At 44.1% G+C, this 55,754-nt stretch carries 53 protein-coding genes, 2 tRNA genes and 2 pseudogenes (1 of these 57 only partly in view); 40 read left to right on the forward strand and 17 right to left on the reverse strand.

Going from position 1 to position 55,754, the window contains the following annotated elements:
* Positions 1–782 carry the 3' portion of a diguanylate cyclase domain-containing protein gene (locus tag AB4329_RS16645; protein ID WP_372138803.1) on the forward strand. The gene continues 289 nt to the left of window position 1, outside the view, so only the last 782 of its 1,071 coding nucleotides appear in the window; its start codon lies beyond the left edge, outside the window; the stop codon is at positions 780–782.
* Between the two features lie 16 nt (positions 783–798).
* On the opposite strand, the gene AB4329_RS16650 is transcribed toward AB4329_RS16645, so the two are convergent.
* Together AB4329_RS16650 and AB4329_RS16655 are read right to left on the reverse strand one after the other, a co-directional pair.
* Positions 799–1,365, reverse strand: a complete 567-nt coding sequence (locus AB4329_RS16650; RefSeq protein WP_108093528.1) for a DUF1415 domain-containing protein — start codon at positions 1,363–1,365, stop codon at positions 799–801.
* 85 nt (positions 1,366–1,450) lie between these two features.
* Complete coding sequence (locus AB4329_RS16655; RefSeq protein ID WP_108093527.1) at positions 1,451–2,650, reverse strand: MFS transporter; 1,200 nt, start codon at positions 2,648–2,650, stop codon at positions 1,451–1,453.
* Between the two features lie 110 nt (positions 2,651–2,760).
* Here AB4329_RS16655 and AB4329_RS16660 point away from each other — a divergent pair, with 110 nt between their 5' ends.
* A complete protein-coding gene (locus tag AB4329_RS16660; RefSeq protein WP_017065533.1) occupies positions 2,761–3,633 on the forward strand; it encodes a LysR family transcriptional regulator in 873 nt (290 codons plus the stop codon).
* Positions 3,634–3,722: 89 nt separating this feature from the next.
* Here the strand turns inward: AB4329_RS16660 and AB4329_RS16665 are convergent, their stop codons facing one another.
* Positions 3,723–3,959: a glutaredoxin family protein gene (locus tag AB4329_RS16665; RefSeq protein ID WP_004734934.1), complete on the reverse strand. Its 237-nt coding sequence runs from the start codon at positions 3,957–3,959 to the stop codon at positions 3,723–3,725.
* 153 nt (positions 3,960–4,112) lie between these two features.
* Between AB4329_RS16665 and AB4329_RS16670 the strand changes: the two genes are divergently transcribed.
* Both AB4329_RS16670 and rlmF read left to right on the forward strand, forming a co-directional pair.
* The gene (locus AB4329_RS16670; RefSeq protein WP_102320098.1) at positions 4,113–4,610 is read left to right on the forward strand and encodes a YgjP-like metallopeptidase domain-containing protein; all 498 of its coding nucleotides are present in this window, start codon (positions 4,113–4,115) and stop codon (positions 4,608–4,610) included.
* Positions 4,611–4,614: 4 nt separating this feature from the next.
* Entirely contained in the window at positions 4,615–5,937 is a 1,323-nt protein-coding gene (gene rlmF, locus AB4329_RS16675) for a 23S rRNA (adenine(1618)-N(6))-methyltransferase RlmF (RefSeq protein ID WP_372138806.1), read from the forward strand.
* Positions 5,938–6,025: 88 nt separating this feature from the next.
* Here rlmF and pilW read toward each other — a convergent pair whose 3' ends face one another.
* Both pilW and metA read right to left on the reverse strand, forming a co-directional pair.
* Entirely contained in the window at positions 6,026–6,793 is a 768-nt protein-coding gene (gene pilW / locus AB4329_RS16680) for a type IV pilus biogenesis/stability protein PilW (protein ID WP_372138808.1), read from the reverse strand.
* A 168-nt stretch (positions 6,794–6,961) separates the two neighbouring features.
* Positions 6,962–7,903: a homoserine O-succinyltransferase gene (metA, locus tag AB4329_RS16685; protein WP_017066439.1), complete on the reverse strand. Its 942-nt coding sequence runs from the start codon at positions 7,901–7,903 to the stop codon at positions 6,962–6,964.
* Positions 7,904–8,178: 275 nt separating this feature from the next.
* Between metA and AB4329_RS16690 the strand changes: the two genes are divergently transcribed.
* Entirely contained in the window at positions 8,179–8,547 is a 369-nt protein-coding gene (locus AB4329_RS16690) for an ATP-binding protein (protein WP_017065537.1), read from the forward strand.
* 78 nt (positions 8,548–8,625) lie between these two features.
* Positions 8,626–9,048 (forward strand): DUF3859 domain-containing protein, encoded by a 423-nt coding sequence (locus AB4329_RS16695; RefSeq protein WP_019824122.1) that lies wholly within the window; start codon positions 8,626–8,628, stop codon positions 9,046–9,048.
* Between the two features lie 108 nt (positions 9,049–9,156).
* Here the strand turns inward: AB4329_RS16695 and AB4329_RS16700 are convergent, their stop codons facing one another.
* Positions 9,157–10,263, reverse strand: coding sequence for a M20/M25/M40 family metallo-hydrolase (locus AB4329_RS16700; RefSeq protein WP_102393886.1), 1,107 nt, complete (start codon positions 10,261–10,263; stop codon positions 9,157–9,159).
* 261 nt (positions 10,264–10,524) lie between these two features.
* Here AB4329_RS16700 and AB4329_RS16705 point away from each other — a divergent pair, with 261 nt between their 5' ends.
* Positions 10,525–12,483, forward strand: coding sequence for a GGDEF domain-containing protein (locus tag AB4329_RS16705; RefSeq protein WP_102427817.1), 1,959 nt, complete (start codon positions 10,525–10,527; stop codon positions 12,481–12,483).
* Between the two features lie 135 nt (positions 12,484–12,618).
* Here the strand turns inward: AB4329_RS16705 and AB4329_RS16710 are convergent, their stop codons facing one another.
* The gene (locus AB4329_RS16710) at positions 12,619–12,804 is read right to left on the reverse strand and encodes a hypothetical protein (protein WP_017059179.1); all 186 of its coding nucleotides are present in this window, start codon (positions 12,802–12,804) and stop codon (positions 12,619–12,621) included.
* Positions 12,805–13,077: 273 nt separating this feature from the next.
* Between AB4329_RS16710 and AB4329_RS16715 the strand changes: the two genes are divergently transcribed.
* Complete coding sequence (locus AB4329_RS16715; RefSeq protein WP_017065541.1) at positions 13,078–13,737, forward strand: DUF2726 domain-containing protein; 660 nt, start codon at positions 13,078–13,080, stop codon at positions 13,735–13,737.
* A 127-nt stretch (positions 13,738–13,864) separates the two neighbouring features.
* On the opposite strand, the gene AB4329_RS16720 is transcribed toward AB4329_RS16715, so the two are convergent.
* On the reverse strand, positions 13,865–14,878 hold the full coding sequence (locus AB4329_RS16720) for a porin (protein WP_372138810.1): 1,014 nt from the start codon (positions 14,876–14,878) through the stop codon (positions 13,865–13,867).
* 758 nt (positions 14,879–15,636) lie between these two features.
* Between AB4329_RS16720 and AB4329_RS16725 the strand changes: the two genes are divergently transcribed.
* Positions 15,637–15,713, forward strand: a tRNA-Val gene (locus AB4329_RS16725).
* Positions 15,714–15,782: 69 nt separating this feature from the next.
* A tRNA-Val gene (locus tag AB4329_RS16730) sits at positions 15,783–15,859 on the forward strand.
* Between the two features lie 131 nt (positions 15,860–15,990).
* Here AB4329_RS16730 and AB4329_RS16735 read toward each other — a convergent pair.
* Positions 15,991–17,250 (reverse strand): adenylosuccinate synthase, encoded by a 1,260-nt coding sequence (locus AB4329_RS16735; RefSeq protein ID WP_102393905.1) that lies wholly within the window; start codon positions 17,248–17,250, stop codon positions 15,991–15,993.
* Between the two features lie 183 nt (positions 17,251–17,433).
* On the opposite strand from AB4329_RS16735, the gene AB4329_RS16740 reads away from it, so the two are divergent.
* The 4 genes from AB4329_RS16740 to AB4329_RS16755 all read left to right on the forward strand — a co-directional run bounded on the left by AB4329_RS16740 (position 17,434) and on the right by AB4329_RS16755 (position 22,315).
* Positions 17,434–18,306: a LysR family transcriptional regulator gene (locus AB4329_RS16740; protein WP_102393906.1), complete on the forward strand. Its 873-nt coding sequence runs from the start codon at positions 17,434–17,436 to the stop codon at positions 18,304–18,306.
* Between the two features lie 276 nt (positions 18,307–18,582).
* Positions 18,583–19,578 carry a CDF family Co(II)/Ni(II) efflux transporter DmeF gene (gene dmeF / locus AB4329_RS16745; protein WP_017059184.1) on the forward strand — a complete coding sequence of 332 codons (996 nt, stop codon included), beginning with the start codon at positions 18,583–18,585 and terminating at the stop codon, positions 19,576–19,578.
* Complete coding sequence (locus AB4329_RS16750) at positions 19,556–19,972, forward strand: MarR family winged helix-turn-helix transcriptional regulator (protein WP_017059185.1); 417 nt, start codon at positions 19,556–19,558, stop codon at positions 19,970–19,972. The genes dmeF and AB4329_RS16750 overlap by 23 nt, the downstream gene beginning before the upstream one ends.
* Before the next feature lie 618 nt (positions 19,973–20,590).
* Positions 20,591–22,315, forward strand: a complete 1,725-nt coding sequence (locus tag AB4329_RS16755) for a methyl-accepting chemotaxis protein (protein ID WP_372102310.1) — start codon at positions 20,591–20,593, stop codon at positions 22,313–22,315.
* Positions 22,316–22,460: 145 nt separating this feature from the next.
* On the opposite strand, the gene AB4329_RS16760 is transcribed toward AB4329_RS16755, so the two are convergent.
* Complete coding sequence (locus AB4329_RS16760) at positions 22,461–22,700, reverse strand: PAS factor family protein (protein ID WP_004733935.1); 240 nt, start codon at positions 22,698–22,700, stop codon at positions 22,461–22,463.
* Between the two features lie 239 nt (positions 22,701–22,939).
* Between AB4329_RS16760 and AB4329_RS16765 the strand changes: the two genes are divergently transcribed.
* The 4 genes from AB4329_RS16765 to AB4329_RS16780 all read left to right on the forward strand — a co-directional run bounded on the left by AB4329_RS16765 (position 22,940) and on the right by AB4329_RS16780 (position 29,992).
* A complete protein-coding gene (locus tag AB4329_RS16765; protein ID WP_102428732.1) occupies positions 22,940–23,938 on the forward strand; it encodes an acetyltransferase in 999 nt (332 codons plus the stop codon).
* A gap of 487 nt (positions 23,939–24,425) precedes the next feature.
* Positions 24,426–26,615 carry an immunoglobulin-like domain-containing protein gene (locus AB4329_RS16770; RefSeq protein ID WP_372124866.1) on the forward strand — a complete coding sequence of 730 codons (2,190 nt, stop codon included), beginning with the start codon at positions 24,426–24,428 and terminating at the stop codon, positions 26,613–26,615.
* 229 nt (positions 26,616–26,844) lie between these two features.
* Positions 26,845–27,765, forward strand: coding sequence for a LysR family transcriptional regulator (locus AB4329_RS16775; protein ID WP_017059189.1), 921 nt, complete (start codon positions 26,845–26,847; stop codon positions 27,763–27,765).
* 181 nt (positions 27,766–27,946) lie between these two features.
* Positions 27,947–29,992, forward strand: a complete 2,046-nt coding sequence (locus tag AB4329_RS16780) for a TonB-dependent receptor domain-containing protein (RefSeq protein WP_102333278.1) — start codon at positions 27,947–27,949, stop codon at positions 29,990–29,992.
* Between the two features lie 129 nt (positions 29,993–30,121).
* Here the strand turns inward: AB4329_RS16780 and AB4329_RS16785 are convergent, their stop codons facing one another.
* Positions 30,122–30,865, reverse strand: a complete 744-nt coding sequence (locus AB4329_RS16785; RefSeq protein ID WP_029235856.1) for a class I SAM-dependent methyltransferase — start codon at positions 30,863–30,865, stop codon at positions 30,122–30,124.
* A 459-nt stretch (positions 30,866–31,324) separates the two neighbouring features.
* On the opposite strand from AB4329_RS16785, the gene AB4329_RS16790 reads away from it, so the two are divergent.
* The 7 genes and pseudogenes from AB4329_RS16790 to AB4329_RS16820 all read left to right on the forward strand — a co-directional run bounded on the left by AB4329_RS16790 (position 31,325) and on the right by AB4329_RS16820 (position 39,339).
* Entirely contained in the window at positions 31,325–31,849 is a 525-nt protein-coding gene (locus tag AB4329_RS16790) for a GNAT family N-acetyltransferase (RefSeq protein WP_017059192.1), read from the forward strand.
* Positions 31,850–31,863: 14 nt separating this feature from the next.
* A complete protein-coding gene (locus AB4329_RS16795) occupies positions 31,864–32,460 on the forward strand; it encodes a LysE/ArgO family amino acid transporter (protein WP_017059193.1) in 597 nt (198 codons plus the stop codon).
* A 13-nt stretch (positions 32,461–32,473) separates the two neighbouring features.
* Positions 32,474–32,647 (forward strand): annotated as a pseudogene (locus tag AB4329_RS16800) (porin family protein); the annotation flags it as partial.
* A gap of 213 nt (positions 32,648–32,860) precedes the next feature.
* Positions 32,861–34,114, forward strand: coding sequence for an exonuclease subunit SbcD (gene sbcD / locus AB4329_RS16805; protein ID WP_372138812.1), 1,254 nt, complete (start codon positions 32,861–32,863; stop codon positions 34,112–34,114).
* A 4-nt stretch (positions 34,115–34,118) separates the two neighbouring features.
* Positions 34,119–37,835, forward strand: coding sequence for an SbcC/MukB-like Walker B domain-containing protein (locus AB4329_RS16810; protein WP_372138813.1), 3,717 nt, complete (start codon positions 34,119–34,121; stop codon positions 37,833–37,835).
* A gap of 324 nt (positions 37,836–38,159) precedes the next feature.
* Positions 38,160–38,294 (forward strand): DUF2256 domain-containing protein, encoded by a 135-nt coding sequence (locus AB4329_RS16815; protein ID WP_081324519.1) that lies wholly within the window; start codon positions 38,160–38,162, stop codon positions 38,292–38,294.
* A 160-nt stretch (positions 38,295–38,454) separates the two neighbouring features.
* Positions 38,455–39,339, forward strand: coding sequence for a PA4780 family RIO1-like protein kinase (locus AB4329_RS16820; RefSeq protein WP_029235559.1), 885 nt, complete (start codon positions 38,455–38,457; stop codon positions 39,337–39,339).
* 147 nt (positions 39,340–39,486) lie between these two features.
* On the opposite strand, the gene AB4329_RS16825 is transcribed toward AB4329_RS16820, so the two are convergent.
* The 4 genes from AB4329_RS16825 to AB4329_RS16840 all read right to left on the reverse strand — a co-directional run bounded on the left by AB4329_RS16825 (position 39,487) and on the right by AB4329_RS16840 (position 43,787).
* Complete coding sequence (locus AB4329_RS16825) at positions 39,487–40,227, reverse strand: SDR family oxidoreductase (protein WP_372138814.1); 741 nt, start codon at positions 40,225–40,227, stop codon at positions 39,487–39,489.
* The gene (locus AB4329_RS16830; RefSeq protein WP_372138815.1) at positions 40,227–41,798 is read right to left on the reverse strand and encodes a cryptochrome/photolyase family protein; all 1,572 of its coding nucleotides are present in this window, start codon (positions 41,796–41,798) and stop codon (positions 40,227–40,229) included. The genes AB4329_RS16825 and AB4329_RS16830 overlap by 1 nt, the downstream gene beginning before the upstream one ends.
* Positions 41,795–43,171, reverse strand: a complete 1,377-nt coding sequence (locus tag AB4329_RS16835; RefSeq protein ID WP_108155767.1) for a DASH family cryptochrome — start codon at positions 43,169–43,171, stop codon at positions 41,795–41,797. Before AB4329_RS16835 ends, AB4329_RS16830 begins: the two co-directional genes overlap by 4 nt.
* 193 nt (positions 43,172–43,364) lie before the next feature.
* On the reverse strand, positions 43,365–43,787 hold the full coding sequence (locus tag AB4329_RS16840) for a universal stress protein (protein ID WP_017063967.1): 423 nt from the start codon (positions 43,785–43,787) through the stop codon (positions 43,365–43,367).
* A 235-nt stretch (positions 43,788–44,022) separates the two neighbouring features.
* Between AB4329_RS16840 and AB4329_RS16845 the strand changes: the two genes are divergently transcribed.
* The 10 genes from AB4329_RS16845 to AB4329_RS16890 all read left to right on the forward strand — a co-directional run bounded on the left by AB4329_RS16845 (position 44,023) and on the right by AB4329_RS16890 (position 51,841).
* On the forward strand, positions 44,023–45,153 hold the full coding sequence (locus AB4329_RS16845; protein ID WP_372138816.1) for a PcfJ domain-containing protein: 1,131 nt from the start codon (positions 44,023–44,025) through the stop codon (positions 45,151–45,153).
* Between the two features lie 23 nt (positions 45,154–45,176).
* Positions 45,177–45,311, forward strand: a complete 135-nt coding sequence (locus AB4329_RS16850) for a hypothetical protein (RefSeq protein ID WP_017059202.1) — start codon at positions 45,177–45,179, stop codon at positions 45,309–45,311.
* 66 nt (positions 45,312–45,377) lie between these two features.
* Positions 45,378–45,812, forward strand: coding sequence for a GNAT family N-acetyltransferase (locus AB4329_RS16855; RefSeq protein WP_017059203.1), 435 nt, complete (start codon positions 45,378–45,380; stop codon positions 45,810–45,812).
* Positions 45,813–46,054: 242 nt separating this feature from the next.
* Positions 46,055–46,309, forward strand: coding sequence for a DUF3297 family protein (locus tag AB4329_RS16860; RefSeq protein ID WP_017059204.1), 255 nt, complete (start codon positions 46,055–46,057; stop codon positions 46,307–46,309).
* A 541-nt stretch (positions 46,310–46,850) separates the two neighbouring features.
* Positions 46,851–48,224, forward strand: coding sequence for a glycerol-3-phosphate transporter (glpT, locus tag AB4329_RS16865; RefSeq protein ID WP_029235560.1), 1,374 nt, complete (start codon positions 46,851–46,853; stop codon positions 48,222–48,224).
* 77 nt (positions 48,225–48,301) lie between these two features.
* Positions 48,302–49,357 carry a glycerophosphodiester phosphodiesterase gene (gene glpQ, locus AB4329_RS16870; protein WP_372138818.1) on the forward strand — a complete coding sequence of 352 codons (1,056 nt, stop codon included), beginning with the start codon at positions 48,302–48,304 and terminating at the stop codon, positions 49,355–49,357.
* 262 nt (positions 49,358–49,619) lie between these two features.
* The gene (locus tag AB4329_RS16875) at positions 49,620–50,084 is read left to right on the forward strand and encodes an ASCH domain-containing protein (RefSeq protein WP_372138820.1); all 465 of its coding nucleotides are present in this window, start codon (positions 49,620–49,622) and stop codon (positions 50,082–50,084) included.
* A 130-nt stretch (positions 50,085–50,214) separates the two neighbouring features.
* The gene (locus AB4329_RS16880) at positions 50,215–50,709 is read left to right on the forward strand and encodes an HAD family hydrolase (protein ID WP_372138822.1); all 495 of its coding nucleotides are present in this window, start codon (positions 50,215–50,217) and stop codon (positions 50,707–50,709) included.
* A 121-nt stretch (positions 50,710–50,830) separates the two neighbouring features.
* A complete protein-coding gene (locus AB4329_RS16885) occupies positions 50,831–51,211 on the forward strand; it encodes an STAS/SEC14 domain-containing protein (protein WP_137002089.1) in 381 nt (126 codons plus the stop codon).
* Positions 51,212–51,439: 228 nt separating this feature from the next.
* Entirely contained in the window at positions 51,440–51,841 is a 402-nt protein-coding gene (locus tag AB4329_RS16890; RefSeq protein ID WP_017059210.1) for an NUDIX domain-containing protein, read from the forward strand.
* A gap of 53 nt (positions 51,842–51,894) precedes the next feature.
* On the opposite strand, the gene AB4329_RS16895 is transcribed toward AB4329_RS16890, so the two are convergent.
* Positions 51,895–52,296 (reverse strand): YkgJ family cysteine cluster protein, encoded by a 402-nt coding sequence (locus AB4329_RS16895; protein WP_017065706.1) that lies wholly within the window; start codon positions 52,294–52,296, stop codon positions 51,895–51,897.
* A gap of 208 nt (positions 52,297–52,504) precedes the next feature.
* Between AB4329_RS16895 and AB4329_RS16900 the strand changes: the two genes are divergently transcribed.
* From AB4329_RS16900 to AB4329_RS16920, 5 genes are all read left to right on the forward strand, one after another.
* The gene (locus tag AB4329_RS16900) at positions 52,505–52,666 is read left to right on the forward strand and encodes a hypothetical protein (protein WP_017066554.1); all 162 of its coding nucleotides are present in this window, start codon (positions 52,505–52,507) and stop codon (positions 52,664–52,666) included.
* The gene (locus AB4329_RS16905) at positions 52,666–53,364 is read left to right on the forward strand and encodes a pseudouridine synthase (RefSeq protein ID WP_372138823.1); all 699 of its coding nucleotides are present in this window, start codon (positions 52,666–52,668) and stop codon (positions 53,362–53,364) included. The genes AB4329_RS16900 and AB4329_RS16905 overlap by 1 nt, the downstream gene beginning before the upstream one ends.
* A 72-nt stretch (positions 53,365–53,436) precedes the next feature.
* Positions 53,437–53,811, forward strand: a complete 375-nt coding sequence (locus AB4329_RS16910) for a VOC family protein (RefSeq protein ID WP_372138824.1) — start codon at positions 53,437–53,439, stop codon at positions 53,809–53,811.
* 96 nt (positions 53,812–53,907) lie between these two features.
* Positions 53,908–54,516, forward strand: a complete 609-nt coding sequence (locus tag AB4329_RS16915) for a sugar O-acetyltransferase (protein ID WP_372138826.1) — start codon at positions 53,908–53,910, stop codon at positions 54,514–54,516.
* A 217-nt stretch (positions 54,517–54,733) separates the two neighbouring features.
* Positions 54,734–55,072, forward strand: a complete 339-nt coding sequence (locus tag AB4329_RS16920) for a hypothetical protein (RefSeq protein WP_065681862.1) — start codon at positions 54,734–54,736, stop codon at positions 55,070–55,072.
* Between the two features lie 264 nt (positions 55,073–55,336).
* Here AB4329_RS16920 and AB4329_RS16925 read toward each other — a convergent pair.
* Positions 55,337–55,754 (reverse strand): annotated as a pseudogene (locus tag AB4329_RS16925) (transposase); the annotation flags it as partial.

The raw sequence follows: 55,754 nt of genomic DNA on the forward strand, positions 1-55,754 counted from the left end.
GCAAACACGATAAGTATGCGAAGCATCCTGCTTACCAGTCTTTTGGCTTGGAGTCTTATATTGGGGTTCCCATTTTCGTTAATGATGAGCTTTATGGCACCTTAAACTTTTCAAGCCCAGCCCCCTATCATCGCGAGTTCAAAGAGTTCGATGTCGACGTGATGAGACTAATGGCATCATGGATTGAAGTGGAGCTGGTTAGAAGACAGCAAGAACGAAAACTCAAAGAGCTGAATGAGAAGTTAGAGTACCAAGCTCTTTATGACCCTCTTACACACTTACCGAATAGACGTTGCTTGTTCAAAACGTTGAACGCAGAAGTGGAGCAGTTAAAAGGATCTTTAGGAAAGGGAACCTTAGCGGTTGTCGACATCGATTTCTTTAAGGTCGTTAATGATACTTACGGTCATCAAATGGGTGATGTTGTCTTAAAGAAAGTGGCGAACGTGCTGAGCAATAACACTCAAGAGGGTGAGTTTGTGGCACGCTTTGGTGGCGAGGAGTTCATTCTTTGGTACCCCAATAAAACACCAAGTTGTGTTGAAGATAAGTTCATGACTCTTTTGCAAGAGATGAAGAAAATCACACTGGATAGAAAGCCTGTCACTATATCAATCGGCGCGTGTCATTTTGAGTTGAGTACAGGGGATACCAAAGGGGAAAGGATGTCGGCGTTAGATAAGCTCATCAAAGTTGCCGATGAATGCCTGTACATTGCGAAACAAAATGGACGAGATCAGTTCATTTCTCGTCCATATCATCAAGAACGCTCAGGAATATGAGCCATCTTGCTAGCGATTAACTGAACAGGTAAGGGAACAGTTGACGACGTTCTTCCGGCGTTAAGGATTCAACTCTCGCGATGTTTGTATCAGGAATCGCTTCAGGGTTAGGGTAGTGCTTCAACACTTTTTCCATACTCGCTTCACGAATCAAATGGTAAACCGGATACGGAGAACGGTTCGTTAGGTTTTCATCGTCTTCTGGATCTGCACCACCAAAGCAATAGTCTGGGTGGAAGGTTGCTACTTGGTAAACGCCTTCCCAACCTTCTTGCTTGATCAACGCTTCAATCCAATCAATGAACATGTTGTAGTCGAAGAAATCTTGCAGCATGTTAGGTACAACCACCAAAGTTGTCTCCAACTCGGCGACTGGCGTGTTATCTAACTCTACGAAATGCGTCATGATGTCTTGCAACAACACTTCTTCTGTATTTGCTTCACTCACAAAGATCTTAATCTGTTTATTACGTTGTGGCTTGGCTGCGAATGGACACAGGTTTAGGCCAATAACGACATCGTCTAACCACTGTTTTACTTGGTCGTGGATGGTTTGAAGATCTGTGCTTTGAGTGTTCGACATAACAGGTTCCGAAATGAAATTTTGCGTAGGATATCAGAACGGACGTCAATCAAAAGCAATAATTGAGTTACAACCTCAGTCGTACTTATGCTTGTGCGAGTTTAGAGGCCGATACTTGAAGTTGTTTTAATTGGTAGACCCAAGCAAATATGGCAACATAGAAGATTGAACCGCCCGCAATCACACCATTCCAACCGAACAGTTGCCAGCAATACAAGAGTAAGAAGCCACCTAAGCTCCCGCCAATATAATAGTGAACCAAGTAAAGTGCAGTTGCTGTCGCCTTAGCGCTTGGTGCTTTTTGACTTACCCAAGAATAGGCAAGGGTATGGGCGAAGAACGCGCCGCCACTAATCAATAACAAGCCTGCTAACATGAACGGGACTTTGTCGATGGCAGAAATTAGCATTCCGATTAAGCTAATACACACGCCCATCAATATACCGTTTAACGGATCAAAGCGAAGTGTCCATTTGTTGGAGAGCTTAGAGCTTACCGTACCGGCCAAGTAACATAGGAATATCAGTGAAGCTAAGCCCACAGGCACTGAGTGAGGTTCGGATACCAACCTAAAGCCCATTACTGAATACAGGTTAACGAATAGCGCGAAGTTAGCGCCACCAATCAACATCGCGAGCCACAAGGCACGGTTTCTTAAGTGCATTACAACGGAGCGGTTGTGATGAAAGAACAGCCCTTTTTGAGGTTTGAAGTTTTGTTGGTCAGGCAGGCTATACGCAATATAGAGAGCGCCGATTAAGGAGCCGACCACGAAAAACAAAACCGTTGCGTGCCAGTCAAAATAATCCGTAATCAAGCCACCCAATACACGCCCGAATATTCCACCTAGTGAGTTGGCTGCAATATAGCCGCCGATCGCGACTGCAAATGCTTTGGGTGATAACTCTTCCACCATATAGGCAACCGCCACGCCCGCAAAAGCAGCGACTGCGATTCCCATGAATGCTCTGGCAATAACAAGTTGCAGTAGAGTGGTTGTGAACACCATGCTCAATCCAATCAAAGGAATAGCGAACAGACTGAACAGAATAATGGGTTTTCGACCAAAGGTTTCAGAAGCGATTGCCCAAGGCACCAAACTGATGGAAAGCCCTAGCGTTGTCGCGGCAAACAGCCAGTTGATCTGAGTTTCAGATACTTGGAAGTGCTCCGCCATGTGCGGCAAGATAGGCTGAAAGAGGTAAAGGTTACAGAAAATGATAAATGAACCAATCGCCAATGATTGAGTGATACGTTTGTATTGAGGGCTGCCTTTATCAAACATTTACGTTGTGCCTGCGCGAGTTAGTAAGCTATTTGTGAACAAGTTATCAGTACAGGTGTGATTAAAGAAATATATTAAAAATATCACCTCTATATATTAAATATATCGCCATGCTTGAATCAAAACCTCTTCGACATTTTCTGGCCGTTGCTCAGTTTGGTAACTTCACCCAAGCGGCCAAAGCGCTGCATATTGCACAACCTGCATTGAGTATCTCCATTAAAAAACTAGAACAGACACTTGAGTTGATTTTATTCCGTCGTGGAGATAAATCCGTCACCTTAACGGAAGAGGGAAAGGTACTGTTTGAGCATGCGAAGCGAATCGCCCAGCAGTTTGATGACGCTCAACTCGCGATGAATGAGCTAAAGGGGTTAGAGAAAGGCGAGGTTCGATTAGGCGCTCCAAGTATGATGGGCAGTTATTTTTTTCCCCAAGTCGTGATGGCCTTTAAAAGCCAATACCCAAACCTAAAGTTGACCTTGATTGATGCAGGCACCGCATCTATTCGTGAAATGCTGTTAAACGGCGAACTCGATATTGGCGTAATCAACCATGAAAACGTGCCTGATGATCTTGAAACTGACCACCTGTTAAGCTCAGAAATGTTAGCTGTAGTTGGCAAAGATCACCCACTGGCAACGCAACCATCCATCACCTTTGAAGAATTTTTTGCTCAAGAGCTGATCATGTTCAAATCGGGCTACTTCCACCGCGATTTTATCGATGCGACTTGTAAGAAGTACAATCTCGATATGACCATTGCGTTCGAAACCAATTTATTGCCAATGATTCTTTCTATCGTGAAGCGAGAGTTTGCCATCACCGCGTTGCTTAGCTTGGTGACAGAATACGAGGAAGATGTCGTAGGCGTGCCATTTAAAGACCCTGTGAAACTGAACCTATCTTTGGCGTGGAGAAAGGAAGGGTATCTGTCAAAAGCAGACCGAACCTTTATTGATTTCGTTAAGCGGTATGTGTGATTTAGTAAGATTTAAATAAACAAAGCCCGAACATCCTAGATTGGATATTCGGGCTTTGTTGTATAGAAGTATGACTGGCTCAGAGCACGTTAGGTGTTCTTTGAGTTATACATCTTATCGAAGTTTTTCTGATTCCAGCCGACCATCACTTGATCGCCGATTTTAAGCACGGGGATAGAACGAGCACCCATTGCTTGCAATTCTTTACGGCCACGCTGCATTTTTGCATTCGTTAGGCGATATTCAATTTTCTTCGAATCCAAATAGCGTTGTGCATCTTTACAGTGCGGGCATTTGTCTGCGACGTACAATACAACACGTTTCATTTTTACAATCTCTTTTTGAGTGTAGCTCTTGGTGAATCTCGCTAAAGTGTAACGAATCCTAGGTGATTAGAAAAGTGTGATCAGTTACACTATGCGGCTCAATTTTCAAGACCACAACGTATTGTCGTGGTGTAACTTGTACGGTCTTTCAGCATGCATCCTTCTTTACGCTATATTCAAGGCTATCCTAAGCACATTCTTGATCCTGTTACTCAACTTGTAGAGTCGGGTAAATTGGTGCCTTGGTTTGAAGCTCGCTACCCAAAGAATCATGAAATAAAAAGCGAGAAAGCCCTGTTTGACTATGCGATTGAGATAAAAAATCGCTACATGAAAAAAACACCACCGATCAGCAAAGTGATTTACGACGGCAAGATACACCTAATCAATAATGCGTTAGGTCTGCATTCTTACGTTGCTAAGAATCACGGTGGAAAGATCAAATCAAAGAATGAAATTCGTATCGCCAGTGTTTTTAAAAATGCACCAGAACCTTTGCTAAGAATGCTGGTGGTACACGAACTGGCGCATATCAAAGAGAAAGAGCACGACAAAGCCTTTTACCAACTATGCTGTCACATGGAATCGGAATATCATCAACTTGAGTTGGATGCCCGTTTATTCATGATGTATTTAGATTTAAAGAAGTAGCCCAATGAGCCAATCACAAAATAGAACGACGCTAAGCCTGTCGAAAAACAGCACTTCATCAGCAAAAACAAAAGACAACCAAGCTGATGTTAAGACAAGTACAGCTAAGCCAAGCAGCGACAAGCGTATTTCTACAAAGAACACATCTGATAAAAGCCGCAAGAATAGTGCACCTAAAGGCACGGGCAATAACAAAGCAAAGCGACCTTTTGCAAAAGATAGCAGAGGTAAACCGGGTGCCAATAAAGGATCATCGAATAAGGGTTCTTTCAATAAAACGGCTTTTAACAAGAACGCAGCTCAGAAAAGACGCTCGGCTGAAAAACCTCAAGGTGGATTACACCCAAGAAACCAGCACACTGGCCGCTATAACTTCGAGTTACTAGTTGCAGCCTTGCCTGAGCTAAAAGAGCATCTGATCAAGAATCCGGTTGGCGAAGACACCATTAATTTCTCTGATCCATTGGCTGTTAAGCTACTCAACAAAGCTTTGTTGGCGCATCACTATGGCGTTAAACATTGGGATATTCCTGCTGGTTACTTGTGCCCGCCAATTCCTGGTCGTGCAGACTACATTCACAGAGTGGCCGACATCCTTAATAGCGATGGCCAAGGTGAACCCTATAACCACGCGTCTGTGAAAGCATTAGATATTGGTGTCGGTGCAAACTGTATCTACCCAATCATTGGTGCGACAGAGTATAAGTGGCGTTGTACAGGGACAGATGTTGATTCAGTCTCCATCAAAACAGCGAACTTCATAGCGGAAAGCAACCCTAATCTAAAAGGTAAGATCCGCGCTCGCCTACAAGCTGACTCTGAATCTATCTTTAAGGGCGTGATTAAGGATAATGAACGTTACGATGTCACTATTTGTAATCCTCCATTCCACAGCTCTCTTGAAGAGGCTGAAAAGGGGTCACAACGTAAACTGGATAATCTAGCGGCGAACCGTGCTAAGAAAGCCGGTCAGTCATTCAAGCCTGAAACGAACAAGAAGCCAGTTAAGTTAGATAAATCAACTAAGCAAGCTAAACCAACCTTAAACTTTGGTGGTCAAAAAGCCGAGCTTTGGTGCCCAGGTGGTGAAGCCGCTTTCATTATGAAGATGGCAAGAGAGAGTCAACTTTTTGCTACTCAAGTTTTGTGGTTTACGACATTGATTTCTAAGAAAGACAACGTCGATATGGTTCGTTCAGAACTGGGCAAGCTGCGAGCGAAACAAGTAAAAGTCGTCGAGATGTCACAAGGCCAGAAGGTAAGTCGCTTTATCGCATGGACCTTTATGGACGATGAGCAAAGACAAGAGTGGATTGCGCTAAAATAGCGGCTGCACTTAGTTAAGTTATTAAGCTGAAATACGGACGGGCTTGTTGTTAACGCAACAAGCCCGTTTTTTGTGTTTTACCTATACGCTAAGCAGAAAGCAACTCATCTAACTTACTCTGATATTTCTGCTCTAGAGCTCTGTTGCCTGCTTTATTTTCGAGATCGACCAAGATTTTAAGTGATGGAATTTGATAGCCATAACGCTGGTGGAATTTGAATAAACGGAGTCGAGCTTCATTGTAATCGGCGTCACTCACTTCAATCTTTGAAAGCTGCAGTATCGATTTCACGCGGTTTGGATCGTGGTCAATCGCTCTGCTGAAGTAGTACTTCGCTTGGTCTGTATTGCCAGCCTTAAATGCGCAAAACGCGGCGTTTTCATAACTTGCAGACACCAAGTAGTAGTAGGGTTGGTCGATGGCGCGATTGAAGTAATTATCGGCTTGTTCGTATTCGCCCTGTTTACACAAGAAGGTACCGTAGTTGTTCAATACATTGCCATTTCTTGAATCAAGACTGAGTGCTTTGCGGTAAGTGCTTCTCGCTTCATCTACTTCACCCACTTGTTCGTAGTAATGCGCCATTGAAAGCCGAGCACGGTAGTAGCTAGGTGCGTGTTTAATCGCGAGCTCAAGGTTTTCACGCGCTCTCACCATATTGCCTTGTCCCATATAGCCCAAACCTAATTCGATTCGAGATTCAGACATCGCGATAGGATCACTTTCAATCTTTGGCGGTCCTTCAGTGACAGAGACACAACCGGCCAAGGAAAGCGAGGCAAGTAGTACCACACTTGATAACGAAAGAGGGCGGGACAACGAAATCGGATTTGAAAATGATGGCTTGGCAGGCATGTGAAGCTCCTTATGAACACCAACCCATCATATGAAATCAAACCCATTGAAGTCGTAAATCTATCATGGAATGCGACCCACACACCATAAAAAAACCGCGTCCAATTCGTCGTTTTATCAACAACATACTGAACACGGTTTATGTGTTTGTGAATCGGAAGAAAGAACTTAATCGTCTTTGGTAAAGTTGTCTTCGCTGAAATGATCCAGATCGTAAGGCGTTTGTTGGTAAACGCAGTAGTTTAGCCAGTTTGAGAACAACAAGTGTCCGTGGCTGCGCCAGCTTGCAACCGGTTTGTTGTCTGGATTGTTATTCGGGTAGTAGTTGATTGGTATCACAGGCTCCATGCCTTCACCCAAATCTCGAATGTACTCATTGTGAAGTGTGTGAGAGTCGTACTCAGGGTGACCCGTTACAAACACGTTTCGCTTATCTTTGGTTGCTGCTAGGTATACGCCTGCAACATCAGAAGTTGCAAGAACATCAAGGTCAGTATGTTCCGCTAAGTACTCTTGAGAGAAGTCCGCATAGCGAGAGTGCGGAGCTAAGAATGTATCGTCGAAGCCACGTAAAATAGGGTGGTATGGGTTATGTATCTCGTGGTTATAAACACCAGACAGCTTCTCTTTACGAGTGCGTTTTGGCAAATCATAGAGTAATTTCAAACCAGCCTGAGCCGCCCAACACACGTATAGAGTTGAAGTAACGTGCTTGTTTGCCCATTCCATGATGGTTTTCAGGTGATCCCAGTAGATCACATCTTCAAATTGAACCAAGCCAAGCGGCGCACCAGTGATGATCAATCCATCAAAGTTTCTTTCTTTGACCATTTCAAATTGGCGGTAGAAGTTATCAAGGTGTTCAGTCGGTGTGTTTTTACTTGGTCGGTCATCAATGCGCAGCAGCTCTACATCCACTTGCAATGGGCTGTTCGATAGTAGGCGTAAAAATTGAGTTTCAGTTTCAATCTTCTTCGGCATTAGGTTGAGGATCAAGACTCGAAGTGGACGAATTTCCTGTGTCGATGCTCTTGATAACGGCATAACGAAGATGTTTTCTTCACGAAGAACATCGGATGCTGGCAATTGGTCTGGAATGCGAATAGGCACAGCTTTCTCCCTAAGCTAGATATGTAGACGTCTATACATCTAAATCTATAGTAGTTTGATACGCTTGTCGATATGCAAAATGGATAGATGTAAATTATTTGTGTTTTCTATCAGAAGTAATCCACGCGCTTCGAGGGGAGTCTCATTGTATTCAGTGATTGTCTGAGTCGTGTGTAAGTACTTGGTTTTCGTATGCTGAGCAGAGGCAGTTATCAGAGCAACTCGTTACTATTTACGATAAACTCATGTTTTCAAATTAGCCTGTACAGTGACAGATGAAGTTAATACTCATTCGAGGGTTGCCCGGTTCTGGCAAATCAACAAAAGCAAAAACCTACGATGCATTGCATGTCGAAGCCGATATGTATTATGTGAATGAGCAAGGTGAGTACCATTTTGATCCTAGGCAGCTGCAACAAGCTCATGAGTGGTGTCAAAACACAGCTGAAAACGGCTTAAAGCAAGGGTTTGATGTGGTTGTTTCGAATACCTTTATTAAGCATTGGGAAATGAAAGCCTACCGCCAACTTGCACTCAAATATAAAGCAGAATTAATTATCGAAGTGTGCCGAGAGCAATATGGCACTATTCACGACATTGAACCTTCAGTAATTAAGCGTATGGCGAAAGACTGGCAAGAATAGCCTCGTTCTTCTTCTGCTTGCGTGGCTGAATGGCAAATAGAATTAAATTAATAGAACAACTTCAAGGTAACGATTGAAATGGCAAAGCGCTCTGTTGTGGTCGACATGACTTCTTATGGTATCTATTCCACATGGGATTCAAAATCTAAAGATCTTCCAAAAATCCAAGAGTTCACCACCACCGTTGATGCTGAAATCGACGTAGAGTTTGGCTATATCCTGAATATCAAAAAAGCCAAAGGTGAGAAGATCCGTTACTGCATTTATCACCCAAACATCACCACAGACAAAGGTGAAGTGCTCGAACCGTTTGATGGTGAGGAGTATGTCGGTAACAATGACTGGGATTTCTACTTAGGTGACACTATTTGGGCTCCTGTCTCGAACAAGCTAGGAAAGTGGCGCATGACGGTTGAGCTAAAAGGCAACATCATCGCCGACAAGACATTCGACCTAGTAGCAAAAGACGAAGGCCAATTCTGGAAGCGTAGAGGGTTTTAGGTTCGACCTTCTATGTTCACCTAAACAACAAAAAGCCGAGCATCGTGATGATGTCTCGGCTTTTTTCATTGTGCTAGATAGAAGTGACTACCTAACTAATGGATTCGATTATTGCGTTACGTAAGCCACAACAAACTCAGTGATTGCGACCATGTCTTTCACTGCAATGTACTCTTCAGTGGTGTGAACTTTCGCCATACCAGTAGAAAGGTTAACTGTTGTCAGGCCTTTTGCGTTGAAGTTGTTTGCATCGCTACCGCCGCCAGTGCGTTTAGTGTTCGCTGTGACGCCAAGCTTCTCAAACGCCGATTTGATAGAAAGAATGTGCGGATGATCGTCTGCAATAACGAATGCATCGTAAGCACGAGTTGATTCGATTTCTACTTCAGCGCCGAACTGCTTAGCACTTTCTTGGAATGTAGAGATCATATGTTCAACTTGAGCCGTTAGCTTTTCGCCGTTTAGAGAACGTGCTTCAGCCACGACTTTAAGCTCTGGCATTACGATGTTAGTTGCTTGACCACCTTCAACAATACCAACGTTTGCTGTCGTTTCTTCATCGATACGAAGTAGGTTCATCTTAGTGATAGCGTCTGCAGCAACTTGAATTGCGCTGATGCCTTCTTCTGGTGCTAAACCAGCGTGAGCAGGGCGACCTTTGATTTTAGCAACAATCTTCTGCTGGCCAGGCGCTGCGTTTACGATAGTGCCAATTGGACCGCCTGTATCAAGTACGATTGCGTGCTCAGATTGAATGTAAGACATATCGAAGTTCAAAGAGCCGAACAGACCGCCTTCTTCGAATACAGTAAATGCAATCTCGATAGTTTTGTGCTCTTGTCCTTCAGCTTTAATGCAACGAACCGCTTCCATGATAGCTGCGATACCAGACTTGTCGTCACCACCTAGAATTGTGTTGCCTTTTGAACGGATGATACCGTCTTCGATGATTGGCTCAATGCCGATGCCTGGCGTTACTGTGTCCATGTGGCAGCTGAACACTGTGCTACCTGGAAGAGTGCCATCTAGACGAGCGTAGATGTTGAAACCATTAGACACTTCTTCAGGAACCGCCAGTTTGTGAACTTCAAAACCTAGTTCACCGAGTTGCTCAGCCAAAGCTTCAGCAATCGCTTTTTCGTTACGAGATTCACTATCAATTTTCACTAGATCGCAGAAATGTTCTACAAGACGTTGTTTATTAATTTGGGTCATTGTTAATTCTCATTATGCTTCCGCTTGTTCAAAAAGAAGCCGCGGAGGTAGGAACAGGAAAATCACTATAACGCCAATGAGCTAGATGATTGTCTGAGTTAAATCAAGAAAGTTGCCTGATTATTCTAATTAATGAGAAAAACCCAATTCAGATCCACCAGTGCGCAGGATTTTAATCTGTATATCTGTCGGGTATAATGTTTGACTGCTCTTAAAAAAACGTCAATAAAATTGGAATTCAATCAATAATGGCCCTGATAAATGAATAGAAACAATGTGTTAGGTTCATTCCTTTTCGTGGTGCTGATGAGTATTGTGCTGGGGCTGTATTTGCTCTATCCAACTTATGACGACGATTTAAAGCATATTCGCCCTGAAAACCCGAGTGTTTATAGTCCAGAGAAAGAGTTATCACTCTCTCAATATGGATCTGCGTTGATCGATATTCTCGATGTATCTCGTGGTGACCCTAATTTAGCTTCCCTACAACTTGAGGCTCTCCAAGCCAAGTTCCCAGACCAAGATAAAGCCATCTATCGTGCTTACGAATTGATGATTTTGTCGAACCTCGCGCAACATAAGTTGGATACCAAAGCGGTTTCCGAATACGTCAGGCAGATTAAAGCACTCGCACAACACGAACATATGGGTTGGTTAAAGGCCCAATCTCTCGTTGAATTAGCGATCGAATACATCAGTACGGGTGAGCTAGCGGAATCTGAAATCCAAATCAGAGCTGCGATAGATATCGCAGAATCGCTCCACTATGAAGAGTTGTTGATTAAGGCCTATAACACGGCTGGTGTCATCAATAACATCCGCAATGACTTTCCTGAAGCTCAATACTTTTTCCATAAAGGTTTAGACCTTGGTAAGAAGTACCCTCATCACATCTACAACAGCAAGTTAGTGTCAAATATGGCACTGCTTTATATCTATTTGGAAGACTGGCCTAAAGCGCTCAAGCTGATTAAAAGAGCCAAAAAGCTCTATTACAAGAGTGGACTACTCGAAGCGTCTACCATCGGCGTGCTGCATGTGAATGAGTCTTTTGCTTATCTGCGCAGTGGTGATTTAGTCAAAGGCCGAGAAGCATATCAAAGTGCGGCTAAGCTAAATGGCGATAACGTGAGTGAACGATACAAAATCATCCTATTAAAAGCAGAGAGTGATGTGTTGTTGGCGGAAAAGAACTTTGAGTCAGCACGACAAGTCGCAAACTTGTGTCTTAGATACCCAGGCGTGGACAAATACACACTTCAATTGGGGCAGTGTTACCTAAATAGAGCCTTAGCGAACATTGGTTTGAACCGAGATAATTTTGTTTTTGCTGATCTAAAGCGATCGTCTGCAATGTTCGATGTTGTGGGGACTCGCAGCTGGAAGGTCCTCGGCTTAAGAACACTTGCTGAATACTATGATTCAAGAGGCGACAGCGAGAACGCACTTCGCTACTTCAAGCTCTATTACAAGGGTAATAAAGCGCTGCTATTTGATAAGCGCCAGAGTGATATCTTTTTACTCGAGCAAGATTTCGCTACGGCATCATTAGCTCAAGAAAACGAACTGCTTAACGCAGAAAAAGAGTTGGGTGAGCTGACATTAGATAAGCAGCAATTACGGAATCGAATCGTCGTCGCTTTGGGTATCATGGTGATGATAAGCGCCACGTTACTATTGATAAGGTTACGCTCGATCCAGAAGACCAACAAAGAACTACTCAAGCAATCAACAAGATGCGAACTGACAGGCTTATACAATAGGCGTTACTTAGAGCAACGGTTAACTCAGCCGATGCCACATCATTTGTCGTCGTTTGGGTATACGCTCGCTATTCTAGATTTAGACCGCTTCAAACAAGTTAATGACACTTATGGGCATGATATTGGTGACCAAGTGCTGGTGGAAGTCGCTAAGCGTTTAGAGAAAATCTTATCAACAAACGATGTAGTGGCAAGATGGGGTGGGGAAGAGTTTGTTTTGTTGCTGGCTGGGAATCAAGATCCTAATAAAGAGCTTAAGCTTATAAGGCAAGCGATCGCTGACCGAGCGATTGAAACGCATTCTGGCCCATTAGAATTAACCACATCGATTGGTGCGACGACTCATCTAACGGAGCAACAGTTGAATAGCCGTACCTATAAGAAACACTTGAAATCGGCAGACGATGCTTTGTATCAAGCTAAGCAGTCAGGGCGCAATAAAGTCGTTATCATTTGAGTTCCTAAACTTAGTTAATCCCCTGCAATCAAGAAACCTGAACTTCAATAACTAAGCGAATAAGAGTGCTTATCTGAACTAATACGGCTATTTACTCTTATTCGCTTAATTCATACTGTGATTTGGCTTGGTGGGTTACTTAGCGACACCTTGAAGCATTTCAACCAATTCGCCTTCTGTCGCTGGTTCGCTAGCGAGTTCAATCACAGCCGAAGCTCCTCCCTTTAACATGTAGGCTTGGGTTCCGCAGTGGTCATAGTGGAACCATTTACCATCTACACATACGTCGGTATAACATCTTGGGTCTTGTTTAAGTTCCATATCAATTTCCTTATTAACATTTACCTAACGTTTTTCAGACTAGTTGATCACAAATCTGGGTAAATTGATCTAAATCAATCTAGAGTGTAATTGATGATTTAATTATCAAAATAAGAGAGGTGTGTCTAGCGAAGGAGCGACCTCTCGTTGGGCACTGCGCTCAAAGGTCGTGATTCTGGTTGGCAACTCTCGCTCTTTTGCTTGCCAGGTGATGCTTTTCTACATACGCTAGCTACTCTCTTAATCCCTATACAGACTTGATTGTGTTGGAAAATGACTAATATCTTTATCGTTGTAATTGTTCTGGTTGTGTTCTTTTACTTTATTCAAAAGTATGTGGTGAAACACGATGACACCAAAGACCACGCTTATCAGAAGAAAGGCGCGTTGATGTCGGCGCAACAGGCGACATTCTATAATGCGCTAAAATCAGCTGTGGGCAACCATGGGGAAGTGTTTGCTAAAGTCAGCATGTCGAACGTACTTGTTCCTGCTAAGACGAACAATAAGAAGAATTGGTTTATCGCCAACAACAAGATCTCACGTAGTTACTTCGACTTTGTTGTTTGCGACCCGCGAACGCTAGAGCCCCGCGTTATTATCGAACTTGATAACGGCAAAGAGCTCAATAAAGGGAAAGTCGATCGCGAAAAACTACTAATTCACGTGTGTAAATCGGCAGGTTTACCTCTGATTGGTGCATCTATTAAACACAGCTACCAAGTGAGCCGTTTGAAGAGGTTACTGGCAGCACACATCGATTTAATCGAGCCATCAAAAGAAGTGCGATTTTGTAAGAAGTGTGGTAGCCCAATGATCATCAAACTGGCAAGCCAAGGCGATTACAAAGGCCGACGCTTCTTCACTTGTAGCCGCCAGCCAAACTGCACCTATACCGAAAACTACAACGTTGTATTCGATGTTGAAGAATAGTTGGTATCGATAGTAATGCATCCGGTTGGACTCCATTCAATCGCTTAGATACGAATAAGTTATACAAACTAAAAAGCCGAGCATTGATTATGCTCGGCTTTACTAATATTAAGTGGATTGGTTTAGACTAAAACGCGTAACGCATACCGAGCTGTAGCTCATCTTCGTCGTTATCGCCTTGCCCACCTTCGCCCTCATCTAACATGTTAAACTTATAACTACCAAAGAAGGCCACATCGCCAATATAACGTGCGTATTCTAGACCGATAAAGTTAATGTCGTAATCTGCAATATCGTCAGCTTCAAAGTAGCTGTAGGTCAGGTTGACGGTGTTGGCACCAAACGAGTATCCCAAGTAAGCATCGGCAGAATCGTAGTCTGAATCTTTTACGCCTAGACCTGAAATACTACCAAATTGATAGAGTGCGGCGAACCAAACCCCCTGATCGTTGGTGTACTTAACCGCACCAATATAGGCATCAGAAGTTTCTGTATCTGTCCCAACGCCATAGGTTTCATCACTTGACGCATAACCGACGCCAATATCTAACCCAATCGAAGTGCTGCCGGCGACAACTGCACCGAAGCCGTCACTTTGTGCTGATTCACTATCTGAATTGAAATTGCCATCAATTTGAAAGGTGATGTTGTCGCTTGTCAGTTCATAACGTAAAACATTTTTTGCTCGATCAGCAGTCGACACCGTGTATTCATTGATATAGCCGCTGAAGGTTTCAGCCATATCCGTCCAATCGGTTAAGTAGGTAACGGCATTATTTTGGTGGCCATAATAGACGTTACCGTGATTGGTTTGAACACCCGTATATAAGAATCGAGTGTTAATGCCGATATCATCTGATGAGCCATCTTCAGACTCTGTTAGTTCGAATTCATATTTCCCAAAAAAGGAAACATCGTCCGACGCTTTTTGTGTGCCATCGACACTTAAGCGGACACGTGATCTATCACTATAGGTGCTACTATTACCAGCACTTTTATTCGCATCAGAGAAATTCCCTCGAACTTCTGCGCGGCCGCCGATATTGAATACTGTTTCATCTGTCTCATAAATGGTCGCCGCCGATACGGCAGATGTCGATAGTATGCTCGCCACTGCAATGGCGATATGTGATTTTTTCATAATTTATTCCCTATTTTTCACACTTGTATTTATCGCAAACCATAAATTCACGTATAGCATTGAATTTAGATTATTGATTCCTACAGGTTATGAATATAGGCGCGCTTTACCATTATGCAAATTTCATTATGTATTACTGTGCTGTATGTATTCAAAATAGCTATGATGTGTGGGGTTGGGTTTTGAATTGCTTATAGATTGTTGCTCTTGAGGGAGATTAATTGTAGCTGATGTTTTTCGACTATAGAGTGCTATCGTATTTATGTATGTTGGTAATAACCCGGCCACTTTATATGAAAAATCCGAATTCAGTCATTGCGGCCTAGTAATTCGATGACGACGATTACAAAATCGTGGTGATTTTTATGAATGATGTATTTCAGTGAGTTACAAAGCCTCTGCGTGCCTTTCACTTATAATGATCAAAATACTACGGTAACCCAATGGGCAAGCAAAATTTTTGACACTAAATATAGGCATTGATCTATACCTGTATGGTTACTGTAAAGGCCAAGAAAAACGGTATAGACAACAAAAATCCCAAATTGAACACATTAGGTTAGTTAATTGGTTGTCATCAAGGATTAGAATTTTTTCTAACTAAACTTTGTTTTTCAGCGGTTTGACGATAATCTGGGTGTAAAATCGACATGTTGTTATGTCTTTGATTGCAAAGTGAGCAAACGAATCGCAAGATGCCAGTTAATACTTGCACCATCTGTTTATCATGGATATCATCGTTGGCGTTCTAAGGGAATGCGTCCGTAGCTCAGTTGGTTAGAGTACCGCCTTGACATGGCGGGGGTCGGTGATTCGAGTTCACTCGGACGCACCATTCCTTATTTGTTTTTATTGCATAACTATTGAGTTTGTCACAATGGTAGTAATAAGAAATTAGAACATCGCCCGCTTAGCTCAGTTGGTTAGAGTACTTGCATGACATGCAAGGTGTCACTGGTTCGAGTCCAGTAGCGGGCACCAAATTATACGAAAGAGCCCACCTAGAGTGGGCTTTTTTGTGCCTGTAATTCCTTGTGTTATCTCGTTCTTTATGAACAATCAAAAAAGTCCACTGAATGTGGGCTTTGATGTAGATCTTGTCGTCTTCTAAGCTAAGCTCGAATGATCATTTGCTCGCGCTCAGGACCTACCGATACCATCACAATTGGTACACCCATCAGCTCTTCGATACGTGTAACGTAATCTTGTGCCGCTTGAGGAAGGCTCTCAAACGTGCGGCAGCCAGTGATGTCTTCATCCCAGCCTGCCATATCTTCATATACAGGTTTTAGCTCAGCCGTTTGTGGCCAAATCGGGTTCTCAGTATGTTCACCTGAGTAAGCGGTACAGATCTTAAGTTCAGACAAACCAGATAGGCAGTCAATCTTAGTCAGTGCGATTTCAGTCGCGGCTTGTAGGTCAACGCCGTTGCGAGTAGCTACAGCATCAAAGTAACCCATATCACGTGGGCGACCCGTAGTTGCACCATATTCGTTAGAGCTTTCGCGGAAGCTGTCTTGCTCTTCCATTGCTGTAACGAGCGTGCCAGTACCCACAGACGAACTGAACGATTTAGCAACGGCAATAATACGCTCAGGGCGAAGGGCAGGTAAACCGCTGCCAATGCCTGCATAAGCTGCAGTTACATTCGAAGACGTTGTCCAAGGGTATTCACCGTAAACAAGGTCACGACCTGCGCCTAACTGAGCTTCAAACAGTAGGTTTGCGTCTTGCGATTGCAGTGCTTTAAGCGGCTCTGTCACGTTGCAAATGAACGGGCGCCAAGCTTTAGTCACTTCAAGTAGCCATTCTGTCATTTCAGAAGCAGTCTGAGAGAAGTCACACTGAGGGTATAGAGCTTTAAGTTGAGGCATCTTCCAATCAAGTAAAAATTGAATACGCTGCTCCAAAATCTCAGGTTGATTCAGCCATCCCACAAGAATGCCTTTCTTCATCACGCGATCGCCGTATGCTGGTGCAATACCTTGACGTGTTGAGCCATAAGCGCCGTCACCCAAACGCTCTTCTTCAAGGGTATCTTCAAGGGCGTGTAAGGGGAGACACAGTGTCGCACGGTCTGAAATCGCCATTTTTACTTTGATGCCAGCTTCTTGAACTTCTGCAATCTCTTGAGTTAGCGCAGCAGGGCTGATCACCATGCCAGGGCCAAGAACCGCTGTACAGTCAGGATTAAAAATACCACTCGGTAGTTGATGCAGTTTAAACGTACCGAAGTCGTTTACTACGGTATGGCCGGCATTGTTTCCGCCTTGAAAACGAATGCTAGCAGAAGCTTGGTCTGCTAAAAAATCGACGATGCGGCCTTTGCCTTCATCACCCCAGTTTGCGCCCACAACAACGATAGATGGCATAATTTTTCTCCTAACTGATTGAGAAATCATGTTAGGCCTACAAAGTGGATAAGAGAAATTAATTATCTTTATTATCTTGATAAGGATTTCATATATCCTTAAAGTCTTAAGCTATAAACGAGATTCCCTATCGCGTTCGTTTATCACTGTAGGGAATGATATAAGTGACACGAGAGAGGGGACATGATGCTCGATATTAATTTGTTGAAGACGTTTGTGACGCTTGCGGAGTACAAGCATTTTGGGAAAGCGGCCAATGCACTGCACATGACACAACCCAATGTGAGTTTGCACCTAAAACAACTAGAACAACAAACACGCATAAGGTTGATTGAGAGAAGCCCATTTCAATTGACTCAAGCGGGTCAGCGGCTATTGGAAACAAGCCAAAGAACGCTACTCGAACTGCAGATTTGTCAGGCCGATCTCAATGCCATTAACGACCTTAAAATAGGGACGTTAACCATTGCCGTAAGTGACATCATTTCTCGATTTTTGCTAATTCGTCCGTTCCAGAAGTTCAAAGCGCAGTATCCCGGTATTGACCTTACGCTCTTGAATACCACGTCATCTCAGGCATCGAATTTAGTTAAAAATGCTCAAGCGGATATTGGTTTTGTTATCGCCAAAGAGCAGCACAACGAGTCTTTGTATTTCACTAAGCTGCAAGAGCTTTCTTGGTGTGCGCTTGGCGATGGGGTTGATATCCGAGACTCTGATGCAGAGCTCACTTTGATTCTACTAGGTCATGATACGAGAACGCGTGACTTTATTGATGAAGGTTTACCAAGCCTTAATCTACCTAATTATAGGGTGATGGAAGTAGGGAGTGTCGATGCTCAAATCGACTGGGCAGAAGCGGGATTTGGTGTGGCTATTGTCCCGGAGTTTGCGGTATCAACCAAGCAGCACCTGCATTCGAAAGTGACACCATTGACCAACTTCTCGAGCACCAGTCTTGGTTATATTGTTCGGCAGAACCAAGTCTTGTCGAAAGCAACCAAGCAGCTGTTAGGTTGGGTGAATGATGAGATTATTTCATTGCAAAACAAATAAATACAATCATTGAGTTTGACTCAATCAGCCCACCTCGAGTGGGCTTTTTTGTCCCTGGAAAGCCTCGTTTTTACTGAATCAATAATCTTTGGAACAAACTAGCGCTCACCATCAACTATTCGTCCCGCAAATCAGAGTTTCAAAATTCATCGTTGACAAAGTTTGATAATCAAACTAAATTTCAAATTATTACTTTGATTGTCAAATTACTTGTCAATCAAAGGGCTTTTATTTGCAACGATCATCTAACCACAAACACAAGCTAAGGACGCCATTTTGAGTTTTCCAACACGTCACCAACACAACTTTTCTTCACATAACAGTCAAGGTGAGAAACGCACGTTCTATGTCCTGTTATTGACCGTCGTTACCATGGTTGTCGAAATTGTTGCAGGTACTATTTACGGCTCGATGGCATTGCTTGCCGATGGTTGGCACATGGGGACGCACGCCGCAGCGTTTGGTATCACCTTATTTGCATACCGTTATGCGAAGAAACATGCCGAGAGCGAACGTTTCTCTTTCGGTACTGGCAAAGTCAGCGTGTTAGGGGGCTACACCAGCGCGATTGCATTGGGGATTGTGGCATTGTTGATGCTGGTGGAATCAGTACATCGTTTGTTTAACCCACAAGCGATTCAGTTCAATGAAGCGATCATCGTTGCTTGTATTGGTTTAACTGTGAATGTGGTGAGTATGTTTTTACTTGGCGATCACCATCATGATCACGGACACGAGCATGGCCACAATCATAGTAAGAATCACGGTCATTCACATAGCCATGAGCACGACAGCGACCATGGTCATAAACATGGCGAGCATCACGGACACCATCATGATCACAACCTACGCGCAGCCTACATGCATGTGTTGGCGGATACTCTAACTTCGCTGCTTGCGATTGTTGCGCTGCTATTTGGTAAGTTTTACGGTTGGAACTGGTTAGATGCAGCAATGGGAATGGTTGGCGCATTCGTGATTGCTAAGTGGACGATGAACCTTATGAAACAAACCAGCCCAATCCTGCTGGATGAGAATATCGACCAAGATTATCGTGACTCAGTGACCAAAACCTTAACGCCTTATGCGTCGGTCACCGATTTCCATATGTGGAAGGTGAGTGGGCATCACTATTCAGCAGCGATTACTCTTGAATCAAACAGTGATAAAACCGTCTCTGAATATAAACAAATGCTCGCCAAGTTTGATAAGATTAATCATCTTACTCTTGAAGTGCATTCAAACGACCATGCGAAATATAGAACAGCTTAACCAAATACTGACTGAGTTCTACGATAAAATGTCTTCGTGGGAGCAGTCTGTTGTCAAAGAGACGGGTTATTCCCTGGCTCAAGTACACACCATTGAAGTACTTGGTATGCATGGTGCGTTAAGAATGAAAGAGCTCGCTGAAAAGTTGGGTATTACCACGGGTACACTTACTGTTCAAATAGAAAAGTTGGTTAAAGCTGAATTGATTGAGCGCCATGAACACCCAACAGATCGTCGTGCGATTGTGGTTGCCTTGACGGATGAAGGGCAGAAGATACACGTTCACCACAATCAGCTTCACTTGAATTTGGTTAATGAGCTGACGCAAGATATCGAAGAAGACGAGAAAGCGGTGTTATTGAAGTGCCTAACCAAGATGGTAAAAGCGTTTTAGCCAGCCTTGAATTCGCACCTAACTCTTTAGCTGCAAAGCGATTGACTAGAAAATCAAAAGATGGACCTGACTCGAATTGAGTAGGTCCATTTTTTTCGCCGTTTACGCTCTACTGTACAATCATCAATAGACGGATTCACTGTTTAAAAACCAAGTCAAAACCTCCAATATTGCGCTTCGCTCGTGCTCTTCTGGAGAGCCAAAAAAATGTCATCATAAATAATGCATCCAAATGTGCGTCAAAGTCTTTTAATTCAATGCCTTGTATACCATGACATTCAAGCCATTTATGTTCCGTCAAATAGCTGTCTCTCACTTTTATCATTCAACTAATGTACATGTATTCAATTTGTGTTATTGATGCTTTTATCTTTAGTGAAAAGATTCATTCTCTGTTTGAATACCATTGAGAATGTCACTGCTGGTGGGCTGAACAGTCGCTAGATTTAGTGCTCATTACTGATACAAAAAATATAACAATAATCAGGTCGCGCAAGTTGGATATCCATTCTTTGATGCGATTTATTTGGATACTCATAGTTAATTTAGTAAAGACGAGCCACGTATATGAACATAAAGAAAAAGCTCTATTCGTTGGGGATGTTCTCCATCTTCGGCATGATTTCACTGCTGTTTACCACATCACAATTTGCAGACACCACCGCTCAAATGAGCGAAGCCAAACAAATTACCAAAGAGCTTGAAGTGCGTTTGCTCAACCTTCGCCGTAACGAGAAAGATTTTTTACTGCGTAGCGATATGAAATACCTCGACAAGTTCGACGTAAACTACAAAAAATTCTTAGCGTCTGAATCTGAGCTAGATACAGTGCTCAGTGATTTAGGTTTAGCCAACAGCACACACCTACGTGAAGACATCGAAACCTACCACACCAGCTTTGTTAACTTAGTTAAAGCGAGCGAAGTCTATGGGCTATCACGTGACAAAGGTATGCTAGGCGAGTTTCATGTTTTGCTCGATAACATCAGCGCGACAGCCAGTGCGGAACAAAAAATCGAGCTTTACCTGTTCAATGACTTAATTGAGAAGGGGGAGTTTGACCCGAGTGTTCTTTCTATAACTTCAAATATGAGTAGCTCAGCTGCTTTGATTGACGCTGCTCGCCAAGTGGTTGAGCAAAAGCGAGTGATTGGCTTGAAGCACAACGAAGGTCTGCTTGGGCAAGCTCGCTCGGGTTCTCATGCTATCGAAACTCAATTTAAAGAGTTCTCCGCGGTGCTAGACCAACAAACGCAGCAAGAGATGGACAAGCTATCGCTGATCAACAACATCCTTTGCGTCACGCTACTCGTGTCGATCATTCTGTTCAGCTGGTTAATCGTCCGTTCTATCATTGGTAAAATTGAGTCACTGCTTTCGGTGATTCGTAACATCGTTGATTCTAACGACGTGTCTATTCGTTCGCACCTAGATGGCAAAGACGAACTCAGCACTTTAGGCCAATACTTCAACCAACTGTTGGATCAACTGGAAGGGCTTATCGCTGCCTCTCAATCTAAGTCACTGCAACTGACACAAAGCACATCGAACATGCATGATGAGCTAGAGTCAGTAATCAAACAGTTTGAAGTTCAAGCAAATCACACATCTACAATGACAACGTCAGTTCAAGAGATGGTACTCACCATTGGCGAGATCTCTGAAAGCACATCGGTTGCCGCTGAAGGTGTACATCAAGCGAAAGTGAATGCCGATAAAGGCCGTGAAGTGGTGGTTGAAACCATCAGCAACATCACCCAGTTGTCTGAACGTCTTTCAAGCAGCCAAGATTCGATCAGTTCACTGAACCATCATGTTGACCAGATCGGCGATGCAGTAAACATCATCCAAGGTATTGCAGAACAAACTAACCTATTGGCATTGAACGCAGCAATTGAAGCAGCACGTGCGGGTGAACAAGGTCGTGGCTTTGCGGTAGTTGCCGATGAAGTACGCGCACTAGCAAGCAGAACGCATCAATCGACCACAGAGATAACTTCAGTGGTGAGTGCAATTCAAAGCCAGATGCAGGCGTCGATGGCAGAGATTGGCGAGTGTAATCAACAAGGTCAACTAACGCTGAAAGATTCGGAAGAGCTGGATGCGAGCTTGCAACTTATCTTGAGCGACATGGAAAGCATCCAAGGTAATTCAGAACGTATTGCTTCAGCGATTGAAGAGCAGGGCGCAGTAATGGCGCAAGTGAGTGACTCAATTACTGAGCTGAACACTATCTCGAACGACAATAACGCTTCGGCGCAGCATTGCTTAGTTGAAGTGGACAAGGTAGCAGAGCAAGCGAACGATATGGACCAAGCGGTCGCGCAGTTCAAGACTTCATAAACAACATAGAACTTACTAAAACAAAAGGCGTGGATCATCTACGCCTTTTTTGTGCCTGAAATTCAAATAGATAAATGACGAGAATGAAAAAACGGCCCGATCTGGGGGAAGATCTGGGCCGTTATATTACGTATTAAAGGGGGGACTACTTATTTCGGCCTTCCAGCACATCCAGTGCCAGTTCAACCGCTTTATCAATATTGTCGCATCCCGCTAACTTACCTGAGCTGATAGGACCAAGCACATTAGCGTATAACGAGAGCTGCTTGTTAAATGGCAGGCTCAACTGCTCATATAAACGCTGGCGAATCTCGGCATGTTGCTCAGGAGCGTGAGCAGCAAGGCTTTTCAAAGTGTCATAAACAAGAGTGGTGGTAGTGTTCATTCGTCTCTTTATCATTAAGTGGGAGGCGCTTATTTTATAATCTTTTCGTATTCTTTTACTGTGATATAAGTCATACAATATTATTAATGTGTTTATCTTTTCAATCTAATGAGAATAAGGCATTCCAAAATAGACTTAAGTATCTGTGAAATATAACTAAAATAATGACAGACTATCGAACACACAAACGAATTGGCGCGTTTCTGGCAAACGGTTAAATCTATAGGAAAAGGAACAACATGCACTACGACGTATTCAACGGAGACGCAGATGGCATAATCGCGTTGTTACAGCTGCGATTAAGTGAGCCAAGAGAGAGCGTGCTCATTACTGGTGTTAAGCGTGATATTAAGTTGGTCTCTCAAGTTGTTACTCAAACTATGGAGCCGGGTAAGCAAGGTGATGTTTCTTCCGTTACCGTTTTAGATGTATCGATGGAGAAAAACCTGCCTGCACTGCACTCACTGCTAGACGCAAACATCAATGTATTTTATTGCGATCACCACCGAACAGGGGATGTCCCAACTTCTAGTCATTTAGATACTCTGATTGATACCGCGCCAGAGAGCTGCACGAGCTTGCTGATTAACCAGAAGCTGAATGGTGCGCATGTGGCTTGGGCAATCGCAGCTGCCTTTGGCGACAATCTAAAAACGGTGGCGGCGCGGCTAGCGGATGAAAATGGATTCGCTCAATCTCAAAAAGAGTTTCTAGAAGAGCTAGGTACCTTGGTTAACTACAACGGTTACGGTTCGTCACTGAGTGATTTGCATTTCACGCCAGCTGAGCTCTACAAAACCCTTTATCAATACCCGAATCCGTTTGATCTTTTGGATGATAAAGACTCTGTGTTTTATCGACTGCGAGCTGCTTATCAAAATGATTGCCAGCAGTTATCAAACCTTGCTCCTGTTTATGAAAGTGAAGTCGCACGTGTGTTTGAACTACCAGGCGAGACTTGGGCAAGGCGCATCAGTGGCGTATTTGGTAATGAAATCGTTAATCAAGATCCAAACCGAGCGCAAGCAGTATTAACGAAAAACCAAGACGGCGAGTCTTACACGGTGAGCTTACGTGCGCCATTATCAAATAGAACGGGTGCAGACGAAATTTGCTCAAGTTTTGCGACTGGCGGAGGAAGAAAAGCAGCGGCTGGAATTAATCAACTTAATGAACTTGATAAGGTGAATTTTATTTCACTATTGGATGCATATTATTCATCTGGCACTGACGGTTAACTGAAAAACTCCCGACGTATACATTCAAAATCCTACAAATTCTTGCTCCTATATTCCGTTATACGTGTGTATTGCTAGCACATGTATGATGGCTATATCCAGGCTGTTTTAGTGATATCACTCGCAATGGTATCTGGTCTTAGGTCAGTAATTACGGCGTATTTGGGGTGATTTTTGCCGATTTAAAGTTTATTTTTTCCTATCGGTGATTTTTTATATTTTTGGTTAATTATCTTAGTGAATTAAGATTGATTAAGTATTTTCATGGTCAATGTATTCGACCGAAAATAACAGTTTTTAGCATTTCAATTTGAATGAAAAGTCAAAGTCATATTGATTCTGATATTCAATCTGTGACTTAAAATCACAAGTTAAATCAAAGGTCATCTTTTCCTAAAAATTCCATTACTTTTCTATAAATATTCATGATTACAATGAATTGGTTCGGTTGTGATTGGCACAGCTGTTAAGTAAGGAAGTGGGACTAATGTTGAAACGTAAAGCTCTACAATTAGCAGTATCGCTCGGCATGGCGGCAATGTCTGGCGCTGTTTATGCGAATGGTTCAGATATGACGAATCCAGACTCTGGCGTGGTGGTTGGCTATTGGCATAACTGGTGTGACGGTGGCGGCTACCAAGGTGGTAATGCGCCATGTGTGACGCTGGATGAAGTGAACCCAATGTACAACATCGTGAATGTGTCATTCATGAAGGTCTACGATGTGGCTGATGGTCGAATCCCAACTTTTAAACTGGACCCAACCATTGGGCTTTCAGAAGAACAATTTATTGACCAAATCTCGGAACTCAACAAGCAAGGTCGCTCTGTGCTGTTGGCTTTAGGTGGTGCGGATGCACACGTAGAGCTAGAAACCGGTGATGAAAGAGCCTTTGCTGATGAGATTATCCGTCTAACTGAGCGTTACGGTTTCGATGGCCTAGATATCGACCTTGAACAAGCAGCCGTAACCGCAGCAAACAATCAAACCGTGATTCCTGATGCTCTTAAGTTGGTAAAAGACCACTACCGTGCTGAAGGTAAAAACTTCCTTATTACTATGGCGCCTGAGTTCCCGTATCTCACGACAGGCGGTAAGTACGTTCCTTATATCGATAATCTAGAAGGCTATTACGACTGGATTAACCCACAATTCTACAACCAAGGTGGCGATGGTATCTGGGTTGAAGGCGTGGGTTGGATTGCTCAAAACAACGATGCGTTAAAAGAAGAGTTCATCTACTACATTTCTGATTCTCTTATCAACGGAACGCGTGGTTTCCACAAGATCCCACATGACAAGCTGGTGTTTGGTATTCCTTCAAGCATCGATGCTGCAGCAACCGGTTTTGTACAAGAGCCACAAGATTTATACGACGCATTTGATAGCCTAACGGCGCAAGGTCAACCGCTACGTGGTGTAATGACTTGGTCTATTAACTGGGACATGGGCACCAACAAAAACGGCCAACAATACAACGAGCAGTTCATTAAAGACTACGGCCCGTTTGTACACGGTCAGGTAACGCCACCACCAGTCGAGGGCGAGCCCGTTCTTAAAGGTGTCGAAAATACGCGTGTTCTTCACGGCACAACGTTTGATCCTATGGATGGCGTGACGGCAACAGACAAAGAAGACGGCGATCTAACGTCATCAATCGATGTTGAAGGTTACGTTGAAACCAGTGTTATTGGCACTTACGTTTTGACTTACCGAGTGAAAGACAGCGATAACAACGAAACCACTAAAGCGAGAACGGTAGAGGTTTACAGCCAGAAGCCAGTATTTAATGGTGTGTCTGACACGACTGTTGTGTTGGGAACTGCGTTTGATGCAATGGCAGGCGTGACGGCGAATGATGCAGAAGATGGCGACCTGACAAGCACCATCACACACACTGGCAGTGTCGATGTAAATGAAATCGGCAACTACACACTTGTGTATAGCGTAACAGACAGCGCGAACCAAACTGTAACCGCTGACCGTAAGGTATCTGTAACTGATGGTTCTAACTGTGCTGCTGCATGGGATGCCGACACCGTTTATGTTGAAGGTGACCAAGTATCTCATGACGGTTCAACGTGGGGAGCAGGGTGGTACACTCGCGGCGAAGAACCTGGAACGACAGGTGAGTGGGGCGTTTGGAGAAAAGTTTCAGATTCTTCTTGTGGTGGTAACCCAGATCCGGGCGATGACTTAGAGCTTGCTGTTTCAGGGCTTCAATCAGAATATGCGCCAGATAACGGCAATGTTCGTTTAGATCTAACACTGACATCAAATGAAGCGTTAGATGTTACCGCTATGGTGATCAACAGTGCAGGTACTGTGGTTGAGCAAACTAAGGTTAACGTAACGGACAGCCGCGCCATTACCATCGACTTATACGATGTAGCGGAAGGGCAATATGGACTTGAAGTGGTCGGTAAAGCATCTGACGGTGAAATGGTGATGGTAAACGATTCGTTCGCTGTTAAAGACGGTGGTGGTACAACACCTCCTCCAGGTGATTATCCTCCATATGAAGCGGGCACCAACTACGCAGCGGGTGACATTGTGGTCGGCAGCGATAATGGCTTGTACGAATGTAAGCCTTGGCCATACACGGCATGGTGTGCAAGCGCGTCTTACGCTCCAGCAGATAGCCAATACTGGCAAGATGCTTGGACAAAGCTGTAGTCTGATAGCTCAACGCTAGCAATATAAAGTAGACGATCAAAGAGAGGCCATTGTACCTCTCTTTTTTATGTTTAAACAGTTCTGACTTAGAGCTTTAAAACCCACTTAACCTTAAACTCTGCTCTGCATATTGCTCTAGATCAAAATAGGAGTGATTATCAATTGTATTACATGTTAAGAAATAGCACTATGCGCACATTGAATTTTATATATTGTTAATATTTGCATAATGAATCTTGCTCAAGTCGACCTCAATCTACTCGTTATTCTTAAACACCTTCTTGAAGAGAAGCACGTTTCCAACACGGCATTGGCGCTGGATATGAGCCAACCTACGGTGAGCCGATCTCTGCAAAAACTGCGTACCGTTTTCAATGATGATCTATTGGTGCGAGCGGCTTATGGCTATGAGTTAACGCCAAAAGCAGAAGCCATTAAGCAAGATCTCAATTCGGTACTGACACGTTTAGAAAAGCTGGTACATGGCGATGTATTCGAACCGCAAAGCAGTGACAGTACGGTTCGCTTCTTTGGTTTAGTGCCTAATGTCGCGCACTTGCTGCCCAAGGTAGTTGCGGAGATACGTCAACAAGCGCCAAACATGACTGTTGATATCGACTCGATTCCTAAACGACACTTTGAGCCTCTGTTATCCGGTGATGCGCACTTTGTGTTGTCGACCCACGAGCCGTTAAGTTCAGAGCAAAATTTGTATCGAATGTTCGTGATTAGCCGCGATTACCGTTTGCTGATGAGTAAAAAACATCCTTTGGCGGACAAAGAGATCACGGTTGATGACTTGTTGAATAGCCAACTTGGTCAAATCTCACTGCAAGGGGATAAGAAGCTCTCGATCGAAAGTCGATTTAAAGATCTTGGCTTGATTGATAAGCAGCGCCAGCTGTCCATTCCAATTCAGCTTTCCAATTTTAACGTCGCGCCGGATATGGCAGAAGCAACCGACATCATCTTTCATTTACCGACACCTTTTGCTCAACAAGCCGCTACGCAAAGAGATCTTGTTTGTAAACGCGTGCCTAAAGCGTTGCGCCACCCATCAGAAGACGTCTACTTATACTGGCATAAGCGCTTTCATAACGACCCGATGTGTCGCTGGGTTCGCAATATATTCAAAGAGCTTTATACATAATCCATCTGCAGGGTGAATGAAAATTACGAATACCTATCGAGTTGGATATAGATCTCTTTCATTATTTGAATGGTGAATAACGAGAATCGATTTTTGGTATGAAACTTTCGTTGATAAGAGTGGTAGTTGGTTGTTTAATGCAAACCATTATCATTACCAATCACATATAAGAATGAATATCATGTCTGAGAGATCTCTTTTGATTCGCAAACCTCTTTTGGTTCGTAAACCCCTTTCGATCGCAGTCGCTGTTATTTGTACCTCACTTTCAGCTAACGTGTTGGCGCAAGAAGAAGCGCAAGCAACAGATGAGCAAATGGTTGTTACGGCAACTCGTACCGAGATGGCACTAAAACAAGCGCCAGCTTCAATGTCGGTTATCACCGCGCAAGACATTGAAGACAGCCCTGGTATTACCTTGGCAGACATCGTTGCCGAATCAACGAGTGTTGAGTCTGATTTTGATAGCACACGTGCTGGCCGTCAGATGATCTCTATTCGTGGTATGGATTCAGATTACACTCTTATCATGGTGAACGGTCGTCGTTTAAGCTCTGCAAGTGCCATCATCCGTGGTAACGACTTTGACCTATCAACGATTCCTGCTGATTCGATCGAACGTGTTGAAATAATCCGTGGCCCAATGTCTGCACTTTACGGTTCAGATGGTATGGGCGGTACAATCAACATCATCACTAAGGCTCCAGAAAACGATTGGAGCTCTACACTGAGCATGGACACTTCATCTCCACTTGATGGTGATGGAGGGGAAGAGTATTCGATGGGCTTCACGACATCTGGTGCGTTGATTGAAGACGAGTTGTTTGCTCGCCTATCTGTTAACCAAACTAGCCGTGATGCTTGGCAACCCTATTCTGGTACGCATAGCTCTGGTTACGATCGTTCAGACATTACTGCGTTAGAAGAAAGAGAGACATTAAGCTTACTCGCGAGCCTGACATGGAATGCAACAGACAACCAAACCATTGATTTCGATTTTGGTTACAGTGACGACGAACGTGAGTCATCTGCGGAAAACGTATCATCTGTGATTGAGTCTGACACACGTGTTGTACGTCAGAGCCAAGCGATCACACATAGTGGTTTTTGGAGCTGGGGTGACACGCAAGTACGTTATTCACGTGAAAATGTGACAGATAATGATGCTGCGGACTCAGATACTAACTATAGCAGTGACATCGAAGAGCTGACTCAAATTGTTGAAGCTTCGGCGACCACTTATCTTGGTGATAGTCACACCGTAACGTTTGGTATGGACTACCAGTTGAGTGAATTAACCAACAAAGAAAACTTAGTCAATGGTACATCTGAAGCTTATCAAGGTGCGTTATTTGTTCAAGACCAATGGTTAATGACGGATCAACTAACGGCAACCATTGGTGGTCGTTTAGATAAGCATGAACTGTACGGTGAAGAGTTCAGCCCACGTGTGTACTTGGTTCATCAAACAACGAATGACCTGATCATCAAGGGTGGTGTGGGTAAAGCATTTAAAGCACCAACATTGACTCAAAATCAGACAGACTACACAGTTAATAGCTGTAAAGGCGTATGTGATTTACATGGTAATGAAGATCTTAAGCCCGAAACCAGCTTGAACTATGAGATCGCTGCGATTTATAGCCAACCTCGTTGGAATGTTGAAGGTGCCTTATTCCGAAATGAAATCAACGACCTAATTGATCGTGATGAAACCTATTGTGAGAACGGCGGAGTGTTTGAATCGGGTAAAGGTTGCGCTGATAGTTCAAGCTCAACTGGCTATGTGAATGGTAAGCGTACTTATACAAACGTATCAGAGGCTGTAGTTCAAGGTGCTGAGCTTACAGGCCAATTCCAAATTACTGATGAATGGGGTGTGTCTGGTAATTACACATTCTTAGACACTGAAGATAAGTCTACTGGTGACGAATTACTTGAGCGTTACAAGCATTCGGGTTTAGTTAAACTGAACTGGAGCCCAACTTACGATCTAAGTACCTTCGTGAGTGCGCGTTACCGTGGTGAACGTCAGATCGAAAGCGATCTAACTCAAGACGCTTACACAACGCTGAACCTAGGTGCTATCTACAACGTGAATGCTTCAGTACGACTACGTGCAGGTATCACGAACTTAACTGACGAAGCTGTATCACAAGAGCTAGAGAGCATGGGCTATGTTGAAGAGCCACGTACTTACTACGTAGGTATGACAGCGGACTTCTAATTTAGAGTTCAGTAACTGATAGCTTGATACAAAAGAACCCACACTGGCTGATGCTCTAAAAGGAGAATGGCGAGTGTGGGTTCTTTTTTGATCTATAGATTTGGTTTAATTTGCCGTTTATCTATTAATCTAGATTTTGACACATGTGATCAGCGCATTACCGGACTGAGTATCCCAAGGAATCAGCTTGTCGTAATCGTGCTCGAAGATATTAACCTCGAAGTAGGGCTTCAATATCTCGATTAACTCTTTAAACGAGAATGCCACCATTGGGTGTTCATCATTCCACACTTGAGTTTCACCAGCAGTCGTCTTTTCGATGCTAAGCTTTAGCGCTTGCTTATCACCCTGACCAGAGTAATACCAACCAGAACGGAACGTGAAATCGTCTTTGTCTTGGTTTGTTGTGTGTCTAACAAACAGGTCGTTGCTGATCTTGTCTTTATCAACCACGTTAAAACAGAAAATACCTTCTGGCTTTAACGCACGATGCACACTTTCAATACACTCTTTAAGCTTCTCAAGGCCATCGTTGTAATGGATGGAATACAGGAAGCAAGTGATAAGATCGAGTGGTTCCGTGACCTCAAAGTTACTCATGTTTTGTACTGAGAACTTGGCTTCCGGGCAGCGAACTTCTGCGATATCTAACATCGGCTTGTTAAGATCTAGGCCACCGCTTTGGTAACCGAAATCAATAAAATGACGAACGTGTGGGCCAGTGCCACAAGCTAAGTCGAGGTGTGTTTTTCCTTCATTTCCAAAGATTTGATGGAGTCTACGTACGCAGTTACTTTGCGCTTGGTAGTCAATATCTACACACATTAAATCATAGTAACCGGATAGGTCGGTATAGAGTGCGTTGGCGGACATATTTGCCTGCAGCATAAGCTGAAAAATTAGGGTGGCGCATCATATACCGAAATTGGAAAATCGCAATCAAATATTCGATCAATGAAAGCGTTTTATTTTCTAACTTATGGTCGTTTTAAATGAGACCGTTTAAAGGGATGTTTAAGCTGCCAACAACATCAGTACGCGTGTCATCGCTATTCACTTTGCCCTGACTACTTATTCGTTAACTAAAACAGGTGTTGCTCCCTCAATGCAGCGACCATACGGGCTTTGCGGAACGCTTTTATCACGAGACGAGATAGGAAAAATATGGTATCTAGGTAAACCCAGTGTGACATTTATAATTTTATGATTAATCAGTAATTTTACTGATTCAAACCGAGTTCTTGAAAAGGAAACAATTCAGGAAAGTGGGCTGTTGATAAAAACCAAATCACTCAAGCTAAATAAGCGAACTAAACAAGGAGAGTTGAAACAATGACATCAGCAATAAATGCACAGGGTTCAATGGAAAATAGAACAGCATTGGAAAGCAGTGCTTCAATAGAAATTAAGGTGGATGACTTGTCGGGTGGGGAAGTCATTGAATTACTTGAAGAGCACCTCGCTGATATGTACGCCACTTCGCCAGCCGAAAGCGTTCATGCACTGGATCTAGATGGGCTCAAGTCACCAGAGATTACTTTTTTCAGTGCTTGGAAAGACAGCCAACTACTTGGGTGTGTTGCCATTAAAGAGCTAAATACCCAACACGCTGAACTCAAATCGATGAGAACCTCACAGTTTGCTCGAAAGTCAGGTGTTGCCAGCCAACTTTTACAGCACGTATTGGATACAGCAACCGCCCGCCAGTATCAAACAATCAGTTTAGAGACCGGCTCAGAAGACTACTTTAAGGCTGCGCGTAACCTGTATGAAAAGTTTGGCTTCGGATACTGTGAACCCTTTGCTGATTATGTGTTAGACCCGCACAGCCAGTTTATGAGTATTGAGTTGCGTTAAGAGACTAGCCTTAGATGTCGACTTACTTTGCAGGTTTCTCCCTTGGCCTTTCGCTGATTCTTGCGATTGGCTCTCAAAATGCGTTTGTTTTAAAGCAAGGGCTCAAGAACCAACACGTATTGGCAGTTTGTGCTGTATGTGCCATTTCTGACGCCTTACTGATTAGCTTTGGCGTGACGGGCTTTGGCGCAATCGTTAAGCAATTCCCACAAATTGAGCAGTTCGCCCGTTATGGTGGCGCTATCTTTTTGGGTGTCTATTCATTCTTAAGCTTCCGATCAGCATTTACCGAAAACCACGCCTTAGAAGCCACGGCAGAAACTAAAGACTCATTAACCAAAGCGATTGCGATGTGTTTGGCGTTCACTTGGCTTAACCCGCATGTGTATTTGGATACTGTGGTATTGCTGGGGTCTATCTCAACTCAATATCAACCGGATCAAATGTTGTTTGGCGCTGGGGCGGTATCGGCGTCATTCGTGTTCTTCTTTTCACTTGGATATGGCGCTCGCTTCTTGGCTCCAATGTTTAAGAACCCGAGAGCGTGGAAGGTGTTGGAATTTGTCGTTGGCGTGATCATGGCATCTATTGCAATATCTTTGATTGTCTAGCTGCGCGTAATTAGGCTTCCATTTTGGTATAGGTGTTGAATACACGCCAGTAGAAAGCCTAACCTTACGTTTAATCTCACAAGCAGATGCAGTAAATATCGAATTCTTCGGCCCGAATGGTAATAGGCTGGCGAGTCGCGATGTCGCGTTTAGCACAGTAACACTGGGTGCTTCGTACAATTTTTAATGACCTCTGTGAAATAACTTACAGTTAATGTCATGGACACCTATAACCGCTCTAACGTTGAGCGGTTTTTTTATGTCAAAAATAACGATTGCTCACGCTATGGGCGGAGTTGGTCCAAAGCCTGAAATTAGTTGGTTTTCACAAGCTTATAAAAGGGAATTATCTCGACTATTTTGGTAGATTAAAGGTATTACAGACTTCCAGTGAGCAGCAATGAAGATTCTTCACACGTCCGATTGGCACCTTGGCCAAAACTTCTACAATAAAAGCCGCAAGAATGAACATGAACGGTTTTTACAATGGTTACTTGAGCAAGTTACAGAGCACGACATCGACGCGATCATTGTTGCTGGCGACATTTTCGATACCTGTACACCGCCGAGTTACGCTCGTGAGATGTATAACAAGTTTGTGGTCGATTCGAACAAGATCGGTTGCCAATTGGTGTTATTAGGTGGAAATCACGATTCAGTCTCTGTGCTTAAAGAGACACAACAGCTGCTCAAATACATGGGCGCAGACGTGATTCCTAATACCAATGAAGATTATGCGACTCAGGTTGTCGAACTAAAAGGCAAGAACGGCGATGTAGAAGCGCTGGTTTGTGCCATTCCTTTTATTCGCCCTCGCGATGTGTTGATGAGCCAGGCGGGTGTCACTGGCGTTGAGCGTCAGAAGCAACTCGGCGATGCAATCAAACAGCATTATCAAAGTGTTTATGATGCGGCGGTTGCTAAGCGCGCGACGTTTGCAAACAGCGAGCACATGCCGATCATCGCTACCGGCCACTTAACTGCGATGGGTGTTCAACAATCGGATTCGGTACGTGATATCTATGTCGGCAACCTTGATGGTTTTGCCGCTGATGGCTTCCCAGACGCAGACTATATTGCACTTGGTCATATCCACCGCCCACAAGTGGTGGCAAAGCGTGAATACATTCGTTATTCAGGCTCTCCAATCCCACTAAGTTTTGATGAACTTAAGTCTCAAAAACAAGTGTGTGTGGTTGAGTTTGTTGAAGGTGAGCGCACCATTTCTCAACTGCCTGTTCCCACATTCCAACCTCTAGCTGAAATCAAAGGCGACTTGAGCGAGATCGAATCTCAGCTTAACCAATACATAGGTTTAGATAGCGACCAAAGCGTATGGTTATCGATAGAAGTGCAAGCGCAAGATTACTTGTCGGATCTACAAGAACGTATGCGCGCACTGACCGAAGGATTGAATGTGGAAGTACTTCAACTGCGCCGAGCAAGAGAGCGTCGTAATCAAGCATTAGAGCAAGAGTCGGCAGAGACCTTATCTGAACTGAGCCCGATGGACGTGTTTACGAAGCGTATTGCCTTAGAAGAGTTTGAAACCGATTCTGAAAAAGCGCGTTTAGAGCGCATGACGGTGAAGTTCAAACAAGTGATGGTCGAAGTGTCTGAAAGCGCTCAAGCGCCCAATAAAGTAGAAGAGTAATCGTATGAAGATTTTAAGCCTAGAATTTGAAAACCTGAACTCTTTGAAAGGGCGCTGGAAGCTCGATTTTACCCAATCGCCGTTTGCAGAAAACGGTCTGTTCGCAATTACTGGTCCAACTGGGGCGGGTAAAACCACCATTCTTGATGCGATTTGCTTGGCACTTTTCCATCGCACACCGCGTTTGAAAAGCATTGCTAAAGGTAATAATGAATTAATGACTCGTGGTACGGGCGAGTGTTTTGCTGAACTGGAATTTGAAGTTCAAGGTAAAACGTACCGATCTAATTTCCACCAAAAGCGAGCGCGTGGAAAACACGATGGCGCATTGCAAACGCCAACGTGCGAGTTTGCCGATGCGGACACCGACAAAGTCTTAGAGACCATGTTGACCAAGAAGACCAAGCTGGTGGAGCAGGTTACAGGGCTCGATTTCTCACGCTTCACTAAATCGATCATGTTGTCTCAGGGTGAGTTTGCGGCGTTCTTAAATGCCAATGCTAACGACCGTGCAGAGCTACTTGAAGAGCTGACGGGAACCGAAGTTTATAGCCTGATTTCAGAGCGTATCTACGATCATTTTAAGTCGAGTGAAGAGTCGCTTAATCAACTTAAAGCGAAAGCTGAAGGTGTGAGCTTACTGTCTGAAGAGCAAATCAAAGAGCTGACCGCAGAGCGTGAAACGCTAGAAGTAGAGCAGAAGCGTTTAGCCGAGCAATTAAAAGAGTGGCAAGTGCATCTTAGCTGGTGGAAAGACGTGACCAAAGCTGAGCAAACTATTGCGGCCAGTGAGCTCGATCTGAAAACCGCTCAAGATGAACTAGACCGTAACCAACCGTTACTAGAGCGCTTGGCAAACAGTGAGCCGGCTGAAAAGCTGCGTCCAGTACACAAAGATTTAAAGCGTTGCGAACAAGAGGTGAACACTACTCAAGCTCACCTAGATAACAGCACCAAGTTACTTGCCGTTCGTGATGCAGAAATGCAAGACGCGCAAACTAAACTGACTCAAAGCAGTGCGATTGTCGAACAGGTAAAAGCCGAACAGCAGGATCAAGAGAAGATCATCGAGCAGGTTCGCCCGTTAGATAACCAAATTGCCGTACTCAAAGATAAGCAAACTGCGGCCGTTAGTGCAGCGAATACGCTTAACGAGCAACATACGCAGCAGCGTAATCAACAGATTGTTTTAGTCCAAAAAACAGATGCACTGAAGCAACAAGATAAACTCAGCACTGAGTACCTAAATACGCATCAAGCTGACCAACATCTGGAAAAATACCTAGGTCAGTGGCAAGCAAAGGTCGAGCAAGTTCGTACTCTAGAGCGCCAGCATTCAGAGCAGTTGAATTCAGCGAAGCAAGCTTTGTCTGCAGTTGATGCACAGCAAACGATCATCAAATCCGCGCAAGATGCTAAAGCAACGCAAGATAAAACTTTAGCTGAATTGGTTGTTCTCGAGAGTAGTGCAAAGCAACAGTGGGAAGCCTTGCAAGGCAACACTAGCGAGCAAGTGTTGAATTCGCAAAAAGATCTGTTGGAGTTTTGGAATCGCAATACGCACTCATTACTCGAGATCAACCGTGGTTTTCTAAATGCCCAACAACAGCTGCACGTGAAAACACAGGCACATCAAACCAACACCCAGTTGGTCGACAAGCTTTCGAAAGAGCGTGAAGTGTTGGTGGAGCGATATAAAGAGAAAGAGACTTCGCTTGAGCGATTAACGCGATTGATTGATCAAGAAGGTGAATTAGCAAAATATCGTGCAGCTCTAGAATCTGGGTCTGAATGCCCACTGTGTGGTTCAACAGACCATGCGATTGAACAGTCTCAAGATATTGCAAATTTGGTTGCTCAAAAAGATAGAGAAAACCTAGAGCTAACGGCTATCAAAAAAGAAGGCCAAGAGCATCGTCAGCAGTTAGATTCTCTTACCCTTGTGATTGTGGCGCTTAACGATGACATTCAACGTGCGCAAGCGGATATTCAACAAGCTCAGCTGAATTGGCAAGGCGTTGTCGGCAAGCTTCAACAGAGCTTATCGGATTTCGTTGGCACGGCTCCTGAACTGGCACTGCTAACGATTAACGATTTAGGCAATGAAGCTACAGTCGCGACCTTTGCTCAGCAGTGTGAACTTCAACTAAGTCAGAGCGCGCAGCAACTCAAAGCGTTGGGTGATGCTAAAGCGCATTACGCTGAAGCTGAGAAACAACGCCTGTCTGTAAGTGTTATGGCTGACAAGGCGCAGTCTAATCTCGAGTTGGCCGAGCAACGCTTAGCTGATTTGAATAAGCAAAACCAAGTCGCAAACGAGCAAGTGACTCAAATAGCTCAAGCGAAAGGCCAGCAATGGAACGCTTTGAAAGAGAGCATTGTTCAAACTTCTATCGAAGCACCTGAACTTGAGCATATCGATGATTGGTTTACTGCGAAATCGCAAGCATCAAGCACATGGCAGCAAACCAAACAGCAACAGGCCGATATTGAGAAGCAACTGATTACTCAAAATGCCGAATTGAAAACGTTAGACGACAAGCTAAGCAGTGTTGAGAAAGAGCTCGCGACACTGACGCAACAGAGTGAGTCTTTAGTGTCAGAACTCACTCGTGTAACGGCTGAAAGAACAGAGTTGTTTGGTGACAAAGACATTCAAGCCACCAGCAATGCGATGAAGCAAAGAGTCACTGAAGCAGTAAATGCATTTGATGCCGCGCAGTTAGTGCTTAACCGCAGCGAACTTGAACATCGAACCGAGCAAACCAAACACACTGGTTTCTCGGACGAGTTAGTCAGTAAGCAATCGAGCTACACACAAGCGTCGAATGCTTGGTTAGAAGCGCTGAAAACTAGCCCGTTCGAAGATGAGGCTAATTTTGAAGCAGCGTTGTTAGATGAAGAGGTTAGAACTCAACTTCAAAGCCTGAAGAAGTCTTTAGACGAAGCGATTGTCAGTGCGCAAGCTAGGTTGAACGCCGCCAAAGCGACACAAGTGGATCTACTAAATCACGAAAATGCGAAAGCATGGCAAGAGCAAGACCAACAGCAAGTTGAAGAAGCGACTACTGAGTGTCAAAACGCACAGCAAAGCCATGCGACAAAGATCGGCGCAATTTCTGCCAATCTTGAAACGGATAACCAGAACCGTAGTAATCAACAAGATCTGTTCAAGCAAATCGACGAGCAACAGGTCGACTTTGATGATATTTCACGTCTGAACTCACTTATCGGCTCTAAGAACGGCGACAAGTTCCGTAAGTTTGCTCAAGGTCTAACACTGGAAAACTTGGTGTACTTGGCGAACAAGCAGCTACAGCGTTTGCATGGTCGTTACGAGCTAAAACGTAAAGCCGATGATGGTTTAGAACTGCAAGTGCTCGACACTTGGCAGGGCGATGTTATGCGTGACACCAAGACGTTATCAGGTGGCGAAAGCTTCTTGGTGAGCTTGGCGTTGGCATTAGCGCTTTCTGATCTTGTGAGCTACAAAACCAGTATTGATTCTCTGTTCCTAGATGAAGGTTTTGGCACACTGGATAGCGACACATTGGACATTGCACTTAACGCACTGGATAACTTGAATGCATCAGGCAAGATGATTGGCGTGATTAGCCACGTTGAAGCACTGAAAGAGCGAGTACCCGTACAGCTTAAAGTGACAAAACACTCTGGTTTAGGTGTGAGTGAGATGGAGAAGCAGTACAAGGTTGTCGCTTAGCGTATAGCTCTATTCCATCAGTGCAGAAATAGAAGCAGAGCTAGATGAAGCAGATCCCCGACTCAGTCGTTCCTCCTTCTCGAGGATGACGGAGTCGGGAGTAGTCACAATCACTACGCAGTCACTCCTTAAAGTCAGGAACGAACGTCATAGAGAACTAGGCTTTGTTCGTATTGCCTTCGTCATTCTCTAAAGCGAGGTACGAACGTAATAGGGAATCTAGATTTGTTCGCATTACCTTCGTCATTCCCTAAAGCGAGGTACGAGCGTAATAGGGAATCTCTAGTAAACGCAGGAAGTGGATGCTTCAAGAAGGGAACGGCCATGCACAAGAAACCCCATTTACCGACTAAGATATGTCCTGTTTGCCAAAAGCCTTTCGCATGGCGTAAAAAATGGCAGCGCTGTTGGGATGACGTGATCTACTGTTCTGAACGTTGTCGTCGTAATAAGTCTTAGTCCCATAATCTGAATAGATCAGGTCAATCCTCATGATCTAAACCCGTTAACTCCAATATTTCCTTCCTTTGTCGTAATTTTGATGATCCTTTAATCGTTTCGTCATTCATTTCTCAAGTTAATATTTCTATCTGTAAGATAAGTGATGTATAAAGGCGGCATGAAGATACCTAAAAGAATACAGCCTTTAGTTGACGACGGTTTAGTCGACGAGGTGACAAGCCAACTCATGAGTGGCAAAGAAGCATCGGTGTACATTGTGCGCTGCGGCGATACGATCCGTTGTGCCAAGGTATATAAGGAAATAAGCCAACGCAGCTTCAAAAAAGCGACCGCGTATCGTGAAGGCCGAAAAGTCCGAAATAGCCGCCGCGCTCGAGCGATGGAAAAAGGCTCTGGCTTTGGTCGTGAACAACAAGAAAAGGTTTGGCAAAGTGCTGAAGTGGATGCCTTATATAAACTGGCAGAAGCGGGTGTTCGTGTGCCTGTCCCTTATGGTTGCTTTGATGGCGTACTGCTTATGGAGCTGGTCACTGACGATGAGGGTTACGTTGCACCACGTTTGAACGATGTGGTGATGTCAGCAGAGCAAGCGATCGAAGACCACGCCGTGATGATGACTTACGTAGTTAAAATGCTGTGTGTTGGTTTGATCCATGGTGACTTGTCTGAGTTCAACGTATTGGTGGATGAGTACGGTCCAGTAATTATCGACCTACCACAAGCGGTTGACGCTTCGGCTAACAACAACGCTGAGTGGATGCTGGCTCGTGACATCAATAACATCCGTGACTATTACGCTCAGTTTGCTCCTGAACTGGCAAAAACCGAGTATGCCAAGGAAATGTGGGCGCTGTACGAGAAAGGCGACTTGAAGCCAGACAGCAAACTGACGGGTGAGTTTACGGAAACCGACGACTTGGCTGATATCGAAGCCATCATGCAAGAGATAGACGCTGCGCGAATTGAAGAACAACATCGACGCGAGCGAGCTAAAGAAGAGAAAGAAGGTGTTGACGATACTAAGTTCAATTGGGCTGAATAATCGTGATGATCAGTTTTGATCTTTAGCTAGATATCAACCAAACGCCTTTTAAAACAGAGGCGTTCTTTCTAAATAAAAACCCAATGGAGCTTCAACTCTGTTGGGTTTTCTTTTTTAGCACTAATGAAAGACGGACACTCGTATCAACTACCAATTTAACTGTTCACCATCGTAAGCGTAGAAGTGCCCACTGTTATCCGGTGTGGCAGTGCGAATAATATCGACCAACTGATGGGCGACATAGCTTGACTCAAACAACTTACCTTCAGGGACATTGGTCTGAAAAGGCTTCGACAGAGCTGTGTCTGTCGTGCCCGGGTGCAGAGCCAACACGGTGCCTTTCTTAATGGTGCGTTGCCATTCGATCGACATGGTTTTGATGAACATATTTAGGGCTGCTTTCGATGAGCGGTAGCTATACCAACCGCCTAATCTGTTGTCTGAAATACTGCCAACCTTTGCGGATACCACAGCAAACTTTGGATTGTCGCTCGCTTTAAGTATCGGCGTGAAGTGTTTTGCTAATAACAAGCTGGGCAGGGTATTCACAGAGATGTTTTTGAGGAAAAACTCAGGGTCGATGGACGACAAGTTCTTTTCCGGTCCAAGATCTGGAGTGTGGAGCATACCCACGCAGTTGATCAGCCAATCAAGTTGTTCAAACTCAGAACTCAAGCGCTTAATATCAGCTTCGTCGGTGGCGTCGACTTTGTGCCAGCTCAAGCGATTGTTTTCTAGTTCCGGCTGTTGAGAGTGGTAAGTCGCGTCTACATGCACATCAAGAAAATCAAACCGAGAGAGCTCAGATAATAGGTGTTTAACCACAGCGAAACCAATACCGCCGCTCCCACCGACCAACAATATGTGTAATCTGAGTTGCTCCACCATTATAAGTTCTCCAAGTTTGTGATTCGTTGTTCAGCAGTATCGAGAATCGCTTGTTGTGATTGCTCATCCATGTTGTCCCAAGAGCGATATAACATTCCCATACGTGGGTTGCGGTTTAACGCATCGCGGTGCTGGTCCATAAAGCGCCAATACAAGCTATTGAAAGGGCAAGATTGCTCGCCGCTGCGTTCTTTTATCTTGTAGTGACAGCCTTTGCAGTAGTCACTCATGCGGTTGATATAGGAACCGCTGGCAGAGTATGGTTTGGTTCCTACGATCCCGCCATCCGCAAACAGTGCCATACCTCGCGTATTTGGCATTTCAACCCACTCAATCGCGTCGACGTAAATACCGAGGTACCAACTGTCGACTTGGTCAGGGTCTATACCCGTGATTAAACTGAAGTTGCCAGTGATCATTAACCTTTGGATGTGGTGCGCGTAAGCAAACTCAAGAGACTGGTCAATCGCATGCTTCATGCAGTTCATCTTGGTTTGTCCGTCCCAAAAGTAATGGGGCAGGTTATTATGTGCTGAGTAATGGTTTTTGTTGGCGTAAGCAGGCATGTTTGCCCAATAGACGGCGCGTATGTACTCTCGCCACCCCAGTATTTGGCGTACAAATCCTTCGACCTGTGCAATATCGATGCTTGGCTTATCTGGTGAGCTGTCTCGAAGACAGGATGCTTGGTAGGCCGACAGTGCTGCATCAATCACTTCTTTAGGGCTCAGCAGTTTACTGTTCAGCGAGAACGATATACGGCTATGATACAAGCTCCATTTAGAGTCGTGCTCTGTCGTCATCGCATCTTGAAACTGCCCAAATAACGGCAAGCAGACTTGGCAGAAATGAGCGAGTAGAGACAAGCTTTGTGCGCGGTTCACCGGCCATAGTAACTGGTTACCGACTTGACCAATAGTTTGCACTTGGTGGTGCTCGATACGCTGCAAAATGTCGGTTATGTCATTGGTAAACATCAGCGGCTGAGGCAGGTTTTCGATGTCTTGTTTCTTGAGCTTATTTCGATTGTTCGCGTCGTAATTCCATTTTCCGCCAACGGGCTTTCCGTCTTCTAGCAAAATGTCGAAACGTTTTCTCATTCGGCGATAGAAGTGTTCCATCATGATGTGTTTGTCTTTTGGAAACTGTTGTTCTATCTCCTCGAATGGAAAGAGGAAGTGTTCTGTATCACAACAACCTTTGGTCGCATTGGTCAGCTTGAGCTTGTTCATCTGCTCTAAGAGGCGATATTCATCTGGCCTTTGATATTCGAATTTCTCTGCGCCGAATTCGTGTACATAGTGCTTTAAAAGTGTGTCTAGGTTTTCAAATTGCGTTGTGTCGTCAAGAGTAAGGTGGAGTACTTGATGACCTTGTTCTTTGAGTTCGTTAGCGAAGTAACCCATCGCACAGAAAAACGCGGCCACTTTTTGAATATGAGAGGCTACATAATCCGTTTCTTGTTTGAGTTCAGCAATGATGTAAATAACGTCATCGTTGACCTGTCGAAACCATGAATGCTCAATGTTGAGTTGGTCACCTAATACAAGTCGTACCGTTTTAAATTTCATAATGCGTCCTGGTTTGTGAGGCTTGTTGTGACTGCGTTACCGCCTGTCCATTGATTGATGAAGGCATGGTCTGGGTCGTACATTTCAGTCTGCTTGGCTAAATCAAAATGGCGTGATTTAGGTTGTGATTGGTTTTTAGTTTCGCTGTTGTGGGTTGGTTGATTGAGAGCCCCAGCGATATACGCCCAATTCCCCCAGTTAGATGCCACGTCATAGTCGACAAGTTGGCTTTCGAAATAGGCCGCGCCGTGTCGCCAGTCGACGCCCAACTCGTAAATCAAACAGCTTGCGGCTAACTGCCTTCCGCGATTGGACATGTAGCCAGTCGCGTTAAGCTGGCGCATGCATGCATCGACAATCGGGTAGTTGGTGTTACCGCTCTTCCATTTGGAAAAATTAAGGCTTGCCGATTGAGTGCTACTCTCTGCTATAACGGGGTTTGTGTATGAGCCGGTAAATAGAGATGCCTTCAACGATATGCTTTTCCAATAAAAATACTCGCGCCACAACAGCTCGAAATAGATCCAGTAGGTTGAATCATTGGAACCATGATGCGACTCAAATCGCGTTAGGTGTCTGCAGATTGTTTTTGGTGAGACACAACCTAATGCGAGCCACGGTGAAAACTTGGTCGAGTTCTCGATGCCATCCAATGCATTTCTTGTCTGTTTATAGCGGCTCGCGTAATCGTGTGAGAAGTAGTGGTCGAGATGTACTAACCCCGATGTTTCACCGCCTTTGAAGCTTTGCTCGCTCGCCAAATCACCCGTCTTAAAAAGTGAGGCTTTTGAGTGACAGTGTGACGTTATCGTCAGGTCTGGTGCTGGTGGTAACGTCGTTATGGTCAAACTTTGAGTATCGACGGCTAAGTGTTCGATGAGTTTTCTGAACTTGGTAAACGAGCGGGGTAACTTGTCTAACGTAAAAGGGAAGTCATCGAGCTCAAACAGAGTCGAGTTATGAGATTGAATCGCAGTTAAGTTCGGGCAGTCAGCCAACGTCGATTGCACTAGCTGTTGCTCGTCGTAGCCACAATGAACATTTGCAAACAAGTGAGTGACGTTTAGAGCAGAGATAATCTCGTTGAGCGAATCTTTGACGTTATCGCTTTTATCTTGGTCTTGTTTAAGGACGATGAGTGTTTGATCTAGGCCGCTCAGGTTAATCTTAAGATCGCTTATCGATTGTGAAATGAAAGCTGTGCGGTGAGCCCCATATTGTTGTTCTTGGGCGAACTGTGAAGAGTAGTGCGACAGAATCGGTTCAACGACTACACATACGAGCTCATCGACGATTTGGCTTGCTTGGTAAAGTAGCGCATTGTCGTTGATTCTTAAGTTGTTTGTAAAAAGATACAGGCCAATCTTTTTCATTACTTTCACTCGGCGATTTGTTAATTATTAGACGCTTACGAGTTGATAGGCTGACAAGATCACAAATGATTACTCTAAGTAGGAAATAGGAGATTTCGGTCAGGATGAGTGTGTTGAAGAGGATATCAAGCCAACCAATAATACCGATAGAGGTTGGCAAAGCCGGTTATTTTTGAGTGTCGAACTGGAGCTTCTATTCCATAGGAACAACGAGAATATCGATAGGGGAAGTATCGATGATCTGTTTAGAATGGGAGATGAGCTTATGCCAAAAATCATGGTGATGGCCGCACAGCAATAGGTCAACGCCGTTTGCTTCGATGGCATTTTTGAGCTTATCGTTCAAATCACCCGTTCCCACGAAAATGTGCTTGATTGGGTGTTTGGCGTAGGCTTCAAACTCTTTCAAATGCTTAACGGCATCTTCATTGATGGGTAAATCACCGTCATTTCCCTGAATATCAACGAGCTCTGGATAAATTTCTCCATGCGTACCATCGATATAAACAAATGAAATGCCAGCCTCCAGTTTATCAGCGAAGAAGGTCGCTCTATCAATGAGAATCTTGGTGTCGTCAGACAGTTCAAGTGCGACCAGAATATGTCGGTAATCCATAATTAAAGCCTCTTGTTGTGAGTTATGTAACAAGCATAGTTTCTGTTGACGCAAATGATATCGAAGAGATCTCATATTCCGTAAAATCATCATTCAATGTTCTTCTAAGCACTATCGTATTTACATCGCTTTGATTGGTAAGAAATTTACAAAAGGTTGATATAGTGGTTGAAGCGCTAGCTTATGCTGTTAGATAGGCTTGATAGTTCAATGCGCCAATAACGAAGAGGCATCAATGACAGCACTACTAACCATTCCCACTCGAACATTAGGTTTCGACTACGATATTGAGATCCGAGACTGGTCTCAAAAGCTCGTCGGCTTTCATGTGTTTGAAGATGGTAGACGACCGCTTGATGGAGGCATTGGGCTGAGCCTCAACCTTGTTGAACAGTTTGACGTGAATGGTCGTTGGCTAAATTCATTACCTGCGCGTTATCGTGAAATCACCGACGACTTTCCAGAATACCAATACCAGATGTTGTGGCTTGCTGCGAATACTTATGAAGCCGCGCAATTGCTTGAATTAAGGCCTGTTATTTTGGCTTTGATCTGCATGAAATACAGTGTCGACAACAAGAAAGCACTGGCACTAAGTTGCTTAGGGCAGAAGAAGATCCTTACCAAGTTGGGCTTAGACGGCAGCAAGGCGACACTCAAATTCATCGACAAGCTAGAGCTTCATTACAATGTTGGTGATGAACTCGACCACATTGTTCGCATTCTCGAGCCACTGCAAAGACGAGTTCTTAAGTTTAAGCATTACTCAAAAGTTGGATACACAGCCCTGCGTTTGGACCAAGTTCATCCATTTCTAACTGGTAGCAGGCTAGGGATTGCAATGGTGGAAGAGGGCAGACTTAACGCACCGTCGAAGATGGCGATGTTCCAAGATGCGATATTGCTAGGGCAAGATTTGGAGATGGATGATCCACTGCGCGCGATTACCAGCCAGAACTCTTTTGCGATGTTTGAACAACTCCATGACCGCTGGACGGAGCAACGCCAATTACGTCGTTTGGAGGGTAACTGCCCAATGGATAAAGACATCCCTTATCCCGTTCCTTTACTTGGCAATGACAACATTCATCCGCTCACGGATTATTACGACCTTGAACACGAAGGCATCGAGCAGAAGCACTGTATTGGCGTGTATCACAACCGAATCATGAGCGATCGTTATGTGGTGTTCCGCATGCTCAAGCCTCAGCGTTTAACCATAGGTTTACGCCGCGTCCCGAGCAAAGCATTTCCTTTTGAAATAGACCAAATCTGCGGAAAACGAAATGCACCTCCGTCGGAATCCGCTCGCCAAGTGATTCACGACTGGCTAGAAGCGAGTAAGCAAAAATATCCTAAGCAATAGCCATTAAGTAGAAGGAATACAGGATGTTTCAACAAGGCGATCTTTGCCCTCATTGTGGTTTGATTATTGTGATGCCTACGGATCTGCAAGGTGAATGCCTAGGATGCGGCGAAGAAATTAATCAAGACCCAGCAGACGATTACGACGAAGAAGAGTAGCTTTACCTACACTTAGATTAAACAAGGCTAGGATAGCCGAATTACTCTCTTTAAAAGGACGGAAAAATGCAGAAAGTAATCTTTAGAAATTGCGATGAAAACTCACCTTATTGGCATGAGTTAGAGGGCTTATTTCAAAGTGAATGGTCTGATTTCAAGTTTAAAGATACATATAAAGAAAACGTACAACTCCCTCCAGTAATAACAGTACTTCGCGATAATGTGGTCATTGGTGGCTTGGCGTATTCCTATTTTCAAGAACCTCACCAAGTTCGTGATGTAGTGTGGATCAACGCTGTGTTTGTCGACCCTCAATGGCGCGGTCAAGGCATTGCCAGTGAACTGATTAATCGTGGTGTCAGACAGGTTTCTTCTGCAGTGCAAACTCAACTCTACGCGTACACCAATATCATGGGTCTCTACCAAGGGCTAGGTTGGTCAATCGTAAATATCGAATCAGAACCGAACCATAAAGTGATGAGTATTGAGCTTAATCGATAAGCTCGGAATAAAAGCCTGATATTAGTTTATCTGCCGTTCGAGTAATGAATTTCTCCCTTTCATCCATAATGCATAAACCTGTTAAATTTTCGTTGAAACTCATGCCGATATCGCCTTTAAATCAAACAACTAGCTGTTGATTAAAACGATCAAGACGATTTATTGCAGCAGTTGTTGAGCACAAAGCCTATATTGACTAGAATGACGCACTTTTTTTATTTACGTACATACAGGTAATGAACATGAGCGATACTAATTCAAGACCAGCTTTACCAGATCATCTTGCAGGTAACCCACGCAGCCCACACCACGTTGCTGAGTGTTTCGAATACCCAATCGGCATTCGTCTAAATGGTAAAGAGCGTACTGATGTTGAAGAATACTGCATCAGCGAAGGTTGGGTTAAGATCCCTTCTCCAAAAGCGCTAGATCGTTTTGGTCAGCCAATGCTTATTACTCTAAAAGGCACTGTAGAAGCTTTTTACATCGACGCATAATCATGTCGTGTGGCTAGCTAATACATCGACGCATAGTCACGTCGTGTGGCTAGCTAATACTTCGAGTAATTAGCTAATGTTTGCTTAATTAGCCAACATCAAGCCACCAAGCGTTATTACCTAAAAGGGTCTAGAGAAATCTAGACCCTTTTTGTTTGCATTGATTTTAGCGAACTTCTTTAACCAATAGCCCAAACCACCTTCATAACTCCACAGATTCAACCAAAATTGTTGTTATTCACTATGCATTCGCAGTAATAACAAAGTTGTTGTTGGTTGATTTATGTTCGCTCGCTCTTTTTGGATTTATTCGTACTCGAAAGTTCTGATGTTTAATTAAACAGATACAAACAAAAATATGAAGCGCAGTCTAATTAAATGAAACTAATATGCTGTATTTAAAGTTATTTTTTGTTAATAACTACCTCTATCACAGAAATTAATCCTGAAGCACATACAATTCCCTTGATTTCGAATGAGCGCTAAATTTTTTCGTTCGAGCATTTAAATTCTTCCTTCGCCCAATAATTATGAGGTTCCTATGTTTGGAATATTCAAACCTATGGCGCATATCGATCGCTTGTCATCAGATAAGATCGATAGCACCTACACACGACTACGATGGCAGCTGTTTCTTGGCATCTTCGTTGGCTATGCGGGGTACTACTTAGTCCGTAAAAACTTTAGTTTGGCGATGCCTTATCTCATTGAACAAGGTTTTAGCCGTGGAGAACTAGGGGTTGCATTAGCGGCGGTATCTATCGCTTACGGCTTATCTAAGTTCTTAATGGGCAGTGTTTCTGACCGTTCTAACCCTCGTTACTTCCTCAGCGGTGGCTTGTTAATGTCGGCGTTGGTGATGTTCTGCTTTGGCTTCATGCCTTGGGCAACAGGCAGCATCACTGCGATGTTTATCCTGCTGTTCTTGAATGGTTGGTTCCAAGGTATGGGTTGGCCAGCTTGTGGACGAACCATGGTTCACTGGTGGTCACGAAAAGAACGTGGTGAGATAGTGTCAGTATGGAACGTTGCTCACAACGTGGGTGGCGGTTTGATTGGCCCAATGTTCTTGTTGGGGCTGTGGGCTTTTAACGACGATTGGCGAACCGCTTTTTATGTTCCTGCATTTTTTGCCACTCTCGTTGCTGTCTTTGTTTGGTTTACTGTAAGAGATACACCTCAATCTTGCGGCTTACCACCGATTGAAGAACACAAAGACGATTACCCAGACGACTACGATACGTCTCATGAGAAAGAAATGACGGCGAAAGAGATCTTCTTTAAGTACGTTTTCTCTAACAAGCTGTTGTGGTCAATCGCTATTGCCAATGCGTTTGTTTACCTTATCCGTTATGGCGTACTCGACTGGGCTCCGGTTTACTTAAAAGAAGCAAAAGACTTCTCTGTCGATAAATCATCTTGGGCTTACTTCCTGTATGAGTGGGCAGGTATCCCTGGCACCTTATTGTGTGGTTGGATTTCAGATAAGCTATTCAAAGGTCGACGAGCACCTGCAGGTATCTTGTTCATGGTTCTAGTGACAGTCGCTGTGTTGGTATATTGGCTGAACCCTGCGGGTAACCCAACGGTTGATATGTTGGCACTGGTTGCGATTGGTTTCCTTATCTATGGTCCTGTAATGCTGATCGGTTTGTATGCACTGGAACTTGCACCTAAGAAAGCTGCAGGTACAGCGGCTGGTCTAACAGGTTTGTTTGGTTACTTAGGTGGCGCGGTTGCTGCGAACGCAATACTCGGCTTTATGGTTGACCATTACGGTTGGGATGGCGGCTTCATTATTTTGGTCGGCGCTTGTGTAGCTTCAATCATCTGTCTGCTTTACGCCTTCTTAGGTGAGCGTGCGCACCATAAACAAAAAGATCTCGAACGAGAGAAAGAAGCGCTAGCTCAGTAGTGTATTTACTGGGTCACATCTATAAATAACAACAGAGGCAGGTATACCCTGCTTCTGTTTTATCAAGGGAAACAATAATGAAAACAACGTCACTGTCTCTGACCTTATTAGCACTAAGTTTATCTGCAAATGCGTTCGCCGATCCTTTAGTGATTGCTCATCGCGGTGCTTCTGGGTATTTGCCTGAACACACTTTACCCGCTAAAGCGCTCGCTTATGCAATGAAACCCGACTACATCGAACAAGATGTCGTGATGACCAAAGACGACCAATTGGTGGTTTTGCATGATCATTATCTAGACCGAGTCACCGATGTCGCGGATCGCTTTCCAACACGTGCTCGCGCAGATGGCCGCTACTACGCGATTGATTTTACGCTCGCTGAGATTAAATCCCTGAAAGTGACCGAAGGCTTTAACCTCGATGACCAAGGTAAAAGAGTGGCAGGGTACCCAACGCGCTTCCCAATGTGGCAGTCTGATTTTCGTGTCGCTACCTTTGCAGAAGAGATCGAGCTGATCCAAGGCCTAAATAAGACCTTAGGTTATGACGTGGGCATCTATCCTGAAATTAAAGCACCTTGGTTCCATCGTCACGAAGGCAAAGACATCTCCAAAGCGGTACTTGCGACCTTGCATCAATATGGTTACCTATCGAAAGACGACAAAGTGTATTTGCAGTGTTTTGACGCCAATGAACTTCAACGCATTAACGATGAGCTCATGCCAGTGATGGAAATGGATCTTAAGCTCGTTCAGTTGATGGCCTATACAGATTGGAATGAAACCATGACCTACCAAGGTGACAAAGCAACGCCGTACAGTTACGACTGGATGTTTGAAGCTGGTGGCATGGAAAAAGTGGCGTCTTATGCGGAAGGAATAGGCCCTTGGAAGCCAATGTTGGTGGACGATGCATCGACCAAAGATAACATCATTATTAAACCGTTAATGAAGTCAGCAAAAGACGCGGGCTTAGATGTTCACCCGTACACGTTCCGTGCTGACCCAGGAAGAATCCCAGCTTATGCTGATAACTTTGATGGCATGTTGGATGTCTTCTACAACCAAGTCAAAGTTGATGGTGTGTTTACCGACTTCCCAGACAAAGCGGTCGACTTCTTGAACCGTTAATACCCCGTCAGTTACGAGCTATTAGTAACGAGATACTAAGAGCCAAAAGCACCGACTAAAGGTGCTTTTGGCTCTTCTTTCACTTTTTGGATCTCCTTGTACTGGCCTCGAAATCCTACCTATATTCTTCTTTCTCAGCCCACATTTTGATATTCACTCGGTTTACAGCTATAACCTGACTTGATAGGTTACTCCCAATGCAGCCAGATGCTTAATCTATAAGTGTTTATCGGCTCAACCTGATATTGAATTTGGAAAGATCATGGAAGAAAGAAGCAAAGCTTATCTTTATAGCTACCTCAACACATTACCAGCAGACGTTGCTTCGCAATACACCTCTTTTAGTGCCGACTATTACTGTGCTGATGAATACAACGCCAACCTCTGCGCCCAGTTAATTCTCAAGGGTGAAAAACAAGCGTCTTGCAGCCTTGAATATTGGTACAGCCATGAAGGCGAGACGAGACCAGTAGTTGGTCACTTGCAAGTCGTCACTGACTGGGATGGCAAGCCAGTTTGCATTGTAGAGATCACTTCAGTCTCACAGTGCAAATATAACGAAGTGACGGCGGAGTTTGCTGCTGCCGAAGGTGAGGGTGATAAAACACTCGAATGGTGGAAAGAAGCTCACTGGAACTTCTTCTCTCGTGAATGTGAAGAGCTCAAGATCTCACCAAGTGAAGACATGTTACTTATGTTGGAGCGTTTCAAAGTGGTTTATCAATAAAGGGTATTTTGTGTTTAGAAGATCGTGCTCCATAAACAGTAACAAGGTTGTCCATAATGAGCCTAACCGTCCGAGAAGTTTTTATAGGCTCGCTTAAACATTAGATAATTCATCGTATGCAGGAGGCAAGATGACAAAGCTAATCGAATTAACAGAAATAGTCTTATTCGACTGGGGCAATACGCTGATGGTCGATTTCCCAGACGCACAAGGGAAGATGTGTGACTGGGAAATCGTACAAGAAGTGAGTGGTGCTCGTGCATTACTGGCTGAACTCTCCAAAAATCACCAAGTGTATGTTGCCACCAATGCTGGTGATTCCAGTAAAGACGACATCATTCGTGCCTTCAAGCGTGTTGGCCTGTCTCAATATATCTTGGGTTACTTTTGTAAGGCGAGCATTGGCTTTTCTAAGTTCGAGTCGGGGTTCTATCCTGCCATTATTTCTAAGCTCGGTGTTTCACCACAAGAGATCACCATGGTAGGCGACACTCTAGAGAAAGACATTTACCCAGCACTTGAAGCGGGTTTGCAAGCGGTGTGGTTGAACACGGAAGGTGCTGAGCTTAAGTCACAGCATCCAGGTATCGTACAAGTTCAATCCCTAAGCGAACTGTTGGAGTAGCGCGATTAACTCTCTGATATTAAGTTCAGATAAAGCGCTTGTCCGTTTTGACGTAAACCTCTCATCTCTTTGCTGTTTAATCCTCTAAGCTAACTCTAGTTTCCACTATGAGGGCTAGGTTATGAGTATCGAATGTCACGGAATATCGGTTGGAATTGAACGTGTTAGCGGTGAAACCATCGTTGTGTTCAAAGCGAAAGGCAAACTCACACACGATGACTATCAGGCAATGATGCCAATTCTAAATACCACGCTAGAAGAACTCGATTCATCTAAACTCAAGATGCTGGTCGATATCTCAACCTTAACAGGATGGGAGTTACGTGCAGCTTGGGATGATTTTAAACTGGGATTAGAGCTCAATTCTAAGATAGACAAGATTGCTATTTTCGGCGATAAAAGCTGGCAAGAATTCGCTTCAAAAGTAGGGAGCTGGTTTGTGTCCGGTGAGATTAAGTCATTCGAAGACCATGACTCTGCGCTTAAGTGGCTAGTCGATTGATACTATTCGCGGGCAGCTAGAGAGCAGTTCGTAAACATCGCCAATGACAGTTGACGAGAATTGTCTCGAACGCTGTCATTTTTCGTTGTGGTTATGATATTTCCTATTCGATTCAATAGAGTATATTCCTTCCAGCGTGTAACATACCCAGGCTTTGTTTGGTCGCGACTAATGGTGTGGCTTGATTCAGTAAGAACGAGAACTAAAACAGAAATAAGGTCTAACGACATGCATAAGGTAATTGATAAGCTGGCTTGGATATTCATCAAAGACGGCAAGCTGTTGATGGTCAGATCAAAAGGCAAAGAACTGTTCTATCTACCGGGTGGTAAGCGTGAAGCTGGCGAAAGTGATGAGCAAGCACTGGTTCGCGAAATCAAAGAAGAGATCTCAGTTGATTTAGTGCCTGACTCCATCAAATACGTCGAGACGTTTACAGGCCAAGCTGATGGCAAAGCGGAAGGCGTATCGGTGCAATTGACTTGCTATCTTGCTGATTATACTGGCGAACTGTCTCCGGATGCCGAAATTGAAGAGCTTAAGTTTGTGGATGGCAACGACAGAGCGGTATGCTCATTGGCGGCACTGGTTGCGCTTGATTGGTTAGAAGCGAACCAGTATTTGGCTTAAGGTTTTAGCGGCTACTAGCTAATACTGAAGATTGATCTTCAAAAGATCATCGCTTACGAATAGCTTGAAGGGCGGCTGTCTTTCATCAACAGGTCGAGTTTCCTTTGAGCTTTCTTCGTGTCTTGTAAATCCACCACCTCAATCATTTCACACTCATCTCGTACCATCTCATTAATTAGGCTTGGGTAGTGTCGGCAATCTTCTGGTCGGTCTAAGTAAATGCTACATGTGTACTTGGCTTGAGCCTTGGTGTCTTTCGTCGGAACCAGCTCCAGAAAAGGGCAGCGAGTTAAACGTTCGCCAGATTCAGGGTCGAACCAGATCTCGCTTCCTCGAACATATTCAAAGATGTCTGGGTTGAACAACTCCCACAAATCGATCTCTTCTTGAGTCGCGGCAAGGTCGCCATCTCCGTATTTGATACAGCATTTTCCGCATTGATTACAATCTTTCATTATCGACTTCATAAGTTGGTGAGCTTTTATCATTTTACCACTGATAGGCGTGGCACGTTGATTTTGTTGTTCATGGTTAAGCCGTTACGGGCGGGAACTTGGAATAGCGGTACTTAAAATCAATTTATCTATGAACCGCCACTCCAATCAAAGCTGTAAACAGTGATACAATTTGCGCCTCTCACGTTATTCAAGCAAAGGCATCAAGATGAGAACCGTATACACCACCGAAGTCAACATTAACGCAAAGAAACAAAAAGAGGCTTACCCAAAGCTCGCTTTATGTGACAAGTGCGTTGGTGACTATGTGGTTATCGAGCAAGGTGAACGAACTTACAAGCCTTGTGCTAAATGTGGTGCCGACGATTAATGCGCCTTGATAAATACCTATGTAAAAGCACTGACCTAACCAAGCCTGAAGCGATTGAACGCATCCATAATGGCGAGGTGAACGTAAACAGTGAAACTATCACCGATGAATCGACTCAGGTTCATGAAAGCAACTCCATCTTATTAAATGGCACGCCTCTTAAATTACGTGAATTTCGTTACCTCTTAATGCATAAGCCTGCGGGTACTATCTGCTCTAACATCGACGAAGTTTATCCTTCATTGTTCAACTACATCGAGATAGACAAAGCATCAGAACTGCACATTGCAGGGCGCTTAGATGCTGACACCACAGGCTTAGTCTTGATTACCGATGATGGGCGATGGTCATTCAACATCACTCTGCCAACCAAGTCGTGTAAGAAGGTGTATCGCGTGACATTGTCACGAGATATCAAAGACGATGTCGCTGATAAGTTTAAAGCGGGCATTCAATTGCAGGGCGAACAAAAACCGACGCGTCCGGCAGAGCTCGAAGTGATTACCAGTAAAGAAGTGCTGTTGACCATTACAGAAGGTAAGTTTCATCAAGTAAAACGAATGTTTGCTGCGGTCGGGAATCGAGTTGTTGGCCTACACCGTGAACAGATTGGCGATGTACGTTTAGATGTTGAAGCAGGTCAGTGGCGTTATCTAACTAAAGCCGAAGTCGACTCATTTCAGCAAGACTCTGAATAAACACCGTAACCACTTAAAGCGTTAAGCGTTAAGCGTGTCAGCACCGGAATATCAATACTATAAGGATGTAGGATGGAAAACCTCAAAGTCTCAGAAACTAAGTCTTTTGTACCCGCGAAAGACTTCGATTTATCCAAGCGTTTTTACCAGTCAATCGGCTTTGAAGTGAAGTCTGAATTTCACGATATCGCCTATCTACGACACGGCAGTTGTGCGTTCCTTCTGCAAAACTTTTATGAACCTGCGCACTGTCACAATTACATGATGCACTTGCTGGTTGAAGACGTAAAAAGTTGGTATCAACACATCCAAAACTCTAATGTAGTGTCGGATTTTGAAGTTACCGTTTCCGAGGTTGTTGAACAGCCTTGGGGAATGCTTGAGTTTTGTATCACTGACCCAAGTGGTGTGCTGTGGCGTGTGGCTGAAAACATCAGGCCGCGTTAATGCATCCAACTTGCATTGAGGCCAGTGAAAACTTCAAATTATCCATCTGTTTCTTTATTTCTGCCTACATAAGGCAATGATCAAATAGGTTCAAGCATGGATATAAAGGCTAAAATGCACAGCCAAGACGTTTACTACTGTGACGACGTTGATTTGGTTGCTGAGCAAACTCAATGCTTAGAAGTGCTATACGATTTCAACCACACTCGTCCTAGTGAAGGGTATAAACGACAACAAATCATGAAGCAACTGTTCGCCGAAGTCGGTGAGGGCTGCTACATCGAGCCACCGTTACACGCGAACTGGGGGCGTCACACCCACCTAGGCGACAATGTATACGTGAACTTCAATCTAACTCTGGTCGACGACACAGATGTATTCATCGGCGACAACGTGATGATTGCGCCTAACGTGACCATCGCCACTGGCACACATCCCATCAGCCCAGAACTCAGGCTAAAAGCAGCGCAGTTCAATGTTCCCGTTCGTATTGGTAACAATGTATGGCTTGGCGCGCACACCGTCGTACTTCCTGGTGTCACCATTGGTGAAAACTCAGTAATAGGTGCTGGCAGCATCGTCACCAAAGACATCCCAGCCAATGTGGTTGCTGTCGGTAACCCATGCCGTGTGGTACGCGAAATCAACGAACGCGACCGAGAGTATTACCACAAAGATCGCCGTATTCCAGATGAGCTAAAGTAAGTATTTCCCACATTAGTGTGATGGCTTCCCATCTCGTCATGCTATACATAAAAATTCTATATTTTCTACATGGTTGAAATTAGCTGTGACATAAGTCATTGTTATGCAATGGCTTAGTTGTATATTACTTATCTATCTTAGAAACTAGACAAAATTATTCTGGAGTTAAGTGCAGAATTTTTCTGTTTGATAGCTGTTATATGTACAGGGAGTTTCAATGAAGGGTTTTCTCAAAGGGATTTTAGCTTATCTTGTTGTGATCTCGGTAGCTCTGCTAATTTCTCGCAATTTTTTTGATTACCTATCCACAATAGACTTGGTTGACTACATTGCATATGCCGGGGTTTTACTTGTTGTATTGGCAGGCATTACATTTGATGGTAACAATCCAGCTAATCAAGACTTTTTGTCGTTAATGATTCATCGTGAACTTGTGTCCCGAACCAATGACTTTCAAGACGAAAGTAATAAAGTAAGTTTTGCAGTTAATGTCGGATTGATAGGTATATTTTTACTTATTACTAGTGGTGTAATGGCTTGGCATATTAGTAAGTAAAACATATAACAAATAAGGATTAAGGTGCTGCGCAGCCAACACTAAATCCCGAGTGTTGAACAAGCCCGAAGCCACTTTGTTAAGTAAATTGTACGATTGAACTTGAAGGGCACATCGCTTTGAGGCTTTTCTCAAGGCGAGCGGGGTCAAGATAAGGTTGCGATAGCAATCTTATCAACCAGTTAGCTATTTTTCGTTTCTTTCGTCGTCACATCTCCTTTGATTTCGTCAATGCCATTCTCCTTATTATCAAATGCCTTTCGGCTACATGGGTCGGCTCACTCCAACACACGCCATCTCATGCTCACAGCAAGGGCAGATTCTTATCGCTTTGCTCCTTATCGGTGCCGTTAGTGGCGGCATCATATAGACCAAGTTCAATAACAGCAGTTGAATGCGGGCTCTTAAGGCGTGAGCTTGACCACGTAAAAATCCGTAGTCTCGTACTCTCTGCAACCCTTTGGGCAGCACGTGTTGCAAAATGAGCAGCAAAAACTTCAGAATGGGCAAGGTGCGCGTTCGCCATGCATTGGTCTGACTCTCTTTATAGCGGAAGGTGACAGTATCATCTGTGATACTGATGATGTCTTCATCAGGCAGCACACCGCGATAGAGATAGCGCGCCAAATAGTTGAGTGCAGCCTGACCGTATCCTACTTGTCAGCAATCGACCACCCATTGT

The organism is Vibrio sp. 10N.261.54.A5, from assembly GCF_041471145.1.
Lineage (GTDB): Bacteria > Pseudomonadota > Gammaproteobacteria > Enterobacterales > Vibrionaceae > Vibrio > Vibrio crassostreae_C.

Coding starts and splice junctions, on each gene's coding strand:
- AB4329_RS16650 (WP_108093528.1), bottom strand. CDS start 1,365: ATGTCGAACACTCAAAGCACAGATCTTCAAACCATCCACGACCAAGTA.
- AB4329_RS16655 (WP_108093527.1), bottom strand. CDS start 2,650: ATGTTTGATAAAGGCAGCCCTCAATACAAACGTATCACTCAATCATTG.
- AB4329_RS16660 (WP_017065533.1), top strand. CDS start 2,761: ATGCTTGAATCAAAACCTCTTCGACATTTTCTGGCCGTTGCTCAGTTT.
- AB4329_RS16665 (WP_004734934.1), bottom strand. CDS start 3,959: ATGAAACGTGTTGTATTGTACGTCGCAGACAAATGCCCGCACTGTAAA.
- AB4329_RS16670 (WP_102320098.1), top strand. CDS start 4,113: ATGCATCCTTCTTTACGCTATATTCAAGGCTATCCTAAGCACATTCTT.
- rlmF (WP_372138806.1), top strand. CDS start 4,615: ATGAGCCAATCACAAAATAGAACGACGCTAAGCCTGTCGAAAAACAGC.
- pilW (WP_372138808.1), bottom strand. CDS start 6,793: ATGCCTGCCAAGCCATCATTTTCAAATCCGATTTCGTTGTCCCGCCCT.
- AB4329_RS16690 (WP_017065537.1), top strand. CDS start 8,179: ATGAAGTTAATACTCATTCGAGGGTTGCCCGGTTCTGGCAAATCAACA.
- AB4329_RS16695 (WP_019824122.1), top strand. CDS start 8,626: ATGGCAAAGCGCTCTGTTGTGGTCGACATGACTTCTTATGGTATCTAT.
- AB4329_RS16700 (WP_102393886.1), bottom strand. CDS start 10,263: ATGACCCAAATTAATAAACAACGTCTTGTAGAACATTTCTGCGATCTA.
- AB4329_RS16705 (WP_102427817.1), top strand. CDS start 10,525: ATGAATAGAAACAATGTGTTAGGTTCATTCCTTTTCGTGGTGCTGATG.
- AB4329_RS16710 (WP_017059179.1), bottom strand. CDS start 12,804: ATGGAACTTAAACAAGACCCAAGATGTTATACCGACGTATGTGTAGAT.
- AB4329_RS16715 (WP_017065541.1), top strand. CDS start 13,078: ATGACTAATATCTTTATCGTTGTAATTGTTCTGGTTGTGTTCTTTTAC.
- AB4329_RS16720 (WP_372138810.1), bottom strand. CDS start 14,878: ATGAAAAAATCACATATCGCCATTGCAGTGGCGAGCATACTATCGACA.
- AB4329_RS16735 (WP_102393905.1), bottom strand. CDS start 17,250: ATGCCATCTATCGTTGTTGTGGGCGCAAACTGGGGTGATGAAGGCAAA.
- AB4329_RS16740 (WP_102393906.1), top strand. CDS start 17,434: ATGATGCTCGATATTAATTTGTTGAAGACGTTTGTGACGCTTGCGGAG.
- AB4329_RS16750 (WP_017059185.1), top strand. CDS start 19,556: ATGCGAAATATAGAACAGCTTAACCAAATACTGACTGAGTTCTACGAT.
- AB4329_RS16755 (WP_372102310.1), top strand. CDS start 20,591: ATGATTTCACTGCTGTTTACCACATCACAATTTGCAGACACCACCGCT.
- AB4329_RS16760 (WP_004733935.1), bottom strand. CDS start 22,700: ATGAACACTACCACCACTCTTGTTTATGACACTTTGAAAAGCCTTGCT.
- AB4329_RS16765 (WP_102428732.1), top strand. CDS start 22,940: ATGCACTACGACGTATTCAACGGAGACGCAGATGGCATAATCGCGTTG.
- AB4329_RS16770 (WP_372124866.1), top strand. CDS start 24,426: ATGTTGAAACGTAAAGCTCTACAATTAGCAGTATCGCTCGGCATGGCG.
- AB4329_RS16775 (WP_017059189.1), top strand. CDS start 26,845: ATGAATCTTGCTCAAGTCGACCTCAATCTACTCGTTATTCTTAAACAC.
- AB4329_RS16780 (WP_102333278.1), top strand. CDS start 27,947: ATGTCTGAGAGATCTCTTTTGATTCGCAAACCTCTTTTGGTTCGTAAA.
- AB4329_RS16785 (WP_029235856.1), bottom strand. CDS start 30,865: ATGTCCGCCAACGCACTCTATACCGACCTATCCGGTTACTATGATTTA.
- AB4329_RS16790 (WP_017059192.1), top strand. CDS start 31,325: ATGACATCAGCAATAAATGCACAGGGTTCAATGGAAAATAGAACAGCA.
- AB4329_RS16795 (WP_017059193.1), top strand. CDS start 31,864: ATGTCGACTTACTTTGCAGGTTTCTCCCTTGGCCTTTCGCTGATTCTT.
- sbcD (WP_372138812.1), top strand. CDS start 32,861: ATGAAGATTCTTCACACGTCCGATTGGCACCTTGGCCAAAACTTCTAC.
- AB4329_RS16810 (WP_372138813.1), top strand. CDS start 34,119: ATGAAGATTTTAAGCCTAGAATTTGAAAACCTGAACTCTTTGAAAGGG.
- AB4329_RS16815 (WP_081324519.1), top strand. CDS start 38,160: ATGCACAAGAAACCCCATTTACCGACTAAGATATGTCCTGTTTGCCAA.
- AB4329_RS16820 (WP_029235559.1), top strand. CDS start 38,455: ATGAAGATACCTAAAAGAATACAGCCTTTAGTTGACGACGGTTTAGTC.
- AB4329_RS16825 (WP_372138814.1), bottom strand. CDS start 40,227: ATGGTGGAGCAACTCAGATTACACATATTGTTGGTCGGTGGGAGCGGC.
- AB4329_RS16830 (WP_372138815.1), bottom strand. CDS start 41,798: ATGAAATTTAAAACGGTACGACTTGTATTAGGTGACCAACTCAACATT.
- AB4329_RS16835 (WP_108155767.1), bottom strand. CDS start 43,171: ATGAAAAAGATTGGCCTGTATCTTTTTACAAACAACTTAAGAATCAAC.
- AB4329_RS16840 (WP_017063967.1), bottom strand. CDS start 43,787: ATGGATTACCGACATATTCTGGTCGCACTTGAACTGTCTGACGACACC.
- AB4329_RS16845 (WP_372138816.1), top strand. CDS start 44,023: ATGACAGCACTACTAACCATTCCCACTCGAACATTAGGTTTCGACTAC.
- AB4329_RS16850 (WP_017059202.1), top strand. CDS start 45,177: ATGTTTCAACAAGGCGATCTTTGCCCTCATTGTGGTTTGATTATTGTG.
- AB4329_RS16855 (WP_017059203.1), top strand. CDS start 45,378: ATGCAGAAAGTAATCTTTAGAAATTGCGATGAAAACTCACCTTATTGG.
- AB4329_RS16860 (WP_017059204.1), top strand. CDS start 46,055: ATGAGCGATACTAATTCAAGACCAGCTTTACCAGATCATCTTGCAGGT.
- glpT (WP_029235560.1), top strand. CDS start 46,851: ATGTTTGGAATATTCAAACCTATGGCGCATATCGATCGCTTGTCATCA.
- glpQ (WP_372138818.1), top strand. CDS start 48,302: ATGAAAACAACGTCACTGTCTCTGACCTTATTAGCACTAAGTTTATCT.
- AB4329_RS16875 (WP_372138820.1), top strand. CDS start 49,620: ATGGAAGAAAGAAGCAAAGCTTATCTTTATAGCTACCTCAACACATTA.
- AB4329_RS16880 (WP_372138822.1), top strand. CDS start 50,215: ATGACAAAGCTAATCGAATTAACAGAAATAGTCTTATTCGACTGGGGC.
- AB4329_RS16885 (WP_137002089.1), top strand. CDS start 50,831: ATGAGTATCGAATGTCACGGAATATCGGTTGGAATTGAACGTGTTAGC.
- AB4329_RS16890 (WP_017059210.1), top strand. CDS start 51,440: ATGCATAAGGTAATTGATAAGCTGGCTTGGATATTCATCAAAGACGGC.
- AB4329_RS16895 (WP_017065706.1), bottom strand. CDS start 52,296: ATGAAAGATTGTAATCAATGCGGAAAATGCTGTATCAAATACGGAGAT.
- AB4329_RS16900 (WP_017066554.1), top strand. CDS start 52,505: ATGAGAACCGTATACACCACCGAAGTCAACATTAACGCAAAGAAACAA.
- AB4329_RS16905 (WP_372138823.1), top strand. CDS start 52,666: ATGCGCCTTGATAAATACCTATGTAAAAGCACTGACCTAACCAAGCCT.
- AB4329_RS16910 (WP_372138824.1), top strand. CDS start 53,437: ATGGAAAACCTCAAAGTCTCAGAAACTAAGTCTTTTGTACCCGCGAAA.
- AB4329_RS16915 (WP_372138826.1), top strand. CDS start 53,908: ATGGATATAAAGGCTAAAATGCACAGCCAAGACGTTTACTACTGTGAC.
- AB4329_RS16920 (WP_065681862.1), top strand. CDS start 54,734: ATGAAGGGTTTTCTCAAAGGGATTTTAGCTTATCTTGTTGTGATCTCG.